The organism is Providencia sp. PROV174 (assembly GCF_028480685.1).
In the GTDB taxonomy this organism is placed as follows: Bacteria; Pseudomonadota; Gammaproteobacteria; order Enterobacterales; family Enterobacteriaceae; genus Providencia; species Providencia rettgeri.
The window spans coordinates 461,374-519,044 of sequence record NZ_JAMPOT010000009.1; the positions used below are offsets into that span (position 1 = coordinate 461,374).

General features: G+C 38.5%; 58 protein-coding genes and 1 tRNA gene (2 of these 59 only partly in view). 29 read left to right on the top strand and 30 right to left on the bottom strand.

The features are described 5' to 3' along the window. The 10 genes from ttrR to PSE60_RS09640 all read left to right on the top strand — a co-directional run. Positions 1–123: the final stretch of a tetrathionate respiration response regulator TtrR gene (ttrR, locus tag PSE60_RS09595; RefSeq protein WP_109911086.1), read on the top strand. It extends 474 nt beyond the left edge of the window; the window shows 123 of its 597 coding nt (coding positions 475–597); its start codon lies beyond the left edge, outside the window; the stop codon is at positions 121–123. A 58-nt stretch (positions 124–181) separates the two neighbouring features. After that, positions 182–1,126 carry a Kdo(2)-lipid IV(A) acyltransferase gene (locus tag PSE60_RS09600; RefSeq protein WP_272665266.1) on the top strand — a complete coding sequence of 315 codons (945 nt, stop codon included), beginning with the start codon at positions 182–184 and terminating at the stop codon, positions 1,124–1,126. Positions 1,127–1,461: 335 nt separating this feature from the next. Further along, positions 1,462–2,688, top strand: a complete 1,227-nt coding sequence (gene mdtG, locus PSE60_RS09605) for a multidrug efflux MFS transporter MdtG (protein ID WP_210835160.1) — start codon at positions 1,462–1,464, stop codon at positions 2,686–2,688. A gap of 382 nt (positions 2,689–3,070) precedes the next feature. Next, complete coding sequence (locus tag PSE60_RS09610; protein ID WP_272665267.1) at positions 3,071–4,600, top strand: peptide MFS transporter; 1,530 nt, start codon at positions 3,071–3,073, stop codon at positions 4,598–4,600. 156 nt (positions 4,601–4,756) lie between these two features. Next, on the top strand, positions 4,757–5,545 hold the full coding sequence (locus tag PSE60_RS09615; protein ID WP_272665268.1) for a PhzF family phenazine biosynthesis protein: 789 nt from the start codon (positions 4,757–4,759) through the stop codon (positions 5,543–5,545). Between the two features lie 272 nt (positions 5,546–5,817). After that, entirely contained in the window at positions 5,818–7,236 is a 1,419-nt protein-coding gene (locus PSE60_RS09620; protein WP_272665270.1) for an NAD(P)/FAD-dependent oxidoreductase, read from the top strand. A gap of 110 nt (positions 7,237–7,346) precedes the next feature. Further along, the gene (locus PSE60_RS09625) at positions 7,347–7,703 is read left to right on the top strand and encodes a hypothetical protein (protein ID WP_272665271.1); all 357 of its coding nucleotides are present in this window, start codon (positions 7,347–7,349) and stop codon (positions 7,701–7,703) included. A 223-nt stretch (positions 7,704–7,926) separates the two neighbouring features. After that, complete coding sequence (locus PSE60_RS09630; protein ID WP_004909747.1) at positions 7,927–8,334, top strand: acyl-CoA thioesterase; 408 nt, start codon at positions 7,927–7,929, stop codon at positions 8,332–8,334. A gap of 563 nt (positions 8,335–8,897) precedes the next feature. Continuing rightward, the gene (locus PSE60_RS09635; protein WP_210835266.1) at positions 8,898–9,467 is read left to right on the top strand and encodes a tetratricopeptide repeat protein; all 570 of its coding nucleotides are present in this window, start codon (positions 8,898–8,900) and stop codon (positions 9,465–9,467) included. A gap of 199 nt (positions 9,468–9,666) precedes the next feature. Then, positions 9,667–10,104, top strand: coding sequence for a universal stress protein (locus PSE60_RS09640; protein WP_004909739.1), 438 nt, complete (start codon positions 9,667–9,669; stop codon positions 10,102–10,104). A gap of 195 nt (positions 10,105–10,299) precedes the next feature. Here the strand turns inward: PSE60_RS09640 and PSE60_RS09645 are convergent, their stop codons facing one another. Both PSE60_RS09645 and agp read right to left on the bottom strand, forming a co-directional pair. Continuing rightward, on the bottom strand, positions 10,300–10,776 hold the full coding sequence (locus PSE60_RS09645) for a GNAT family N-acetyltransferase (RefSeq protein ID WP_272665272.1): 477 nt from the start codon (positions 10,774–10,776) through the stop codon (positions 10,300–10,302). Positions 10,777–10,884: 108 nt separating this feature from the next. Beyond that, complete coding sequence (agp, locus tag PSE60_RS09650) at positions 10,885–12,138, bottom strand: bifunctional glucose-1-phosphatase/inositol phosphatase (protein WP_272665273.1); 1,254 nt, start codon at positions 12,136–12,138, stop codon at positions 10,885–10,887. Between the two features lie 220 nt (positions 12,139–12,358). Here agp and PSE60_RS09655 point away from each other — a divergent pair, with 220 nt between their 5' ends. Together PSE60_RS09655 and PSE60_RS09660 are read left to right on the top strand one after the other, a co-directional pair. Beyond that, positions 12,359–12,799, top strand: a complete 441-nt coding sequence (locus PSE60_RS09655) for a GNAT family N-acetyltransferase (protein ID WP_272665274.1) — start codon at positions 12,359–12,361, stop codon at positions 12,797–12,799. A gap of 2 nt (positions 12,800–12,801) precedes the next feature. After that, positions 12,802–13,368 carry a GNAT family N-acetyltransferase gene (locus tag PSE60_RS09660; protein ID WP_272665275.1) on the top strand — a complete coding sequence of 189 codons (567 nt, stop codon included), beginning with the start codon at positions 12,802–12,804 and terminating at the stop codon, positions 13,366–13,368. 243 nt (positions 13,369–13,611) lie between these two features. On the opposite strand, the gene fdnI is transcribed toward PSE60_RS09660, so the two are convergent. From fdnI to PSE60_RS09680, 4 genes are all read right to left on the bottom strand, one after another. Next, positions 13,612–14,268, bottom strand: a complete 657-nt coding sequence (fdnI, locus tag PSE60_RS09665; RefSeq protein WP_004909726.1) for a formate dehydrogenase-N subunit gamma — start codon at positions 14,266–14,268, stop codon at positions 13,612–13,614. Beyond that, positions 14,261–15,148 carry a formate dehydrogenase subunit beta gene (fdxH, locus tag PSE60_RS09670; protein ID WP_004909723.1) on the bottom strand — a complete coding sequence of 296 codons (888 nt, stop codon included), beginning with the start codon at positions 15,146–15,148 and terminating at the stop codon, positions 14,261–14,263. The genes fdnI and fdxH overlap by 8 nt, the downstream gene beginning before the upstream one ends. Before the next feature lie 10 nt (positions 15,149–15,158). Further along, positions 15,159–18,206: a formate dehydrogenase-N subunit alpha gene (gene fdnG, locus PSE60_RS09675; RefSeq protein ID WP_272665276.1), complete on the bottom strand. Its 3,048-nt coding sequence runs from the start codon at positions 18,204–18,206 to the stop codon at positions 15,159–15,161. Positions 18,207–18,611: 405 nt separating this feature from the next. Next, positions 18,612–18,935 (bottom strand): YnfA family protein, encoded by a 324-nt coding sequence (locus PSE60_RS09680; RefSeq protein ID WP_272665277.1) that lies wholly within the window; start codon positions 18,933–18,935, stop codon positions 18,612–18,614. A gap of 297 nt (positions 18,936–19,232) precedes the next feature. On the opposite strand from PSE60_RS09680, the gene PSE60_RS09685 reads away from it, so the two are divergent. The 3 genes from PSE60_RS09685 to yafC all read left to right on the top strand — a co-directional run bounded on the left by PSE60_RS09685 (position 19,233) and on the right by yafC (position 21,375). Beyond that, positions 19,233–19,769 (top strand): dihydrofolate reductase family protein, encoded by a 537-nt coding sequence (locus PSE60_RS09685; protein WP_272665278.1) that lies wholly within the window; start codon positions 19,233–19,235, stop codon positions 19,767–19,769. Beyond that, complete coding sequence (locus PSE60_RS09690; protein ID WP_272665279.1) at positions 19,766–20,347, top strand: TetR/AcrR family transcriptional regulator; 582 nt, start codon at positions 19,766–19,768, stop codon at positions 20,345–20,347. Before PSE60_RS09685 ends, PSE60_RS09690 begins: the two co-directional genes overlap by 4 nt. 128 nt (positions 20,348–20,475) lie before the next feature. Beyond that, positions 20,476–21,375 carry a DNA-binding transcriptional regulator YafC gene (gene yafC / locus PSE60_RS09695; RefSeq protein WP_272665280.1) on the top strand — a complete coding sequence of 300 codons (900 nt, stop codon included), beginning with the start codon at positions 20,476–20,478 and terminating at the stop codon, positions 21,373–21,375. A gap of 34 nt (positions 21,376–21,409) precedes the next feature. Here yafC and dkgB read toward each other — a convergent pair whose 3' ends face one another. After that, positions 21,410–22,213, bottom strand: coding sequence for a 2,5-didehydrogluconate reductase DkgB (gene dkgB, locus PSE60_RS09700; RefSeq protein WP_109911079.1), 804 nt, complete (start codon positions 22,211–22,213; stop codon positions 21,410–21,412). A gap of 378 nt (positions 22,214–22,591) precedes the next feature. On the opposite strand from dkgB, the gene PSE60_RS09705 reads away from it, so the two are divergent. After that, positions 22,592–23,170, top strand: coding sequence for an NAD(P)H-dependent oxidoreductase (locus PSE60_RS09705; RefSeq protein WP_272665281.1), 579 nt, complete (start codon positions 22,592–22,594; stop codon positions 23,168–23,170). 60 nt (positions 23,171–23,230) lie between these two features. Here the strand turns inward: PSE60_RS09705 and PSE60_RS09710 are convergent, their stop codons facing one another. Further along, positions 23,231–23,521 (bottom strand): putative quinol monooxygenase, encoded by a 291-nt coding sequence (locus tag PSE60_RS09710; RefSeq protein ID WP_272665282.1) that lies wholly within the window; start codon positions 23,519–23,521, stop codon positions 23,231–23,233. A 364-nt stretch (positions 23,522–23,885) separates the two neighbouring features. On the opposite strand from PSE60_RS09710, the gene PSE60_RS09715 reads away from it, so the two are divergent. Further along, positions 23,886–24,329 (top strand): hypothetical protein, encoded by a 444-nt coding sequence (locus tag PSE60_RS09715; protein ID WP_272665283.1) that lies wholly within the window; start codon positions 23,886–23,888, stop codon positions 24,327–24,329. Between the two features lie 50 nt (positions 24,330–24,379). Here the strand turns inward: PSE60_RS09715 and add are convergent, their stop codons facing one another. Next, the gene (gene add, locus PSE60_RS09720) at positions 24,380–25,405 is read right to left on the bottom strand and encodes an adenosine deaminase (protein WP_272665284.1); all 1,026 of its coding nucleotides are present in this window, start codon (positions 25,403–25,405) and stop codon (positions 24,380–24,382) included. Between the two features lie 132 nt (positions 25,406–25,537). Between add and PSE60_RS09725 the strand changes: the two genes are divergently transcribed. After that, positions 25,538–26,218 carry a Crp/Fnr family transcriptional regulator gene (locus tag PSE60_RS09725; protein ID WP_272665285.1) on the top strand — a complete coding sequence of 227 codons (681 nt, stop codon included), beginning with the start codon at positions 25,538–25,540 and terminating at the stop codon, positions 26,216–26,218. A 54-nt stretch (positions 26,219–26,272) separates the two neighbouring features. Here PSE60_RS09725 and PSE60_RS09730 read toward each other — a convergent pair whose 3' ends face one another. The 6 genes from PSE60_RS09730 to PSE60_RS09755 all read right to left on the bottom strand — a co-directional run bounded on the left by PSE60_RS09730 (position 26,273) and on the right by PSE60_RS09755 (position 31,007). Then, positions 26,273–26,701, bottom strand: a complete 429-nt coding sequence (locus tag PSE60_RS09730; protein ID WP_272665286.1) for a TOBE domain-containing protein — start codon at positions 26,699–26,701, stop codon at positions 26,273–26,275. Between the two features lie 16 nt (positions 26,702–26,717). Continuing rightward, the gene (locus tag PSE60_RS09735; RefSeq protein ID WP_272665287.1) at positions 26,718–27,476 is read right to left on the bottom strand and encodes a YnfC family lipoprotein; all 759 of its coding nucleotides are present in this window, start codon (positions 27,474–27,476) and stop codon (positions 26,718–26,720) included. A 244-nt stretch (positions 27,477–27,720) separates the two neighbouring features. Then, a complete protein-coding gene (locus tag PSE60_RS09740) occupies positions 27,721–28,614 on the bottom strand; it encodes a pirin family protein (protein WP_272665288.1) in 894 nt (297 codons plus the stop codon). Between the two features lie 27 nt (positions 28,615–28,641). After that, on the bottom strand, positions 28,642–28,917 hold the full coding sequence (locus PSE60_RS09745; RefSeq protein WP_164529360.1) for a GNAT family N-acetyltransferase: 276 nt from the start codon (positions 28,915–28,917) through the stop codon (positions 28,642–28,644). A 211-nt stretch (positions 28,918–29,128) separates the two neighbouring features. Next, positions 29,129–29,812, bottom strand: a complete 684-nt coding sequence (locus tag PSE60_RS09750) for a hypothetical protein (RefSeq protein ID WP_272665289.1) — start codon at positions 29,810–29,812, stop codon at positions 29,129–29,131. A 412-nt stretch (positions 29,813–30,224) separates the two neighbouring features. Continuing rightward, the gene (locus PSE60_RS09755) at positions 30,225–31,007 is read right to left on the bottom strand and encodes an SDR family NAD(P)-dependent oxidoreductase (RefSeq protein ID WP_272665290.1); all 783 of its coding nucleotides are present in this window, start codon (positions 31,005–31,007) and stop codon (positions 30,225–30,227) included. 78 nt (positions 31,008–31,085) lie between these two features. On the opposite strand from PSE60_RS09755, the gene PSE60_RS09760 reads away from it, so the two are divergent. After that, positions 31,086–31,454, top strand: a complete 369-nt coding sequence (locus tag PSE60_RS09760; protein ID WP_210835311.1) for a MerR family transcriptional regulator — start codon at positions 31,086–31,088, stop codon at positions 31,452–31,454. A gap of 346 nt (positions 31,455–31,800) precedes the next feature. On the opposite strand, the gene PSE60_RS09765 is transcribed toward PSE60_RS09760, so the two are convergent. Then, positions 31,801–31,888 (bottom strand) — tRNA-Ser (locus PSE60_RS09765). 183 nt (positions 31,889–32,071) lie between these two features. On the opposite strand from PSE60_RS09765, the gene PSE60_RS09770 reads away from it, so the two are divergent. Further along, positions 32,072–32,401 carry a TusE/DsrC/DsvC family sulfur relay protein gene (locus PSE60_RS09770; RefSeq protein ID WP_004256090.1) on the top strand — a complete coding sequence of 110 codons (330 nt, stop codon included), beginning with the start codon at positions 32,072–32,074 and terminating at the stop codon, positions 32,399–32,401. Between the two features lie 7 nt (positions 32,402–32,408). Here the strand turns inward: PSE60_RS09770 and PSE60_RS09775 are convergent, their stop codons facing one another. Further along, entirely contained in the window at positions 32,409–32,687 is a 279-nt protein-coding gene (locus PSE60_RS09775; protein WP_004909670.1) for an acylphosphatase, read from the bottom strand. A gap of 219 nt (positions 32,688–32,906) precedes the next feature. Between PSE60_RS09775 and hspQ the strand changes: the two genes are divergently transcribed. Further along, entirely contained in the window at positions 32,907–33,227 is a 321-nt protein-coding gene (gene hspQ, locus PSE60_RS09780) for a heat shock protein HspQ (protein WP_004256095.1), read from the top strand. An 84-nt stretch (positions 33,228–33,311) separates the two neighbouring features. Here the strand turns inward: hspQ and PSE60_RS09785 are convergent, their stop codons facing one another. Further along, the gene (locus PSE60_RS09785; RefSeq protein WP_272665291.1) at positions 33,312–33,725 is read right to left on the bottom strand and encodes a CoA-binding protein; all 414 of its coding nucleotides are present in this window, start codon (positions 33,723–33,725) and stop codon (positions 33,312–33,314) included. A gap of 114 nt (positions 33,726–33,839) precedes the next feature. Here PSE60_RS09785 and PSE60_RS09790 point away from each other — a divergent pair, with 114 nt between their 5' ends. Beyond that, a complete protein-coding gene (locus PSE60_RS09790) occupies positions 33,840–34,298 on the top strand; it encodes a methylglyoxal synthase (RefSeq protein WP_004909663.1) in 459 nt (152 codons plus the stop codon). A 55-nt stretch (positions 34,299–34,353) separates the two neighbouring features. Here the strand turns inward: PSE60_RS09790 and helD are convergent, their stop codons facing one another. Continuing rightward, positions 34,354–36,405, bottom strand: a complete 2,052-nt coding sequence (helD, locus tag PSE60_RS09795; protein WP_272665292.1) for a DNA helicase IV — start codon at positions 36,403–36,405, stop codon at positions 34,354–34,356. A gap of 123 nt (positions 36,406–36,528) precedes the next feature. Between helD and yccS the strand changes: the two genes are divergently transcribed. Further along, positions 36,529–38,679 (top strand): YccS family putative transporter, encoded by a 2,151-nt coding sequence (yccS, locus tag PSE60_RS09800; RefSeq protein WP_272665293.1) that lies wholly within the window; start codon positions 36,529–36,531, stop codon positions 38,677–38,679. A 102-nt stretch (positions 38,680–38,781) separates the two neighbouring features. Here yccS and PSE60_RS09805 read toward each other — a convergent pair whose 3' ends face one another. Further along, entirely contained in the window at positions 38,782–39,396 is a 615-nt protein-coding gene (locus tag PSE60_RS09805; RefSeq protein ID WP_210835317.1) for a TfoX/Sxy family DNA transformation protein, read from the bottom strand. A 231-nt stretch (positions 39,397–39,627) separates the two neighbouring features. On the opposite strand from PSE60_RS09805, the gene sulA reads away from it, so the two are divergent. After that, entirely contained in the window at positions 39,628–40,149 is a 522-nt protein-coding gene (gene sulA / locus PSE60_RS09810) for an SOS-induced cell division inhibitor SulA (RefSeq protein WP_272665294.1), read from the top strand. A gap of 355 nt (positions 40,150–40,504) precedes the next feature. After that, complete coding sequence (gene ompA, locus PSE60_RS09815) at positions 40,505–41,575, top strand: porin OmpA (protein WP_210839496.1); 1,071 nt, start codon at positions 40,505–40,507, stop codon at positions 41,573–41,575. Between the two features lie 185 nt (positions 41,576–41,760). On the opposite strand, the gene matP is transcribed toward ompA, so the two are convergent. Then, a complete protein-coding gene (matP, locus tag PSE60_RS09820) occupies positions 41,761–42,228 on the bottom strand; it encodes a macrodomain Ter protein MatP (RefSeq protein ID WP_272665295.1) in 468 nt (155 codons plus the stop codon). 173 nt (positions 42,229–42,401) lie between these two features. On the opposite strand from matP, the gene PSE60_RS09825 reads away from it, so the two are divergent. The 3 genes from PSE60_RS09825 (at position 42,402) to fabA (ending at position 45,138) form a co-directional block, all read left to right on the top strand. After that, positions 42,402–42,578, top strand: a complete 177-nt coding sequence (locus PSE60_RS09825) for a GhoT/OrtT family toxin (RefSeq protein ID WP_272665296.1) — start codon at positions 42,402–42,404, stop codon at positions 42,576–42,578. A 208-nt stretch (positions 42,579–42,786) separates the two neighbouring features. Further along, a complete protein-coding gene (locus tag PSE60_RS09830; protein WP_272665297.1) occupies positions 42,787–44,523 on the top strand; it encodes a Lon protease family protein in 1,737 nt (578 codons plus the stop codon). A 96-nt stretch (positions 44,524–44,619) separates the two neighbouring features. After that, positions 44,620–45,138, top strand: a complete 519-nt coding sequence (fabA, locus tag PSE60_RS09835; protein WP_272665298.1) for a bifunctional 3-hydroxydecanoyl-ACP dehydratase/trans-2-decenoyl-ACP isomerase — start codon at positions 44,620–44,622, stop codon at positions 45,136–45,138. A gap of 129 nt (positions 45,139–45,267) precedes the next feature. Here the strand turns inward: fabA and rmf are convergent, their stop codons facing one another. From rmf to rlmKL, 6 genes are all read right to left on the bottom strand, one after another. Further along, on the bottom strand, positions 45,268–45,438 hold the full coding sequence (gene rmf, locus PSE60_RS09840) for a ribosome modulation factor (protein WP_004909639.1): 171 nt from the start codon (positions 45,436–45,438) through the stop codon (positions 45,268–45,270). 357 nt (positions 45,439–45,795) lie between these two features. Further along, complete coding sequence (gene pqiC, locus PSE60_RS09845) at positions 45,796–46,350, bottom strand: membrane integrity-associated transporter subunit PqiC (protein ID WP_109911061.1); 555 nt, start codon at positions 46,348–46,350, stop codon at positions 45,796–45,798. Continuing rightward, the gene (gene pqiB / locus PSE60_RS09850) at positions 46,350–47,999 is read right to left on the bottom strand and encodes an intermembrane transport protein PqiB (RefSeq protein ID WP_210839503.1); all 1,650 of its coding nucleotides are present in this window, start codon (positions 47,997–47,999) and stop codon (positions 46,350–46,352) included. The genes pqiC and pqiB overlap by 1 nt, the downstream gene beginning before the upstream one ends. Next, positions 47,996–49,270 (bottom strand): membrane integrity-associated transporter subunit PqiA, encoded by a 1,275-nt coding sequence (pqiA, locus tag PSE60_RS09855; protein WP_272665299.1) that lies wholly within the window; start codon positions 49,268–49,270, stop codon positions 47,996–47,998. Before pqiA ends, pqiB begins: the two co-directional genes overlap by 4 nt. Positions 49,271–49,300: 30 nt before the next feature. Further along, positions 49,301–51,208 carry an ABC transporter ATP-binding protein gene (locus PSE60_RS09860; protein ID WP_272665300.1) on the bottom strand — a complete coding sequence of 636 codons (1,908 nt, stop codon included), beginning with the start codon at positions 51,206–51,208 and terminating at the stop codon, positions 49,301–49,303. Positions 51,209–51,219: 11 nt separating this feature from the next. Further along, on the bottom strand, positions 51,220–53,328 hold the full coding sequence (gene rlmKL / locus PSE60_RS09865; protein ID WP_210839522.1) for a bifunctional 23S rRNA (guanine(2069)-N(7))-methyltransferase RlmK/23S rRNA (guanine(2445)-N(2))-methyltransferase RlmL: 2,109 nt from the start codon (positions 53,326–53,328) through the stop codon (positions 51,220–51,222). Between the two features lie 98 nt (positions 53,329–53,426). Between rlmKL and PSE60_RS09870 the strand changes: the two genes are divergently transcribed. After that, positions 53,427–54,542 (top strand): YcbX family protein, encoded by a 1,116-nt coding sequence (locus tag PSE60_RS09870; protein WP_272665301.1) that lies wholly within the window; start codon positions 53,427–53,429, stop codon positions 54,540–54,542. Positions 54,543–54,675: 133 nt separating this feature from the next. Here PSE60_RS09870 and PSE60_RS09875 read toward each other — a convergent pair whose 3' ends face one another. From PSE60_RS09875 to pepN, 3 genes are all read right to left on the bottom strand, one after another. Continuing rightward, positions 54,676–55,221 (bottom strand): cell division protein ZapC, encoded by a 546-nt coding sequence (locus PSE60_RS09875; protein WP_004909622.1) that lies wholly within the window; start codon positions 55,219–55,221, stop codon positions 54,676–54,678. 269 nt (positions 55,222–55,490) lie between these two features. Continuing rightward, complete coding sequence (pyrD, locus tag PSE60_RS09880; protein ID WP_164565713.1) at positions 55,491–56,501, bottom strand: quinone-dependent dihydroorotate dehydrogenase; 1,011 nt, start codon at positions 56,499–56,501, stop codon at positions 55,491–55,493. A 329-nt stretch (positions 56,502–56,830) separates the two neighbouring features. Beyond that, positions 56,831–57,671 carry the 3' portion of an aminopeptidase N gene (gene pepN, locus PSE60_RS09885; RefSeq protein WP_272665302.1) on the bottom strand. It continues 1,778 nt past the right edge of the window, so the window shows 841 of its 2,619 coding nt (coding positions 1,779–2,619); its start codon lies beyond the right edge, outside the window — the gene reads right to left on this strand; the stop codon is at positions 56,831–56,833.

Consider the following 57,671-nt stretch of genomic DNA (forward strand, 5'->3'; position numbering starts at 1 on the left):
GCAGCCTGTGTTTCTGTGCGCACCGTTGAGGTTCATCGGTCTCGTGTCATGGAGAAAATGGCGGTTCGCAACTTAGCTGAGTTAATGAGCACCATGCAGGCAGTTAACGCTTTAAACGAATAATTTGATATAGTTTAATCATGCCTTTTTATTAATTTATGACTAATATATTCGGATAATAATGATACTAGCTCCAAAATTTCAAAAACGGTTCCTCCACCCTCGTTACTGGCTAACTTGGCTAGGCATTAGCGTATTATATCTTCTTGTTTTATTGCCTTACCCTGTCATTTATTGGATGGGAACTCGTTTAGGTTTATTTTCCAAGCGCTTTTTGAAAAAGCGAGTGAAAGTCGCAGAGCGAAATTTGCAATTATGCTTTCCAGAGATGAGTGAGCAGGAACGGCAGCGCTGCATCGACAAAAACTTTGAATCTGTCGGCATGGGCTTATTTGAAACGGGTATGGCTTGGTTTTGGCCTGATTGGCGCGTTCGTCGCTGGGTCAAGGTCATTGGGGAAGAAAATGCCATTGCAGCTCGCCAAACCGGCAGAGGGATTATCGCGCTCGGCGTTCATTTTTTAACCTTGGAAATCGGTGCTCGTGCCTTTGGTATGTTAAATCCGGGTATTGGTGTGTATCGCGCCAATGATAATGACCTGCTTGATTGGTTACAAACCCGTGGGCGGTTGCGTTCCAATAAATATATGTTGGATCGCAAAGATATGAAAGGCATGGTACGCGACTTAAAAAATGGGGAAATTTTATGGTATGCCCCCGACCATGATTACGGCCCACGCAATAGTACATTTGCTCCTTTATTCGCTGTAGAAAATGCCGCCACGACCAACGGTTCACAAATTATTTTACGCCTGGCTTCCCCTTTAGTGGTGCCTTTTACCCCAAGGCGTTTACCTAACGGTAAAGGTTATGAATTGATCATTCAACCTGCCATTGATGATTTCCCAATTGAAGATAATGTGGCTACCGCAACCATGATGAACCAAATTATCGAAAAGGAAATCCTCAGGGCGCCAGAACAATATATGTGGCTACATCGCCGTTTTAAAACACGCCCTGAAGGGGAACCTTCGTTATACGGGGATTTAGACAAAATCCATCATTAATAATTAGCGTAAGCAGATAAATTATGGCGTAGTTTTTCAACGGCTTTTTATGATGTTTTTCTTGCTGTTTTTTATACTGTTTTCTCTAAATATGGCATGATTTTTCAACTGTTTTTTATAATGCTTTTCTTGCTGTTTTTCATACTGTTTTCTCTAAATATGGCGTGATTTTTCAACTGTTTTTTATGATGCTTTTCTTGCTGTTTTTCATACTGTTTTCCCTAAATAGGCAGAATGAAGCTAACAACGCTGTAGAACTGAATATGACGGGAAAAGTGACTCGGGTAGCTGAATGAAGCTAACAACGCTGTAGAACTGAATATGACGGGAAAATTATGACGGGAAAAACAGAGTATTGGAAACGTAACCTATACGTCGTGTGGTTCGGCTGTTTTTTAACAGGTGCCGCCTTTAGCCTGATCATGCCTTTTCTCCCGTTATATATTGAAGAACTTGGCGTCAAAGACCATGCTTCGTTGAATTTATGGACTGGTGCCGTTTTTAGTATCACCTTTTTATTTTCTGCCATTGCCGCTCCATTTTGGGGGCGATTATCCGATCGCAAAGGGCGAAAATTAATGCTATTACGATCCGCACTGGGCATGGCGATTGTCATGGTATTAATCGGCTTTGCGCAGAATATTTGGCAATTATTAGCCTTAAGAGCCATATTAGGTTTATTGGGTGGCTTTGTTCCTAATGCTAACGCGTTGATTGCAACTCAAATTCCCGTGAAAAAAAGCGGCTGGGCTATGGGCGTCCTTGCGACTGGTGCGGTCAGTGGCGCACTTATTGGCCCATTAATCGGCGGTTTTCTTGCTGACCAGTATGGCTTACGCCCCGTCTTTTTTATTACCGCAACGGTGCTGTTTGTTTGCTTTTTTGTCACGCTCTTTTATGTTAGAGAACGCTTCACGCCAGTTTCTCGCAAAGATGCATTAACGAGCAAACAAGTTTTTGCCTCTCTTCGTAATAAAAATTTAGTCATTAGCCTCTTTTTCACCACTATGATCATCCAAGCCGCAATGGGCTCAATCAATCCTGTCATCACACTCTATGTACGTGACTTATCTAGCTCCCTAGAAAACTTGGCTTTTGTCAGTGGCGTGATAGCCTCCATTCCCGGTGTTGCGGCTTTAATCAGTGCGCCCATGTTAGGTAAACTCAGTGACCGAATAGGCCCTGAAAAAGTTTTACTCGCCGTGCTGGGCGCATCTATTTTTGTATTATTCCCAATGGGGTTGGTAAGTAGTTATTGGGAGTTAGGCTTTCTCCGATTTATGCTTGGGGCACTAAATGCTGCACTATTACCTGCGGTACAAACGTTAATTATCTATAATATTTCTCACCAAGTGACTGGGCGTATTTTCAGCTATAACCAAGCATTACGCGATGTTGGAAACGTGACAGGGCCATTAATGGGCTCGTTTGTCGCTGCCACCTATGGTTTCAGAGCCGTATTCTTTTTCACTGCGGCGTTGGTTCTCTTCAACTTAATTTATTCATGGTTAGTTATCAGGCGCCAATCCGATGGTCTACGCGCTTCCCCGTCCGACCAATAACCCCTTGCTATTTTTTGTACAAAAACCTGATGATTTATACGCTTTATTGTCTCACTTTGCTTAAAATTAAAATTTTAAAGCCTCAACCAATTGATTTTAAATAACTTAATCGATTCAAAATTCTTTCTTTTATTGTCAACTAAAATCCTGTATCTTCCCCTAGCTTATCGTGAGAAATGAGAGTTATATCGACTTTTCACCTTAAAAGTACACCTTTTACAATAAATTCATTCTGTATATAGGTGATTCTATAATAATGTATGTTAAAAATATGTTTCACATACTTATGTTAACATATCAATAACAATTGACATTCAAGCGCACGGCTTGGTGTTTTATATCATGCACAACCTCTCAAGAGAGTATTTATGGGAGTTCACAGATGAACAATTCTGCGACTAAAACAAAAACTTTTTTTGGGCATCCATACCCATTGAGTTCGCTTTTCCTCACAGAAATGTGGGAACGCTTCTCTTTTTACGGAGTTAGACCGTTACTTATCCTATTTATGAGTGCGGCATTATTACAAGGCGGAATGGAATTACCCATTGAACAAGCTTCCGCTATTGTCGGTATTTTCGCTGGTGGGGTTTATATCACTTCGTTGCCGGGTGGTTGGTTAGCCGATAACTGGTTAGGCCAGCGCCGCGCGGTTTGGTACGGCTCATTAATTATTGCGTTTGGCCATTTATCCATCGCAATGTCTGCCTTTTTATCAAATACCTTCTTTTTCGTTGGTTTATTACTCATCGTATTAGGTACAGGGTTATTTAAAACCTGTATTACTGTGATGGTAGGAACGCTGTATAAGAAAGAAGATACACGTCGTGATGGCGGTTTCTCTCTGTTCTATATGGGTATTAACATGGGTTCATTTATTGCCCCGTTAATTATTGGTCCACTTCATGAAAAATATGGCTGGCATTTAGGTTTTGGCCTTGGTGGCTTAGGAATGCTGATTGCCCTGTTAATTTTCCGTTTTTACGCTATTCCTCAAATGCGCCGCTATGATAAAGAAGTTGGCCTTGATTCCACATGGAACCGCCCAACGGTTGAGCGCAAAAATGTGGGGAAATGGGTGACCTTTGCCATGGTATTATTGGCCATATTGGTTGTCTTGATTGATAATGGTACGATTCCATTTAATGCCTCCATCATCGCGAAAAGCTCTGCTTATGTTATCTCGACCTGTGTAGGCATCTATTTTTTATTTATGTTCTTCCTTGGCGGTTTAAACAGCAGCGAGCGTTCTCGCTTACTGGCTTGCTTAATTTTACTGATTGCAGCCGCATTCTTCTGGTCCGCTTTTGAGCAAAAACCAACTTCATTTAATATCTTTGCTCGCGACTATACTGACCGCCAAATGGGCAGTTTTGAAATCCCAACCATTTGGTTCCAATCAATCAATGCGTTGTTCATTATATTGTTAGCCCCAGTATTTAGCTGGTTCTGGCCTTCTCTGGCTAAACGTAATATGAACCCAAGCAGCATGACCAAGTTCGTGATTGGTATCTTATTTGCTGCAGGTGGCTTTGCTATCATGATGGTGGCAGCAAACCAAGTGCTTGCAACACAAAGTGGCGTTTCCCCTTTCTGGCTAGTTGGCAGTATCTTATTACTGACATTAGGAGAACTGTGCTTGAGCCCTATCGGGTTAGCAACAATGACCTTACTCGCACCACAAAAAATGCGTGGTCAAGTGATGGGCCTATGGTTCTGTGCAAGTGCGTTGGGTAACCTTGCCGCAGGTATCATGGGTGGTAACATCCGTAAAGATCAATTGGATTCAATGCCTGAGCTATTCTCCCATGTTTCTATTGCACTGGTGATCTGTGCCGTCGTATTGGCAGTATTGATTATCCCTGTCAGGAAAATGCTCAAAAATGCAGACAAAAATGAAGCAAATGCTTAATAACGCGGATTAATTGTCTTTTATCCGGTAGCAACCCACACGCTACCGGATCTCTTCCAGTTTCATTAGCCACCTAATAATTTGCTTATTATATTTCATAAAATAGGCGCTATACTGGCCTTTCATCATCCCATAATGACTCTTGGAAACCCTATAATGAGCCTCTCTGCTCCCATTTACTATGTTGATGCTTTTACAGATACCCTTTTTCACGGTAATCCCGCAGCGGTTGTATTACTCGATAACTGGTTATCAGATGAACAGCTAATTGCAATTGCCGCAGAAATTAACTTGTCAGAAACCGCTTTTTTAGTCGACCGCCATATTCGATGGTTCACCCCTAAAGTCGAAGTAAAATTATGTGGTCATGCAACACTTGCCGCAGCCTTTGTGTTAAACCATGTGCTCCAACAAAACATTCATCCTTTAACATTTAGCTCTTTATCAGGTGAGTTGGTTGTGACACAAAATGCTCAAGGGTTTACACTCGATTTTCCAATTATTGAATCTGTACAAAGTCATCCAGACCAATACCCACACCTCGCTGACATCCTTGGAGTTAAAATCAAAGAGCTTTGGATAGCGAAAGACCGTTACCTGTGTTTTCTTGAAAGTGCAGAACTCGTTCAAAACTGCCAGCCAGATATGCTAAAGCTTTCACAGCTTTCTCTACCTGGATTAACAATTACAGCAGAAAGTGCTAATAGCGATTATGACTTTGTTTCTCGTTATTTTGCCCCTGCAAAAGGGGTTGATGAAGACCCTGTAACAGGCACTTCACATTGTGCCATTGCACCAATATGGGCAGAACGACTGAATAAAAAGCAATTAGTTGGTCATCAGATCTCATTACGCGGAGGAGTGATTCATTGCGAGCTAACCTCTGATCGAGTAAAACTAACGGGTAATGCCGTTTTGTTCCTAACTGGCCAAATCCACCTTTAAGCTTTATAAATCAAAAGATTAAAATAAAAGCCATTTTTTTTTAATTTGTTTCCCTTCCTTAAATTCCGCCAGTGCCATTATTTTTCTTGAAATATTGGCACTCATTTCATACTAGAAAAAAATTTTTTAACATTTAACTAAAAATTTTAATTCCAGCTCAATTTAGTTTACAATTATAATCATTATTAAAGATATAATTACAATTATAAATATTTCTAATTGAAGCTTTGGTCAATTGTGAAAAACTCATTCGATATAAGGAACTTAATAAAATGGCTATTACTAGAAGAAAATTTTTGATTGGTGGTGGCGTTGTTGCCGTTGCCGCAGGAGCCGGAATTTTAACTCCAATGTTAACTCGTGAAGGTCGATTTGTTCCTGGTAAACCGCGACATGGTTTTGTCGCAGGAACAGAAGGCCCTCTACCACAGCAAGCTGACGTCGTTGTTATTGGTGCTGGAATTCTAGGAATTATGACAGCAATTGAACTGGTTGGACGCGGTTTAGATGTTGTTATTGTTGAAAAAGGTAACATTGCAGGCGAGCAATCATCCCGCTTCTACGGCCAAGTTATCACGTATAAAATGCCAGATGAAACCTTCTTACTCCACCACTTAGGAAAACAACGCTGGAGAGAGATGAACGCGAAAGTCGGTGCAGATACTAGCTATCGTACTCAAGGTCGTGTTGAAGTTCCTCTTGATGAAGAAGATTTAGTTAACGTCAGAGAGTGGATTGATACTCGCAGTAAAAACGTTGGTTCAGATATTCCATTCAAAACACGCATCATTGAAGGTGCTAAACTCAACCAACGTTTAAATGGTGCACAATCTAAATGGACCATCGCAGGTTTTGAAGAAGACTCCGGTAGCTTAGATGCTGAAATTGCGACCTTCGTCATGGCAGATTATGCGAAAAAATTAGGTATCAAAATTTATACTAACTGTGCTGCTAGAGGCTTAGAAACACAAGCAGGCGTTATTTCTGATGTCGTCACCGAGAAAGGGCCTATTAAAACCTCGCGTGTTGTTGTTGCAGGTGGAGTCTGGTCAAGACTGTTTATGCAAAACTTAGGCGTTGATGTCCCAACATTACCGGCTTATCAATCTCAGCAACTGATCACCGGTTCACCAACTGCACCAGGTGGTAACGTTGCTTTACCAGGCAATATTTTCTTCCGTGAACAAGCGGATGGTACCTACGCAACATCCCCTCGCGTGATTGTTGCTCCGGTTGTTAAAGACTCCTTCGTCTATGGCTACAAATACATTCCACTGCTATCGATGCCAGATTTCCCTGTCCATATTTCATTAAATGAACAGTTAATTAATTCATTTACTGAACCAACAAGCTGGAAACTGGATGAAGTTTCACCATTCGAAAAACACAGAAATATGACTGCGTTACCTGACTTGCCTGAGCTGAATGCATCATTTGAAAAATTAAAAACAGAATTCCCTGCATTTAAGGATTCTAAACTGATTGACCAATGGAGTGGTGCTATGGCCATCGCACCAGATGAGCACCCAATCATTTCTCAAGTCAATGAATACCCAGGTCTAGTTATCAATACTGCGACAGGCTGGGGAATGACAGAAAGCCCTGTTTCTTCCGAGCTCACCGCTGACTTGTTATTAGGCAAAGAACCCTCACTGAATGTGAAACCATTTAGTCTGTACAGATTTAGTTAATATGTGTTTGTAAAATTTGCTCACAAAAACCCTTCAATATGAAGGGTTTTTTTATTGCCTATTGTGGCTCTATTGCTTAGTATTCGAGACTTAAATCAAATGGAGTGATTATGAATAAATTACTATTGGCAATAGCGATTTCACTGTTAAGTGCCACAGCTTTCGCTGAAAAAAGTTACACCGTAGAGCAATTAGAGGACATGATTGCTGATAACAATAAACCACAAATTGCAGCCCCTGTTTTAGATGGTTCTATCGCAAAAGACGATTTCCCAACGTGTAAATCAGGGTTAATCGAGTGGCTTGAAGGCGTTGAAAAATACCCTGTTACCATTGAAAAAGATCTTGATGGCGAAGATTTTTCTGCCACTATCTGGGCTGAATCTAAAGCGTTTTTAGTTTCTTGTGTTAAAAGTGGCAACAATGCAAAAGCTGTTCGTATGAGTGCAGAGTATTTAGATAATTAATTCCATACCCCATTATAATTTAAAGGCTCATAATTTGAACTTTGGGCCTTTAATATTCCCTTTTTGATTTTAGCTACAGCTGACATTCTCAAAAATCCCCCTGCCGGAACGATTCACTTCACATTTATTGCTGAATTAGTTTGAAATGAGTATTACACTTAGCCTTTAACATTATTGCTTTTAACAATTACTAGCATACTAAGTAACAATTGTAAGGTAGACCATGAGTTCCATCGCAGACGATGTCATCACACAAAAAATTGAGCAATCCATTTCTCGCGTCTCTAAAGTGGTATTTCCAACAACAACGAACCACCACAGCACCCTATTTGGCGGTACTGCTCTCGCTTGGATGGATGAGGTTTCTTTTATTACCGCAACACGGTTTAGCCGTAAGCGCCTCGTTACGGTCTCCACTGAAAAAATTAATTTTACTCATCCAATCCCTTCAGGAACCATTGTTGAGTTGGTGGGTAAAGTCATTCGAGTTGGAAGAACCAGTTTGACGGTCAATGTATCGATTTTTTTAGAAGATATGTATTCCGAAGGTCGTGAAGAAGTGATACATGGCCAGTTTAATTTTGTTGCAATTGATGACAATGGCAAACCTACCCCACTATTTGAGTCATAAGCTTTTTTAAGCCATCAACATAAAGGTTTTGTTTATATTGCTAAAGGTGTGAATTCTGTAAATTTTAATTCACACCTTTCTAATAACACATCAGCCCGCCCTTATTTAATTCACTTTTCTCACTTCTGATGTGTTTTATATCGAAAATTTATTCGTATTAAATGTTTTTATAAAATAATCCCCCTAACGCCTTAAACCACACTTAAAATATCAACTAATATTCCATTCCCTTATCTTTTCATTTGCCTGGTATGACTTCTTAATCATTTTTCTTATTAATATCTTGTTACAACAAACACATAACGTGGCTAAAAGATAGGAAACCCCATACACTATATATTGTATATTTTTATTATATATTGATATTTTTAAATTAAAATCGTAGAGTATAGATGATGCCAATAACTCTAAAAATGCGTAAACCTCTCAGGCTTATAGCTTATTTTATATTACGTATTTTGATGTAAACTTTTCTTTATGTAATACACTTTGTTGGTAATAAATCTCATTGAAACATTTTATTAAAAATAGAAATAAACAACGCTAAAATAAGATATCAAATTATGCTTAGAATTCTTTCATTTATTATTTTATGTGCCTTTTCAATTAACCTAAGTGTCGCTGCGGTTCCCAAAGAAACTATCAAACGTATCGAACAGGAAGCACAAAAAGGCGATGTAAAAGCGCAAGTCATGTTGGGAATTGGCTATTATCTTGGGAATGAGCTTAAACAGGACTATGGTAAAGCAAAAAAATGGTTAACGATGGCATCGAATAAGGGCAATTCTGATGCTCAGTTGTTTCTAGGGGACATGTATTTAAATGGTAATGGCGTTGAGGCTAACCTTGAAACAGCGATGGATCTATTCGAAAAATCAGCCAATAAAGGCAATGTTGAAGCCCAAAATTATATGGGCCAGTTTTACTATCAAGGTATTGGTGTAAAACAAAATTATATTACGGCTTTTGAATGGTTCAAAAAATCTGCTGATAAAAAATTTCCACCCGCACAATACCAAGTCGGTAGAATGCTAGAAAGTGGTGAAGGAATTGAAATCAATGAAAAATCTGCAGCTGAATATCTAGCTCAAGCCTGCAAAGCTGGCTTAAAAGAAGCTTGCGTAAAAAAATAAATCTACCCCAATATTTCCTGCATTTTACCTGATGTTATTCATTATAATGGCATCAGGTCCCCCTCTTTTTTTGATGAAAAATCTTATTACGGCTACTTGCTCACACCCTTCCACCAATAAATTCATTACTATTAATAATCAATTTCACAATGTATGATATTGTTCTAAACTTATAATATAAAAGAGAAAGGGAGATATTATGTACAATACAATTTTAGTTCCGATCGATGTAACCGAAGATGCTCTCACTAATTTATTAGTTCCTCATGTTAATTCGCTACAAAAATTGAATGATGCAACAGTGCACTTTCTTGCCGTAACCGCACCAATTTCAAACTACTTACGCTATGGTGGCACCATCTTACCAGGGGACTTCCCTGACGATGAAAAGCAAGCTGAAATTATTCTTACCGAATTAAAAGAAAAAATTAAACTATTTGATATCCCAGCAGATAAAATAAAGGCGAAAGCAACCGTTGGTTCTGTTAAAGACGAAATTTTGGCAACCGCAGAAGATATCAACGCCGATATTATTTTATTAGGCTCACGCCGCCCGAGTATGTCAACCTATTTGCTGGGTTCTAATGCCGCCTCAGTAGTTCGTTATGCAAAAACCAGTGTATTAGTGGTTAGATAATAAAGACTAAAGTACTATTTGAAGCTTAAGCAAACCCATTTTACAAATAAAAGGTTTAGCCTTAATGATTGTTACAAAAAACAGCAAAGACATACACTTTATAGGGCTATTTATGTGTTCATTTAGGGTAAATTAAAGGCTCATAAACATTTTCGTGATTTTCACGCCCTGCTTTTTTAGCGGGGTTTTTTTATGCTATAAAACTGATGAATGGCTTAATCTATAACGCTTAAAAGGAATACCATCAAAATCAACAATGAGTTCTTCAGTAAAACCATAACGTAAAATCGCGGATATCTTCTTGCGAGTTAACGGTAAATGTATTGTAACTGACTCAACCTTCAGTGATGTAAAAGCTTTATTAATAATATTCTTAACAATAGATTTTCCCTTTCCCCAAAACTTAGGATGTAACACTAAAGCTAAATCTGCATCACCCGCTTCATTTTGTAACCCTCCCCAGCCGGCAAATTGGTCATCAATCATAATGGCCCATACTCCATAGCCATGTTGCTCCCAATGCAGCTTTTTTCCTGCGACCCACTGCTGGCAGGCCTGTTCATCGAAATGGCTGCTCCCTAAAGGCATATGTTCAAGTACAGCTGGATGAGTATTCAATGCGATAAGATCTGCGGTAGCAATTTGATTTAGCTGAAAAAACTGAATAGGCATAGTGACTATTTTGTCCACATAAGATATTAATAAACCCAATATATAATTTCGCTATCTTCCCAAAAAATGATGCCCTACTCAAGTTAGTAGGGCATCAATATACCGTGATTACTGTTCTAAGGCTGTCGCCATGACTTTTTGAAAATCTTCCCAATAACAATAGCCGCTTTTATCAATTGGGCACCCTTTTAGCTCTAATGTGACATGTTTAGGCGGTGTTTGTAATGATAAATATGTATTATCCCTAAGCTGGTCTGCAGTTTGGTAGACATATTCTACTTTCATAAAATCTTTATTTGCTTGCTTATCAGTCCAGCGTTGGAACACCAATTTACCCCCAATCGGGGTATGTTCATACTGCTCTGGTAATTGATACGGTTTAAAATCCATTGCTGACATTAGTGACGCAATATTCGAGTCATGACCGACTAAGAATATAAATTTTGCTGTTTCTCCTTTATCGACCGAAACAAAGCCTTTATCGATATAATTGAGTATTGGATGAGCAACATTTTTTGCAATGATTTTTGGCGTAAATAACGTTTCTTGGTAAGCATTTTTTAACGTATTCAGTTTTTTCCATTTTTCAGGGGTATTCACAAGCCCCCAAGCCACTTCATTTGCAGGAAACCCTTCATAATATTGAAGGTCTATCGCATCCACCGCTGAATTTGCAATTTTTAATGGACCACTAACGCCCGGTTCTTTTTCGGCTTCAATAATAAAGCTGTTTTTTGGGCTATTTAAATTACATAATTTGTCTGTTTTACATTTTTGAGAATCTTGAATATTCAGTACACTATCTAACTCTTCATAACCCGCAGTCAGTGATAGCCCTTTAAAATATTGCTCCATCTCAGCGAGAGCCTGCTGTTTAAATTCAGGGGAGGCATTGGTAATAATTGGGTTAAAAACAGGGTCCATTTTACCAATTTCAGGCTGATGATGAATACTTACCTTGCATCCTGGAAATGCGCCTGCAGCAAAGAATTGGGCAGTTGCTATCGTTCTTTGGAGACTATTTGTATAAAGATATACATCCTCATTACTTGTTGGACACAGTTCATCTGCAAGTAATTTGTTTTGGTCGATCCACTCCCTAAAATAATGCCCCATGTAGACTTCAAGTGCGCCGCCTTTAGTAGTGAGATAACCACTTTGTGCATCCCATGCAGGCCATTTTTTATCAGTTACTTCAGTAAGAATACCGGTATTTACGATAGGTGTACGTAAATTATGGCGGCTAAGGACTAAAACTTGATCTAAAACCATATCTGTTTTGCTATCTGTACTCGCTAATACAGGTGCAATAGGTGTTAATAATGCCGTAGATAAACAGAGAGTTAGCAATTTATATTTCATTAATATACCCCTACAATTAAAGCAACAAAGAAAAATACGTTCATCGCTATATAAAGAACTCAGCGAACAATCACACCGCAACTTATCTAATAATGACGAAGTTGACTTTTTTTTCTGCGATAAATATCTCAAAAACAACCTTAAGGTAAACTAAAAACAAACGATTGACATAAAAAAACGAGAAGTTAAGATTTTCCAGTCAATACACGGAGATAATATAATGATAGTCCAAAGCGCAACACGTGCACACGATGATGATATTATTCGTGTTTGGGAGTCTTCAGTGAGAGCAACTCACCATTTTTTAACTGAAGAAAAAATTGCTGAACTAAAAATTGCTATCAAAGATATTTATTTACCGCATTTAGCTGTTTTTGTGACATTCGATAGCGTAGGCAATATGACCGGTTTTCTAGGGTGCGATAAACACCGCCTTGAAATGTTGTTTATTTCCCAAGAAAGTAGAGGCCAAGGTACAGGGAAAAAACTGCTTCAATATGCCATTGATACCTTAGGCATTACTGAGTTGGATGTTAACGAACAAAATCCTCAAGCTATCGGGTTCTATCAACATATGGGTTTTACACAATATGCACGTTCTGAATTAGACGGCGAAGGTAATCCATTCCCTATTCTTCATATGCGTCTTGATAAGAAGTAGTTATGAAAATCATTGAATTAGAAACAACGCGTTTACGGCTGCGTGGATGGCAAGAAGAAGACAAGCAATTACTTTACCAAATGAATAGCCATCCCGATGTCATGCATTATTTTCCTTCGGTGCTTAATGAGCAGCAAAATGCACAATTTATGCAAACCATCATAGATAAATTTACTCAACAAGGGGGATGGGGATTATGGGCTGTTGAATTAAAATCCAATAAACAATTCATTGGGTTTATCGGCTTAAATATTCCTTCAGCAACACTCCCTTTTTCACCTTGTGTCGAATTAAGTTGGCGTTTGTTACCGGAATATTGGCATCATGGCTACGCCACTGAAGGAGCGAGTCGTGTCATCGAATACGCTTTTGATAAACTAAATCTGCCCGAACTGGTTGCATTTACGGCAGTGGTTAATTCACCATCAGAATCCGTAATGAAAAGACTAGGAATGATAAAACAACTAAATAACTTTTATCACCCAGCACTCCCTGATGGCCATTGGTTGCAAGAGCATGTGTTGTATCGCATCAAGGCCAGTGACTTTTTAAACAAGTCTCATCAATAAGAAACTATTCAGACAAAAATGCCCACAAAAAAGCCATCACAATGTGATGGCTCAGATTTGCAGCCAAACATATTATGTTTAGCTGCAAATCTAATAGGTTTTGAAAATAGATTAGGAAAATCAATTTATTGATTTTCGGCTGATAACACAAAGCGGGAAAAACCACGCTTTTATCCCGCTTTGTCAACAAACTAAGCCATCACAATGTGATGGCTTAATGTTATTTAGCACCTACTGCGTAAATTATTTTTTACTTTCAGCTTCGGCTTTGGCTTCTTTCGCTTCTACATCACGGTACCAACGAGGGTGATGTTTTCGCGCCCAACGGCGGCTAACTTTCCCTTCGATCATTCCGTTGATTGAACCTTTAACCCAGAATGCCATGTACATATGAATTAAAATGGCATGGATCAATACAATCGCAGCAACGGCATGAATCAATAACCCCCACCGCACAACCCACATTGGGAATAAATGTGCAAAATAAGGGCGCCAAATGATAATACCAGTTATCAAGAGCACAAAAATCAGGCTCATGATGCTCCAGAACATCATTTTTTGACCGGCGTTATATTTACCGACATCAGCCACTTCATGTTCATTACCCTTCAATACTTCGACAATATTTTTAATCCAAGGTAAGTCTTGCTTATCTGGAATATTGTGTTTCACAAAGCGAACAAACATAAACATCAGCACGACGAAAATCAACACACCAAAAAAGGGATGTAAAATCCGTCCCATTTGCGGCGTACCAAAGGTTTCCGTCAACCATTTCAATGTTGGGAAAAATAACGCGATCCCCGACAAAGCAACCAAGAAGAAGCTGATGACAACCGTCCAGTGACACGCGCGATCAATAAACTTTGTCCGCACAATCATTTTGCTTTTCTTACTCATGGTCATCTTTCTCCTCTTCATCACTCACTTCTTTGTTTGGACCAATTCCCACATAGTGGAAAATCAACCCTGCAAAGGTCGCGATAAATCCAACGACAGAAAGTGGTTTCAAGATGCCCTGCCACAGATTGATTGGTGTATCAATTTGTGGGTCTTTAGGCAGGCCATGATACAGTTCAGGTTTGTCAGCATGGTGAAGCACATAAACAACATGCGTACCACCCACACCTTCAGGATCATAAATTCCCGCTTGCGCATATCCCCGATTTTGTAATTTCGTTACGCGCTCTGCACCGTATTCCAACATTTCTTTTTTCGTACCGAAACGGATAGCCCCCGTTGGACAGGTTTTCACACATGCTGGCTCTTGACCAACACTCACCCTATCAACACACAAAGTACACTTGTACACTCGATTGTCTTTTGGATTTAATCGAGGAATGTTGAATGGGCAACCTGCGATACAATAACCACAACCAATACAGTGCTCTGATTGAAAATCCACAATACCATTTGCGTACTGAATGATTGCTCCTGCTGATGGGCAAGATTTCAAACATCCTGGGTCGGTACAGTGCATACAGCCATCTTTGCGGATCAACCACTCTAGTTTACCCATTTCAGTGGTTTCGCTAAAACGCATCACCGTCCATGATTTTGCGCTTAAATCCGTTGGGTTATCATAAACTCCAACGCAATGGCCAACTTCATCACGGATATCATTCCACTCAGAACATGCCACTTGACAAGCTTTACAGCCGATACAAGACGACACATCAATGAGCTTACAGACTTCAAGCTTATCATCACGCGCTTGTGGCGGAGGCGTAATGCTATTGGTCGCGGAACGTTTAATAATGTCTTGAGATTGCATGGACATGTTCCCTCCCTTACGCCTTCTCAATGTTAACTAAGAATGCCTTATACTCAGGTGTCTGAGAGTTAGCATCGCCGACAGACGGCGTTAACGTATTGGTGATAAACCCTTTTTGAGTCGCACCTTCAAAGCCCCAGTGAATAGGTAGTCCAACTGTTTCAATTGGTTTTCCATCCACCATCAGCGTTTGTAATCGAGGAGTGACAACCGCAACTGCCTTGATAAACCCACGTTTACTGCTGACTTTGACCTTATCGCCTAACGCAATTCCTTTGGCTTTCGCTAATGTTTCGCTGATTTCAACAAATTGCTCTGGCTGGGCAATCGCGTTCAAGCGAGCATGCTTGGTCCATGTGTGGAAATGCTCTGTTAAACGGTATGTAGTTCCGACATAAGGGAAATCTTTGTGGTCACCAAGACGTTTCTTGTCTTCATCAAAAATCCGCGCCGCTGGGTTAGAAACTACATTCGGGTGCAACGGGTTAGTGCCAAGTGGTGTTTCAAATGGCTCATAGTGCTCAGGGAATGGCCCTTCTGCCATCTTATCGATAGCAAATAAACGACCTAAACCTTCTGGTTGCATGATGAATGGCCCAGTTCCTACTTCAGGAGCAGAAGCATTAAAGTCAGGAATATCATTACCGACCCATTTTTTACCATTCCACTCGATAAGCATGCGGTCTTTATTCCACGGTTTACCTTGGGTGTCACAAGAAGCTCGGTTATAGATCACACGGCGGTTCAGAGGCCATGCCCATGCCCAACCCAGTGTGTTACCGATTCCGGATGGGTCGCTATTATCACGATTTGCCATCTGGTTGCCTTTCTCAGTCCAACTACCGGTATAAATCCAGCAAGAAGACGCCGTTGAACCATCTGCACGCAATAAAGCAAATGAGCTGAGTAGCTCGCCTTTTTTCGCTTGTAAATTGCCGTCGGCATCATAAAGATCAACCAGCGCAACACCGTTGTTTTCTTTCGCCACTTCTTCTGATTCAGGATGGAATTGCTGCTTATAATTCCATTTCATTTGCATCAGAGGATCTTGGCCTTGGCCGCCTTCTTTTTCATACAATTCACGGATCTTATACAGAATACCGGTCAATATTTGGCCATCGTTACGCGCTTCGCCTGGAGCATCTGCCGCTTGCCAGTGCCATTGTAACCAACGGCCTGAGTTGGCTATCGAACCATCTTCTTCCGCAAAACAAGTGGATGGTAAACGGAACACTTCGGTTTGAATCGAAGCCGTATCAACGTCATTCATCTCACCATGATTTTGCCAGAAATTAGCCGTTTCAGTGACTAATGGGTCGACAACAATCAGGTACTTCAGTTTACTAAGGCAGCTAACCACTTTATTTTTATCAGGGAATGACGCTACTGGGTTAAACCCTTGACAGATATAGCCAGTCACTTGGTCCTTGCTCATCATGTCAAAATACTTCATTACATCATAAGCTTGGTCCCATTTAGGTAACCAGTCATAACCCCATTGGTTCTCAGCTTGAGCGGAATCCCCATAGAAAGACTTCATCAAACTCACGAAGAACTTAGGATAGTTGCTCCAAAAATTCACCTGATTTGGCAATGTTGCTTTTGGCGTATTCGCAGTAAGGTAGCTTTCAATGTTCTGATGTTTTTCAGAAGGTAGTGTCAGGTAACCTGGCAAACTGGTTGATAGTAACCCTAAATCTGTTAAGCCTTGAATATTCGAGTGCCCGCGTAACGCGTTCACACCACCACCAGCAACCCCCATGTTACCTAGCAGTAACTGGATCATAGCCATGGTACGAATATTTTGTGCGCCAACAGTATGTTGTGTCCAACCTAACGCATACAAGAAAGTCCCGGCTTTGTCTGCCGCGCTTGTTGTCGCTAAGATTTCACAAACCTTCAAGAAGTCTGCTTTTGGTGTTCCACAAATTTGTTCAACAATATCAGGTGTATAACGTGACACGTGCTTGTGAAGTAAATTCCACACGCAACGTGGGTCTTGTAATGTGTCATCGCGTAATGCGTGACCATTTTCATCAAACTTATAATTCCAGCTGGTTTTGTCATAACTGCGCTTATCAGCGTCATAACCACTAAATAAGCCATCGTTAAAATCAAAATCATCTCTAACAATCAACGATGCATTAGTGTAGTTCTGAACATATTCAGCATTAATTTTTTGATTTTCAATCAGGTACAGCAAAACGCCCGATAAAAAGGTAATATCGGTACCTGAACGGATTGGGACATAATGGTCAGCAACTGATGCGGTACGCGTAAAACGCGGGTCTATGACAATCAGTGTGGCATCATTATTATTTTTCGCTTCAATTGCCCAGCGGAACCCAACAGGGTGTGCTTCCGCAGCATTACCGCCCATAACGACGACAACATCGGCATTTTTGATATCAACCCAGTGGTTGGTCATCGCACCGCGACCAAATGTTGGAGCAAGACTTGCTACCGTTGGTCCGTGTCAGACACGCGCTTGGTTATCAACCGCTAGCATACCTAGCGATCTGGCGAATTTTTGTGTCAACATTCCCGTTTCGTTACTGGCAGCAGATGCACAAAGCATCCCTGTTGATAACCAACGGTTTACCATTGTTCCTTCCGCATTTTTTTCGATGAAATTCGCATCGCGATCATCTTTCATCAAGCGTGCAATGCGGGTGAAAGCATCATTCCAACTAATGCGTTCCCACTTATCAGAGCCTGGCGCTCTATATTCAGGATAACGTAAACGATTTTCGCTTTGGATATAATCGAGCAGGCCAGCCCCTTTAGGGCATAAAGCACCACGGTTTACCGGGTGGTCTGAGTCACCTTCGACATGGAATATCGCGGATTTAGCATTCATGGCGCCATCGCCCATGCTATATATTAGTAATCCACAACCGACAGAACAGTAGGTACAAGTATTACGCGTCTCTTTAGAGCGAAGTAATTTATATTCACGTACATTAGCTATTGCCATTCCAGGCATAAAACCTAACGCAGCTACAGTTGTACCTGCCATCCCGCCAGCGCAGATTTTAAAAAACTTTCTGCGACTAACGTTCATTGCTACCTCTTTATATTTTTTGTATAAATCGATGAGAGAATAGCAGCCTAATATGATTAGATATTGCCTAAAATCAATGAAAGTGAAAATAAAAGTTTAATTAATATTAACTGAGTAGTTAAACATCAATTAAAATTACTACCAATAGAGTATTTATTGTTAAATTGATTTGGATCAAATGTTACATTTAAACTATTTTAGTTAAATTCCATTTCAATTAACATTTCGTAAAATAGGATACGTCTATTTCTTAGAAAAAATAAATTTTAAATTTAATTTAAATATAGATTTAGTATTTATCTGATGAAATAAACATAAAGGAATAATTTTGTGATCGCCTTAAATGCCACGTCATCTTAAAATAAACAAATATTTTTTTTCAAGGTGACGTGATAACACTATCGTCTATTTCCAACCACTAATTATGATCCCTGCACCAAAGAGCACAACTAGAGCGCCTACCCAGTCAGTCACGGTAAGAGGCACACCATCAACCACTTTCAGCCAAACTAATGCGGTGGCAATATATATCCCGCCATAAGTAGCATAAATTCGGCCACTTGCTTCCGGATGCAATGTCAATAACCAGACAAATAGCATTAAACTTAACGCCGCAGGGATCAATAACCAAGCCCCACCTTGCTTTTTCATCCAAAGATAAGGAAAGTAACAGCCTGCAATTTCAGCCAACGCAGTGATAAAGAATAAAGCAATAATTTTTATCGACATAAAAACCCATTCAAAATAGCCCCCATAAATATCACGTTGATATTAGCAAATTTCATCAACACTGTTATGTGGTTTTCACTAATATCAGTGAAATACGTCTTGCAACCGGTAAGACATAAAAAACGCCAAGGTTAACATAAACACTGACGAGCCCTATGAACAACTCAGCCTTACTCTATATTTTGTAGAATTTTTATCAATAATTCAACAAATTCCATACAAGAGCACAATATCACCTGTATTTTTACCATCACACCCATTATTATACAGTGTATAATAATTTTAATAGGTATTAATATGATTTCAGGACATGTCTTTATAGCAACCAGCCTAGATGGTTATATTGCCCGAAAAAATGGTGATATTGAGTGGCTTGTACAACAAGATTTTCCTGATGAAAATCATGGCTACGAAAACTTCATCAATAACATCGATGCAATCATTATGGGGCGAGGGACATTTGAAACCGTTTGCGGCTTCATGCCTTGGCCCTATGAGCAACCTATTGTGATTCTTTCATCCACACTCACACTGCAACCCGTTCCTGAGCATTTAGCCGGTAAGGTGCGTTTTTCAAGCCAGGCGCCAGAGCAAGTCATGCAAATATTAGAGTCTGAAGGCTGTAAACGTGTTTATATCGATGGTGGACAAGTCATTCAATCCTTTTTAAAGCAAGGGCTAGTTCATGACCTTATTATCACTAAAATTCCTATTTTATTAGGTGAAGGACGCCCGTTATTTGGCCCACTACCTCAAGATATCTTGCTCAAGCATTTAAATACTCAAAGCTTCCCTTCAGGGCTTATTCAATCCCATTATGAGATAGTAAAATGACGGAGCGAAAACCAGGTCGTCCGAAAGCACAACAACTCAATATTTCCTCTGAAAATATTATTGCAAAGGCAATAGAGATATTAGATGAAAAAGGAATTGAACAATTATCCATGCGACTGATTGCTAAGGAAATGACAATCAGTCCGATGGCTCTTTACCATTATTTTACCGATAAAAACACGCTAATTAAGGCCATTGGTAACACCCTTTATCACTGTATTAATGTTACTGATGTCACGGGCACTTTTCCTAAAATAGAAAGCCTTCTATGCCAATATCGAGAAAAGGTGATTCAGTACCCACAAATTACGTTAGCAATATTTAATACTTCCGCATTATTTCCTGAGCAAGCCACTCGCATAACTAATGAGTTAATTCAGTTACTCACTGAGCTAGGGTTATCAACACAACAAGCAACCCAGCGGGGGTATATTCTCATCGACTATACTCACGGTGAAGCATTAGCAACATCCACTCTCTTACGTAATGAACATCACGCAGATGAAAGAATATGCAATGCACAAGAAAATTATACTGAAGCATTAAAAATTCTTTTAAAAAATATCGATAAGCCATAAGTTAATATGATTAGGTTAAAAATCAAACCAAGCTCCATGCTCCTAAATTTTTAGTTTAAATTTTAAGACCTATTGCTGTTACTATAATAATCACCTTTTCTATCATCTTATTGGCTAATAAAATTATTATGAGAGCAACATCTGAAGAAGCCCGTGTATATATAGAAGTGGTAGAACAAAAAAGTTTTAGTAAAGCGGCTGCTAAACTTAATTTAGCAAATTCAGCAGTGAGCCGAATCGTCAAAAAATTGGAAGAAAAACTGGGGGTCAATTTGCTTAACCGTACCACTAGGCAAATTGACTTAACTGCAGAGGGCGAAATTTATTTTCAACGCATGAAAATTATCTTGCAAGAAATGCAAGCGGCAGAAGATGAATTATATGACACACAAAGCTCTCCAAAAGGCCTATTACGAATTGATGCAGCAACACCGATTGTATTGCATATATTAATCCCTTTTGTTGCTATTTTTCGCAAACAATATCCAGACATTCATTTGTCGTTAGTTTCATCGGAAACCTTTGTTAATTTAATTGAACGGAAAGTTGATGTTGCAATTCGAGCAGGACATCTCACCGACTCCAGCTTACGTGCTCGCCCATTATTTAAGAGTTACCGCAAGATTATTGCGTCTCCAAATTATCTGGAACAACATGATGAACCTAAATACCCTCAAGATCTTTTGCATCATACATGCTTAACCTTTACTGAACCCGTATCACTAAATATGTGGCCAGTTAAAGGCATTGATGGGCAACTAATGGAAATTACTGCAGGGATATCATCAAATAGCGGAGAGACCCTAAGACAGCTTTGTTTAGCTGGAAATGGGATTGCATGTTTGTCTGACTTTATGGTGAATAAAGATATTCAAAATGGCCAATTTGTCGAAGTATTAAAAGATGAATTGCAGCCTATTCCTTTACCATTCCATGCCGTGTATTACAGTGACCGCGTTGTCAGCCAGCGTATTCGGGTTTTTATTGATAGCTTAACTCAATATCTTGCAGAAATTCAGAGGCCATAACAAATTTTAGCCTCTGAGCATATAGAATAATCAGTTAGTCCCAGTTTGGCGCTAAACCTTCTGGGCTAACTAAACGGTCATTACAATCTAATGCTGCAATCGCCGCTTTATCGTCACTATCTAACTGTAATTGAGTTGCTTGCAAGTTACTTAATAAATTTTCACGTTTTGTTGATGATGGAATAACAGAATACCCTTCACCAATCGCCCACGCTAAAATAACCTGAGCAGATGTTGCATTATGTTTCTGTGCAATACTCGCAATAACCTCATCCTTTAATGCTTTGCCATACGCTAATGTCATATAAGAAGTAATATGGATATTGTGTTGTTTTGCCCACTCAACGACTTTTTTGTTTTGCAGATAAGGTGAAAGCTCGATTTGGTTTGTCGCAATATTTTCAACGCCGACTGCCGCGATTGCTTTTTCCATTAATGGAATAGTGAAATTAGAAATACCAATTTCACGTGTTAAACCTTGTTTTTTCGCTTCCAATAATGCTTGCATGAACTCTTCAACAGAAACAGCATCATTTGGAGATGGCCAATGCACTAGTGTTAAATCCACATAATCCATTTGTAGATCACTTAAACTTTGTTTCAGACTTGGGATGAGCTTATCTTTGCTTAAATTCTCAATCCAAATTTTTGTTGTGATATAAAGCTCGCTGCGTTCAACGCCGCTTTCTGCAATAGCCTGCCCAACCGCAGCTTCATTCTCATAAATTTGTGCAGTATCAACGGCGCGGTACCCAACATCTAATGCATTTTTTACTGAAGCAATCACCACATCATCTTTTAAACGGAATGTACCCACACCAATTACAGGAATAGTCATTGTGTTACCTTTCTTAAATTTTTTACATTAAGCTTCACGGGTAATTATTTGGATAGTCCATGTTCATTCGCTACGAACTACCCCATAATTACTGCAACAATTTGAATACGACAAAGAATACGATGGGATAATGCAGAGAAAAATAGCCATAAGCTCAATAGACTTTTGCTAAAAAATCAATAATCCCTATTATTAATAGCTTTAACTATAAAAATAGTCTTTATAGAGACATTTGACTAAACTTCGCCTAATCAAATTATTAAATAAGATAATAATACCATGAAAATAATAAATTACATTTTATTACTCTACTTTTCATATTTATTTTAGTTTGTTAGCCTAAATATAACTTAGCAATTAACGAATAAGGCAATACAAATGAAAATTCTTCTTCTCAATGGTGGGCAAACATTTGCTCACTCGGCAGGCCAACTTAATCGTACGTTACATGATGTAGCCAAAACCACGCTAAGTAAGTTAGGGCACACTATTCAAGAAACGCATATTGAGTCGGGCTACGATTCCGAAAATGAAGTTAAAAAATTTCTTTGGGCGGATACGATTATTTACCAAATGCCTAGCTGGTGGATGATGATGCCTTGGATGGTAAAAAAATATATGGATGACGTTTATACCCTCGGTCACGGCCATTTATATGCAAATGATGGCCGCACTCGCCAAGATCCAAACAAGCAATATGGTACTGGAGGCCTACTTCATGGAAGAAAATATATGCTTTCCGTTACTTGGAATGCTCCTCTTGATGCATTTGATGAGTTTGATAATTTTTTTGATGGTCGAGGTGTCGATGGTGTCTATTTTGCCTTTCATAAATCACAACAATTTCTCGGATTGAAAAAATTCCCAACCTTTATGGTTAATGACGTGATCAAAGAGCCTAATATTGAAAAATACATCAATGATTACAAAGCACATCTCACCGAAATTTTTGGATAATCAACTTAAAAAGGAATACATTTGTATTCCTTTTTATTATTTAGTCATTATTAATTAATATTATGCAATTTTGCTTATTAATTTCACATCTAATGAATCAATTTTATCTTCTATTTTCTTAATAAAGTCTTTCAAATGTTGTGTTCCATTATGTTTATCTAATGATTTTTGGTCCTTCCAAATCTCAAAGAAAATAAAAATGTTTGGATTAGCATTATCTTGGTGTAATTCATACTGAAGACAACCTTCATCCTTATTGCTTGGCTCAACAATTGATTTAGTTGCTGCTTTCACAAAATCAACTTCATTATCTTTTGCAATTACTGTTGCAACAATTCTTATTTCTGACATAAGCTCACCCTGTTATAAATAGATAATTTTAACTCATCTATTTATAGCATAACTCGAAGTTAAAATTTAACCTTTATTATTCTATAAATTAGAAAATACTTTTCCAGCTTTAATCATGTTGTTATATTGCAAAAATAGTGTAAATTAAAAAGATAATACAATCAACTTTATCGTTTCATTACATTTTATTTTCGCTGATGAGCAAAGGCTGAATTTTAGCCCATCATGGGATGGGAATTTTCAATTTATACTCATTACCGTGCTGGGTAACACATTAACAATTCATTCACATTAATGGATTTACTATACAGATAATACTAACCAGCGTAGCATGATGAAATCATAATATATGAATGAGGCCACAATGAAAAATCATATTCAATTGGATATTAAAGACAATGAAGCCACTTTATCTTACCTATCGGATAAAATAATTTTACCTATTGGCATTAAGAGCTTTAATGGCTTTAAGTTTCAGCATTCCCCTATTACAGCTTATGAAGCTGAAATGGCAATTGAACATATCGAAAACGCGATTATTCCGATAAAAAAACAGCTCCCTACAGGGGAAATATTGCTTTTTAGTCATGATAAAAAATTAAGTTTACTGATAGAAAGTAGGCATATTAATGGTAGCTTTATCACAACATCGCAAATTGAAGATGCTTTTAATGAATTGGTCGATGTGATTAATGGTAGCCCCATTCATTCAACACAATTGCCAACAAATAGCGAATTCAGTGCTTTTTTATTAATCATTAGAGAGATTACTCATCATTGGAGTTTGCATGGTATTACATATAATTAATCACAATAGCGAAGGAGGATAAAGCCCTCCTTCTTTTTCTATCAGCCCTATTAGTTTAGTAGCTTTTCCATTAACAATGCTCTTTTTTCTTCTGCAATAAAACTCGCCAGTAATGCATTTACATTACACTCAGTAAAGTCAGCAATACCCCAACCAAATATATCATGCAATAATTGGTACTCTTTATTTAATGTTACATCCGCAACTGTTCGCGCATCTGTATTTATGCTTAATTTAACGCCCTGCTGTTTCAACTTATTAATAGGGTGGTTTTCGATACTATCAAAGACATTGCACACCAAATTGCAACTTGGGCAAACTTCAAGTAATACATTTAACACTTTGAGCTTTTCAATCGTATTTGAATTCTCAATACTTCTAACTCCATGTCCTATACGCGAAACATTTAGCTTATCTAATGTTTCAATCACGCTTTCATAGCCTAAAGCCTCACCAGCATGTGCGATAACATTGCCGCCGTGCTCTCTGACATAGTTAAATGCGGTTTCATGATTGTCTAATGAAAAGCGAGCCTCATCTGCAGCTAAATCTAGTGCTACAACACCACGAGATTGATATTCTACAACTAATTTTGCCGTTTCAAGACTCTGAGAGGCAGTAAAATGCCTCAAAGTACACAAAATCAAGCCAGCTTCTATTTCGTACTTTACAACTGCCGAATTAATCGCATCTAATGTTATATCGACAACCTCTCGGCTTGAAAGACCTTGTTGAGTATGTAATAAAGGAGCAAACCGAATTTCTGTATAAATTACATTATCCATTTTTAATTGCTCAAACAAATCATCAACAGCGAGTCCAATAGCAGATTTTGTCTGTAATATATTAAGTTGAGGTTTAATGCAACGTAGAAAATCGCCAAGATCTTCGCATCTTACTGGTGCAATAAAGCCTTGTTTAAACTCATTAAACGTTAGTGTTGGGATGGTTTGTTTAACATAAGAATAACTTAAACATGTATCTAAATGCACGTGTAGTTCAATTTTTGGCATAACGTTAATTGCTGTTTTTATGCTTTTAGTAAATACGCTTGACGGTTTTAAAGGTACTTTCATGTTAATATCCTGCGAGTTATTTTTTAATAAACTAGCAAGGTTACTACCATTTAAAAAAGGACATATGTCCTTTTTTAAATGAAAAAAACGAGTATGATTTAAGTATAATTTCAAGCGAAAATGGTTATAAAAATGAAAGCAATAAACTCTACAATAAAGCGTGCAGAATTTATTACTCATCATCAACTTGATAAAATCATTTCTGACGAAACTCTCAAAAAAACAAAACTTATCCACATAAAGGCCAAAGAATATTTAATATTTCAAGATAGCCAAATCAGCCACCTTTACTTCCTTGTTTGCGGAAAATTGCAAATTGAACGTTATGAAACTAACGGTTGCAAAGTCATTTTTTCATTTGAAAATGCATTTTCTATCATTGGTGATTTAGAACTTTTTCAAAGTAACCTTGAAAATGACCGTATCTATAATACGATCCAGGCAGTTACAGATGCAGACTTGCTTGCACTACCTTTATCTATGATCCGAAAAAAAGAAATTTACGCTCCATTATTTTTGCAATTTATCTGTCAGCACCTTAGCAAAAAGCTTTATAACACATCACAGTTACACTCCAGTGCATCATATTCAGTTGAATATAAATTAAGACGCTATCTTACTTTTGCTGAAAAGCAGAATGGAGAAAGTTTTCAATTAGAAAATCGTGACTCTTTAGCTGCAATGCTAGGCGTCTCCGTTAGGCAATTAAATCGAACACTATCTAAACTCGTCAGTGATAAATTGATTGAGAAAAAAGGTAAAAAAATTAAGATATTAAATACTAAGCAGCTCTTAATTTCATGCCAGAAATAGAAAAGGCCACCACTTCATTCGCAATGACAGCCTTGCTATAAAATAAGGATATAGTTATTTTTTGGTTGCTAAAATAACCGAAGAGGCTTTAACTATCGCAGTAACTTTGCTGTTCACTGCTAACCCCATTTCAATTGTACTGTTATTCGTTACTACTGCTGATAATAATGTTCCTGCATCCGTTTTTAAATTAACGACTGAGTTTACACTGCCTTTTTCAATAGACTCTACCTTGCCATTGAATTGGTTACGTGCTGAAAATTGGTACTCTTGTGCATCAGAAACAAGAACAACCCAAGGTGCTTTAATCACCGCAACTGCTTGCTTGCCTTTTTCTAATCCTAACTGTTCAGTGCTGTTTTTAGTGATGATGGCAGCAATGCTTTCTCCATTACCTAAATTTAAAATAATTTCATCATTTACTGAGCCAACAACAACCGACTCAACAACACCTGTAAGTTGATTTCTTGCAGAAATAGCCATTAAACATCTCCTATATTTAATAAAAGTCGACTTCAGTAATACTATTTTTTAGTAATTTAATATTATTACCATTCGAGTTAAGATTTAAAATAAAGTTGCATTTATAGGCAATATTTTTAGCATTATAATCGCACTTAGAATTGACTAATAATATTGTTTGTCCCAATGCACGGATATCCATCGTATGATCAAACGGCTTATTCATATCTTTCCCATAAGTGACTATAGTCTCGGAGATGAGTGCATTATCTTTAAAATATTTTATCGTTGTTGGAAGTTTAAATTCATTATAATCATTTTTGCTATATTGTTTTTTCGTATCAGCAAGCAATGAGCCAGCAATAATGCCATCTTGGTTATATTGGTAGATTAATTCACCATTTGAATCTTTTTTAGACATTATTTGACAGTTATCACCTATCACCATTTCGACAGGACCACTAACATCCCTACCAACCAATTTATTTTTAACTCGCTTTACAAAAAGATAGTTATGAGCACCATTTAAATACTCATCTTTCTTTTGATCAAAAGTAAAACTTTCCACACAACCATCATGACCAATTTTTAACATTGATTCATAATTAATTGATTTATCTTCATTATAAACAACTGATTTTATTTGCTTAACAGCACCTCTGACAGGATTGAAATCATAAAGTTGAGCCAGATTAAATACGACTGGGTTATATTGCTGTTCTTGAAACGCTAATGATACAAAAGAAACAGGGAATAAACTTAAACAAACGATTCCCAATGGGTATTTTTTACTCATTTCTATCGTCTACCTCTAACTGCTACGGCTTGCTTTGACTTAAAAATAGCCTTTTGTATACATATTATCAGTTTTTCGATAAAAGTCAGGTTATGAACTCATAAACTGAGTATAAAACGAGTCTTAAATTAAATTCAAAGCCATTTTCGGCTAAAGACAAATATAAATACGAAAAAATAATAAACAATAACAATGACTGTAACTCCTTTTTTTAAAATAATAATAAAGGAGTTACTTAAATTGATTATGGCATAATTGGAGCCGGTGTTGGCTCGCGCTCATCGTTATAAACACGGCCAAAACGTAGGTTTCCTTGGTTCCACTCCTCAACTGCGGCATGAATATCGGCTTTAGTTCGACCAATAAAATTCCACCACATTAGTACTGACTCATTTAAAGGCTCACCACCCAGTAATAGAATATGGCTATCTGAAGCTAGCTCTATAGAAATTTCTGTTATATTTTTGCCTAAATAAACTAATTCATTACTCTTAATTTGCTGCCCTTCAATAATGGCACTTCCACTTACGGCAAAAATACCGTATTCAAATTCAGATCGTAAAGTTAAAACTTGTCTAGCGGTTTTCTTCGCAATAATATCAAGCCCGATCAACGGTGAAAATGTCAATGTTGGTGCTTTATAAGTGCCATATTCCCCAACTAATAAATTGAAATAGATTTCGCCTTCAGCCCAACGAGGTAACGTAGGATAATGGTCAAAGCGTGGGGAAATATCTTTAACTGCTTCGGGCAAAGCAATCCATAATTGCACAGCATGTAACTGCCGGCTCTCTCCATAGGTATCTTCAGAATGACTGATCCCATGACCTGCTGTCATTAAATTAACCTGTCCTGGCCGAATAACCTGCTCATAACCAAGGCTATCTCGATGCAATACTTCACCTTCAATCATCCAAGTGAATGTTTGTAAAGCAGTATGAGGGTGAGGTGATACCTTCATTCCCTCTGAGTCTCCTTTAAAAACCGTCGGGCCCGCGTGGTCAAGAAAACACCAAGCTCCTATTAGCCTACGCTCCCTTGTTGGCAAAACTCGTGCAACAAGAAGCCCACCAACATCCTTCGAACGTGCTGTAATCAACTGTAAATCAGGTATTTTATCATTAAATTGAATACTCATACTTACCTCATCAGTAATTAGCAAATGTTATTGGCGGATATCACTGTATTCAGGTGTTCTATCGAATATTGCTTTTGCAAAAGGGCATAATGGAATAATTTTTCGTCCTTCATTTCTCATTCGCTCAACAACCTTAGCAACTAATAACTTTGCAATTCCCTGTCCTTTTAAGCTTTCATCAACCACGGTGTGGTCAATAATCACCAGTTCATCGCCAGTATAAACAAAGGTTATCTCGGCAAGACGAGTTTGCTTGTCATCGGATAAAATAAAAAAGCTATTGTGGTCAGATTGGATATTCATCATAAATAACACCCTCTATGTTAAATCAATTTAACTTAGAGTATGTGACGTATACCAAAAAGACAACATTCTACAACTGTCGATGTGATCCAAATATTTTGAAGTTAGCGAGATAACAAAGTAAGAAAAGATGCCACGACAGCGCTTAACTAGAGATTAAATTTAGTTAAACGCTGTTTTTCAATTGGTTAATTAATGTGACACACATTAATTAATTGTCAGAAAAGTTGCTTATCACTGTATAGGTTAATGAGTTTTCTGAGCTATCGATAACTTTTAATTTTACATTTCGATAAGAAATAATGTCGCTATTTTTAAGGTTATACTGAATCGTATCGCCAAATCCTTGGTTCTCAATATTCGAACCTATTTTTTGATAACTAATATCGACAACTTGGTCATTTATCCCATTGAAAATTAAAGCCTGTTCAAATGAATTACCATCAGAATTGTTTAATTTCACCTGTTCGATTTGTGCTTTATCGCTACAAACAGCAACATTGACATCTGTTACGATACAAATCTCATTAGGACTAGATCCTTTTTTAATTAAAAGTGAATTCCAAGGTTGCCCTAAAACCTCAACAGCGACCGAACCAGAGTCAATTATTTGGTCTGGCATATAAAAATCGCCTTTATCACTTGAACCCACTTTTTTGAATACACCCGGAATAATTTTGTATGCCAAATCTATCTGTACAGGGTTTAATACTTTAATTCCGTCTATTTCACTAATATTGCCTTCTCTAACTAAGGGTTGCCCTACTGTAATATGGTTGACCTGACCTATTTTAGGCTCACTGATTTTTTGTGAGTCAGGAACATAATTATACTCAGTCACCGCACATCCTGATAAAGAAGCAATACAAAAAACTGGAACTAATAATTTATTCATCTTGATAAAATCCATGGCATTAAGATATTAAATATTATATTTATAAAACAATTTCAACAAGTTACTATTTTTCTATCCACTGAAATTTTTTGATGAAACTAACCTTGATGATTTAGTTATAACCCATGGTATTAATCATCATTTAGTTATGTGGGATGGTAACTCAAAACTGTGTGCTAATTACTCTCATGTCTGAACAAGCCAAAAAATACAAATAAAAACGTCATTAGAACAACAAAAAACACCTTATATTATTGACGTTTCGTTAACGTATATTCTGCCATGAAAGCATCATATAAGCATTGGTACAACTGGCTTTATTATCATAATTTTTTCATCTGGTTATCCCTTTAGTTGATAAGACCATTTATACATAACCGCCTCAGCTTATGCTTTGGCGGTTTTTTCGTACTTATATTTTTTGATTAAATTTATTGTTATTTGCGTAAGGCATTTTATTATCTAGTAATTTAAAGCTAAAGCTCTCTCTATCTACATATCCAACAACATTGTTTGAATCATATAGCTGAATGAAGAAATCAGCTAGTTCCTCGCTAGAATGATATGTACCAAAAACTTTATCGTAATCATAATATTCTACTCCGTTAGCAATTCGACCAAAATCTGTTTTGGTCGCTGCTGGAGCCAGTAATTTTACTTTAATCTTAGCATCCAAGTTCAATAATTCATGAGCCAATCCCTCAGTAAAAGAGCTAACAAAGAATTTCGAAGCACAATAGGTAACGGCTGTAGGTACGATAGTATATCCTCCTGCAGAACTTACATTGATCAACTGTGAATCATCAATATTCTGATTATCACGCACGAACATTAACGATAGAACTGCGAGTGTATTGATATTCAAATTTAATAAAGTTTGTGCATCTTTTATTGGCTGAGAGAATGCTTCCCCATAATATCCAACACCGGCGTTATTTACCCATACCCGAATATCAAAAGCTTTCAGTTCCTCATAAAGTGAAATAGCATCATCTGTAATAGATAAATCACATGATTTTGTTACGACCTCAATGTATTGATTAATCTTACGCAATTCGATTTTCAATTCATTCAACAAGGAATCTCGCCTTGCTACAGCAATAATATTAAATCCACGCTCAGCTAATTTTATTGAAATTGCACGACCAATACCTGAACTCGCACCTGTAATAACCGCATAATGTTTATTTCTCATGACATACCCTCTTTGACAAAAGTTTCAAAAGGGTAAAGGATAGAGTTAACTCTAGGTCAAGAAATTTCTAGGTAATACATGAATTATTCAATCAGTCAGTTTGCACAACTAACCGGATTCACCATATACACCCTTAGATACTATGAAAAAGAAGGAATATTGAAATCATCCAGACAAGCAAACAATCATAGGTACTATTCTGAAGATGATATTGAATGGGTTAAGTTTATCACTCGTTTAAAAGAAACTGGCATGCCTTTAAAAAAGATTAAAGAATATGCGGTACTAAGAAATATAGGAACATCAACTTCATTTGAGAGAATGAATTTGCTTACTGAACACTACGCTAATCTTGAAAAGCAAATTTTATCTCTAAATGAACACTTAAGTAACTTAAAGCTTAAAATTCAGCATTATCAAGAACAATTAAAAATGAATACCAATTAACTTACACGGCTAATTCACAAGCACCATATCTTATTGTGAATTATGGTGCTTAATAAATTCCCCTGCTATTTTTTAACCCATTCCGCCAGCTTTTGTTCTTTACGTTGTTGATTTGGGTCAATTTCATCCGCCAGCAATCTCTTTGCATCATCACGCTTTCTTCTGGTATCAGTTAGTATAATGATTAGCTCCATTGGGAGGTACTCAAATCATGGAGTATAGATGTACTACCTAAAGGGGGTAGTTTTCAATAGACGTTAGTAGACGTTGGAATAATGGGATTTAGTTGGAATGCTTGATTTACTTGAGATTGGAAGACTTTAGAAGATGTTGCTAGAAGTGAAGATGGCGGAGGAGGAGAGATTCGAACTCTCGGATGGTTTCCCATCGGCGGTTTTCAAGACCGCTGCCTTCAGCCGCTCGGCCACCCCTCCGCGATGACGTGCACTATAAACATCCTCTCATTGGATGTAAACCCCTAATTTGATCATTCGCTTTAAAAATATACGTCTTTCATACTGTTAGATGAAAATATCGACATTCTAACGACTTTACTTGGGTTATATCCCAATTTTTGCTAAATTTACGTTCTAATTTTATTTGAGTTGAATAAGAGTATGTTGGTTTTTAATAATCAAGAAATAGAAACAGATGCGCAAGGTTACCTGCTTGATAGCCAACAATGGAGTGAAGAATTAATTCCTTTACTCGCGCAGCAAGAAGATATTGAAATTACTAATGAACACCTGGAAATTATCCGTTTCGTCAGGAATTTCTACTTGGAATTTAATACCTCACCGGCTATCCGTATGTTGGTTAAAGCCGTTTCTCAACAATTTGGGGAAGAAAAAGGCAATAGCCGCTATTTATACCGGCTATTTCCAAAAGGCCCAGCTAAACAAGCCACTAAACTTGCTGGCCTGCCAAAACCGGTGAAATGTATTTAATTTCTTGCTAATAGCGGACACTAAAGTCCGCTATTGGCTCGGCTTGCCAATTTTCGGTGAAAAAATGGTCTATCTTGGCACCTGGGGGGCCCCCCGCTTTCAGCCACTCATCAACAAACTCAATATCTTGCTCTGAGCCATAAACAGCTAACTTAACGCTGCCGTCATCCCGGTTACACACAAAACCTTTTATGCCATTCTGATTAGCCCAATGATAGGTTTGGTAACGAAACCCAACCCCTTGAACACGACCATAAATATAAAAATAACGACCTGATGCAGTCATGTGAACCTCCATTGTCAGAGCATAATGTATTGATACCTTCTTTTAACAGTTGTTTTTTATTCATTGAACAGATAATCTGCTAAATGAGGCACTGCTTTTGATAGTTACGTATAAAGACAGTGTATTGCGTTATTGATAATTGTCCATATCTTAGCTTGAAAACGCGTAGCACTGCCCATATATAGTTTGAAGTATAAGCAAGGCTTTTAGGAGGTCGCTATGATGATCACCAGTAAATATGGAATCGGGCAACAAGTTAGACACAAACTTCTCGGCTACTTAGGCGTCGTTGTAGATGTAGACGCTGAGTATTCGCTCGAACAACCACATGATGATGATATTGCCGCTAACAGCACACTACGCGATCTACCTTGGTATCATGTTGTTATGGAAGATGACAATGGGGATGCTGTTCATACTTATTTGGCTGAAGCTCAAATTACCTATGAAACCGTAGAAGATCATCCAGAACAACCATCAATGGATGAACTAGCGGAATCAATAAGGTCTCAGTTGCAAGCACCTCGCCTTCGCAACTAACCTTCAAATATCGATATTGTTATTTATGAACGCAACCGTAAAGCAGCTAACTAGCTGCTTTACTTTTTAGCGTTAGAGAATTATTTATTTTTCAAGGCCTAATGCAGGGATTTCTTGTTTTGGGCATTTATCCATAACAAACTGCAAACCTGCCTGCAAAGCGATTTTTTGCGCTTCTTCGCTAATCACGCCTTTTTGTAACCACAAAACTTTAGCTTTAACTTCTACCGCTTCCCTGGCTACTCCTACTGCAGCTTCTGCATTACGAAATACATCGACCATATCAATGGGCTCAGGTATATCACTAAGCTTTTCATATACAAGTTGCCCTAATAAAGTTTGTCCTGCCAATTTTGGGCTCACTGGAATAACGGTATAGCCTTGGTGCAAAAGATATTCCATAACTTCATAACTCGGCCTATTGGCTTTATCACTCGCCCCGACTAAAGCGATAGTCCGAGCACTCTTTAAAATTTCAGCAATTTCTTGATCTCTCATCAAAATATCTCCCAAAACCTATAAACTATTCATAAGCATTATGATATATGTTGTATATCTTTGCTCATTCAATTTTTAAAGATGTCTATCTCGCATCTTATTTAAGGGAATATCATGGAATCAACTACCCGTAAAATTACAGCCTCAAAAAATATTGCTTTGGTTGCCCATGACCACTGTAAACCCTCATTATTATCTTGGACTAAGAAAAATAATGAACGACTTCAAACTCACAATTTATATGCAACAGGAACAACCGGTAACTTAATTAACCAGCACACTGGATTGCCAGTCACCAGTATGTTAAGTGGCCCAATGGGGGGAGACCAACAAATAGGTTCAATGATTGCGGAACAAAAAATTGACCTATTGATTTTCTTCTGGGACCCTCTTAATGCAGTACCTCATGACCCAGATGTTAAAGCTTTGCTACGCTTAGCCACAGTTTGGAATATCCCTGTCGCAACCAACCCTGCAACCGCGGATTTTTTAATTACCTCGCCCTATTTTGATAATGCGATAGACATTGTTATTCCTGATTACCAAAGCTACTTAACTAAACGAACTAACTAATCTATCAATATTAAGCGCCACTGCATTCTGGCGCTTAATACAAAATAAAATTACCTTAAGGTTTCTTTTGCTTTGGAACGCCCAACTGCTTGAGTTCATCAACAAATTCTGACGGCTTTTCTGGGTGATAAAGCAACCAAACTTGCTGCTTAGCCCGTGTTAATGCGACATATAGCAAACGTCTTTCTTCTGCATGATCAAAATCTTCTGGCTTAGGCAGTAATGCTTGCTCAATAATTGATTCGCGGGCAGGAGCAGGAAACCCCTCCTTTCCACTATTCAAGCCACAAATTATCACATGATCTGCTTGCTGCCCTTTTGAGGCATGGATAGTCATAAACTGAATGTTTAATTTTGGCCAACGAGTCTTGGCTTTATCTAAAATATTAGGTTTTAAATAATGATAGCGAGCGAGCATTAATATCGTTTCATCATCAAGGACATAACCACTCATTTTATCCAACAAACGTTCCAGCGCATCTTCATACAGAAGAATAACGGATTTTTTATTTCCTTTAGTTAAGCTATTCAATGGCTTATCTAACTGCATAGGGTTTTGTAAAATAAACTGATTAGCAATCTCACCAATACGCTCATTAAAACGATAAGTCGTGTCTAAAGCGCAAAGTTCTCCAATACCAAAGTTATGTTCAAACGATGTGGTTAAGTCTAATTCTGCGCCACTAAACCGGTAGATAGCTTGCCAATCATCTCCAACAGCAAATAACGTCGTTTGCTTATTCTGCTTTCGTAGTGCTTGCAATAACTTAGCGCGAAGAGGAGAAATATCTTGAAACTCATCAACTAAAATATGTTTCCATGGGCTAATAAAACGCCCTTTTTCTAGAATATTGATGGCTTGATGAATTAATCCTGAAAAATCAATTGCGCCTTCATCTTTCAATGCGCTTTTCCACGCTTTCAATAACGGCGCCATTAAACGAATACGTTTTTGGAAAAGATCTCTTATTTCTTCCGCCGCATTCTCAATCATGTCCTTCTGACTACCACCATGCATACGCATTAAGCTTAGCCAGCGGTCTAACCGAGTAGCGACTTTAGTGCTAATTTTTTCGTCTTTCCAGAATTCACCGTCTGGAATTTCCCATTGTAACTCTTCAGAAAGCCATTCTCGCCACCCTTTTGCTTGCGCTTTCTTAGCTGAACATTGTTCCCGCCATTCATTTAATAATAATGTATGCCGTTTTTGAGTGTCTGTTTCTAACTCGCTAATCACTGGCGATTTTTTGCTACCTTCACGAATAATATGTAAAGCAAGAGCATGAAAAGTTTTTGCTTCAATATCTTGTTGTAGGCGTGAGTGAATACGTTCGTTCATTTCATCCGCAGCTTTACGACCAAAAGCCAGCAAGAGAATTTGTTCTGGTTTTGCTAAACCTCGCAAGGTAAGCCAGCCCGCTCTAGCGACTAGGACTGATGTTTTACCACTCCCAGCCCCCGCCAGCACTAATACATTGTCCTCACCATTGATCACTGATAAGGACTGTGAATAATTGAGTGGCGATGTTTCTACCTGCTGGAAAAAATCGTGATAGCGAACTAAAACAGACTCACACCAGTGATCATTAATTTGTTTTCTGCATTCTTGACTGTTACTTAGCCAATTCAAACATTCTTGATACTGTGATGCACAATTTTCAAACAATGAAATACGTGCTAAAGGCATAGGCAATGACGAGAATTTTTGTGATATTTTATCTTTTATTTCGGCTAGTTGGTGTAATGTCAACCAATGATCTTGCTGCGTCAATTGTTCAATCGCATTAACGAGCTCAGTCAATACATGAGCACTGACTTGACTCATTTCAATGCTCCATTGCTGCCATTTTTCATTTAAATAATGGTAAAAGCGCTGAGTTTGTTTCCATTCAGTGCCGTGTAAACGAACAACCTGTTCATTCACAATTTCAAATTCTAACTCCCCCCAAACAATCCCTCTCTTACAACGAAGATCAATGAGTTCATTAAATGGGATAAGATATTGGTGGTTTTCACCACTCACTTCAATACCTGCGTTGAGTAAGCGAACCCGATTGTAGGGATGCTGAGCCAGACGCTGTCCAATCTGTGTTGATTTCAGTTCCATACGTCCTGCACCTGAGAAAATCAATGACAAAAATACGGTTGGCTTGATTCCAAACAGTTTTTTATTCCTTGTAAACAAGCTATCCTATATAGATTAAGGCTTGTCTTACCTTTGAGGTACTTTGTGTTAACACTGCTTACCAGTTATCGTCGTGTGCTATATAACAGCCATATTTTATATTATATCCGAATATTTATAGCCCTGACAGGCGCAACCTTAGTGCCATGGTTGTTAGGTCAAGAACCTAAAATCACCATCCCACTCACATTGGGTGTCGTTGCTGCAGCACTAACTGACTTAGATGATAGGCTAACTGGTAGAATAAAAAATTTAATTATTACACTTTTTTGTTTTTTTATTGCATCCGTTTCTATTGAACTCCTTTTTCCCTATCCTTTATTTTTCTTTTTTGGCCTCGCTTTTTCTACGTGTGGCTTTATTCTTCTTGGTGCTTTAGGACAGCGATACGCTACCATCGCATTTGGCGCACTATTAATTGCCATTTATACCATGCTCGGTGTACCCATTTTTGATACTTGGTACCAACAACCCGCATTATTACTGACAGGGGCAATTTGGTATAATATTTTAACCTTGATTGGGCATATTTTATTTCCAGTAAGGCCATTACAAGATGCAATAACCCAATGTTATCAGCAACTTTCAGCTTATTTAGATGCAAAAGCTAACTTATTTGATCCTGATTTAGAAGATGACTACCAACGCTCTGTTTATGATTTAGCATTAGTAAACAGTCACTTGGTCAGCACCATGAACCAAGCAAAAATGGCATTATTGAGTCGATTAAAAGGAGATCGGGGACAAAAAGGTACACGAAATTCGCTACAATATTATTTTGTTGCTCAAGACATTCACGAACGGGCTAGCTCCTCTCACATACAATATCAACAACTTAGCCGCACTTTACGTCATTGTGATATTTTATTTCGTTTCCAACGCCTATTAACCATGCAAGCGAGAGCCTGCCAACAAGTTGCTCAATCTGTTTTATGGCGTAAACAATACCAACATAATCCTCGTTTTGAACGCACTTTCACTTACATTGAAAAATCGCTACAGCTACTAAAACAGCAATCACCTGAACTTCATGAAATTAAAGCCCTGTATAACTTACTTAAAAACTTAAAAGGAATTGATGTTCAACTTAAAGGCCTGAGCCTTGAGCAAAGTGCATGGCAGCAAAATAATAAACAAATAGAACAGTTATCTGATGAATCGTTATCAGGGATTAGTGATATTATTTCACGAGTTAAACACCATTTAACGCCAAAATCATCTTTATTTCGCCATGCAGTAAGAATGTCAATTCTCCTTTGTTCTGGCTATATAATTATCCAACTATTTGATATGGAACGAGGATATTGGATATTACTCACTAGCTTATTTGTATGCCAACCTAACTACAGTGCCACTAAACGCCGCTTAGCCCTTCGCATAATAGGAACTATTGTTGGTATTCTCATTGGTTTACCTTTGCTGAATTTAATCCCCTCGATGGAAGGCCAACTTACGCTAATCGTTATTTCTGGCTTACTGTTTTTTATGTTTCGCAGTAGCCAATATGCTCAAGCAACCTTATTCATCACACTTCTCGTTTTGTTTTGTTTTAACCTACTGGGTGAAGGGTTTGATGTTGCACTTCCACGGATCATTGACACATTAATTGGTTGTTTTATTGCATTACTTGCCGTTAGCTTTATTTGGCCAGATTGGAAATTCCGCCAACTCCCCCAAATCATTCAAAAAACCATGGATAGCAACTGCCGTTATTTAGATGCTATTTTACAGCAGTACTACCAAGGTAAAGACAACCGCCTTGAGTATCGAGTTGCACGTAGAGACGCACACAATAATGATGCAGAGTTCGCTTCCATTGTGTCCAATATGGCTTCTGATCCTAAGTCTTACCGAATCACCCAAGAACAAGCTTTTCGCCTTCTTTGCTTAAACCATACTTTACTCAGTTATATTTCAGCGCTAGGTGCGCATCGTGAAAAAATGCAAAATGAAGGCAATCTTTTATTACTCAACGACGCTATTTGCTATGTTGAATCATCCTTACAAATCACAACCATTGACCCGCTAGTTGTTGATGAAAAATCAGATAAACTTCGCCATAGTCTATTACACCGCATAGATGATATTTCAACCAGTGATGACGAAAAAACGTTGCTTATCATGGAGCAAACTAAGTTATTACTTGAGCTAATCCCTGAGATACAGCAAATCATTCGCACTATCAGTGCAACATAAATATACCGATGAGCGGGTATTAAAATTCTAAATACCCACTCATCCTCGTATAGCTATATGTAATATTGATTATATTAATGGCAAAAGTCGTTTTCAGTGAGTTTAGGCTGACGTCAACTCAAAGCTATTATACCAAGCAATTAGTTCTTGTTTGATATCCTTAGGCAAAACAGCACTATGACATCCTTCTATTGCAGCTGCTAAACCAATCAGTAGCTTGATGCTGGGGTTATTTCTACCATGTTTTTTTAGCTTCATAAAACAAGCCTTTGCACCCATCATGCGCAAATCATCAACATGAGATACGCCTATTTTCCCTAGAGCACGCTCAACTGACATATTCATATTAGGTAAATCTTTTATACGCATGGTCATTGATTGCTTTTGTTTTAATTCCTCGATAGCTGAACGGTACGCTAACTCAATATATTGGAGAAACAAAACTTCGTCATGCCAAACTTGTTCCGAAAGTTGATAGTACCGCATTTCCAATGGAATACCTTTTTTACTATAAACTAACCGATTAAACCCTAACGCTTCAAAGTGGCTCCTCGCAACTAAACAACCACGTAAATAAAAACAGTCATCAAGTACCAGCCCCACAATTGCATCATCGACTAATAAACAAAATCCACCAAAATGATTTTTACGTTTTAATGCGCCAAATTGACTTAACAAACCGGATAAATAAAAAATTTTTTCTTCTTCTAACAACATTACCAAACTCCTTTTTGGGTATGCTCAATTTTCATCCTTGAGAAAATTAAATTTATAATTTCTTTTTTTACAGATAATTACGCGTAACCAATTTTGAGAGTTTCCATAAAAAATGCCAAGCAGAATGCAGAGAAAAACAACAAAGTTGCGAAGCGCTTTGAAAAAATAGTCTTGATATTGGATGGATATACAGTTACTGTATGTTCATACAGCATTGTAACGAGGTAAATTATGAGCATCTATTCTTGGAACAACTCAACAGAACATTCTCTTAATAATTACGCACAATCAATCCCTGCTACAGGGCTTACCAATAGCTCTATGCAACAAGGTATGGTGAGCGAACTTGTTTACGATGAAAAACACCCTATTATGGATTATATTTTATTACCAATGCTTCGTCAGTTTGGGGTTCAATCGCGCTGGTTACTTTGGCTAAGTCCAAATAAACGACTAAGTAAACACTGGTTAGAACAATCAGGTATACCTACTCATAAAGTTATGCAATTAAATCATATGGAAGATATCACTACGATTGATGCCATGGAAAAAGCACTAAGAAGTGGTAATTATAGTGTAGTTTTAGGGTGGCTACCGGAAATAAGCGAGCAAGATTTTATTCGCTTACAATATGCAGCTCAAGAAGGCCGTTCTATCGGTTTAATTATGCGCCCACAAGAAACATATAATATGGTTAGCACACATGCAGGACAGCCAAACCACTTAAAAATTCACTCAAATCATTATCACTAGCTAAGATTAAGAATTTTCTTACTAAATTTAACCTTTAGAAATATTTATCTCTAAAGTTAAATTAAAAGTATTGTAGATCAATCAGATAGATAAAAAATAATCATTACAAGAAATATACATATCTCTCTGATTTATACACTAAAAAAATACTTTTTTTAATGATTATTGCTCACTCTACTTGTATCTTTTTAAGTTCGTTGTAGACTTTAGCTTGTTCGGCTTATGGCATTATTTTTTTACTTTTATTATTTTTTTGTAGATAATGTCTGCGAAACCTAGCAAGTAAATTAAACCAATGGCATATAATAAGGCTCAGCGAAGCCAAGCCAATATTGGATGATAACGAGGCGTAAAAATGAAAAAAACAGCTATCGCAGTAGCAGTGGCAGTAGCAGCTTTTGCAACCGTTGCACAAGCAGCTCCAAAAGATAACACTTGGTATACCGGTGCTAAATTAGGTTGGTCTCACTATGAAGACACTAAATTCACTTCACCTGAAACTGATCTTCATGTAGGTAAAACTACTGACCGCGACACAATCGGTGCTGGTGCATTCGCAGGTTACCAATACAACCAATACATGGGCTTCGAGCTTGGTTATGATTGGTTCGGTAAAATGAAATACAAAGGCGCTGGTAACAGCGGTGACCTGAAATCTATGGGTGTTTCATTAACGACCAAATTAAGCTATCCAATCATGGATGACTTAGACGTTTACACTCGTTTAGGTGGTATGGTTTACCGTACTGAAGCAAAAGCAAACCAAACACAAGGTCGTTTCAAAGAAACTGACACTGGCGTTGCACCTGTATACGCATTGGGTCTTGAGTACGCAATCACTCCAGAGTGGGCGACTCGTTTAGACTACCAATGGGTTAGCAACTTAGGTGACAAAGACAATATCGGTACTCGTCCAGACAACGGCATGCTGAGTGTTGGTGTTGCTTACCGTTTCGGTCAAGCTGATGCTCCTGTTGTAGCTCCAGCTCCAGTTGTTGCTCCAGCTCCAGTTGTTGAAAACAAACGTTTTACTCTGCGTTCAGACGTTCTGTTTAACTTCAACAAAGCAAGCCTGAAACCAGAAGGTCAAGAAGCTCTGAATGAGCTGTACAACGAACTTAGCAGCATCGACCCAACTCAAGGTCGCGTACTGGTAGTTGGTTTCACTGACCGTATCGGTTCACAAAACTACAACCTGCCACTGTCACAAAAACGTGCTCAGTCTGTAGTTGACTACTTAGTTGCTAAAGGCGTTCCAGCTAGCGCAATCGCTGCAGAAGGCCGTGGTAAAGAAGATCCAGTAACTGGTAACAAATGTGACGATGTTAAAGGCCGTGCTGCTCTGATCGAGTGTTTAGCGCCAGACCGTCGCGTTGAAATCGAAATCCAAGGTACAACTGAAGTTGTAACTCAACCAGGTGCTTAATTCTTAGCCCTAGTTTGAATTTCGAACTGAACATAAAAAACCCCAATTAATATTGGGGTTTTTTTACTATTAGATGCTATTAGAATAATAGGTACGATAGAAATATTCACTTTAAAAATAAATATCCCATAATAAACGCATACCACTTGGATACACACAACAGTAATGATCCTTACCGATCTTTATTAATTATCCTTTTCCTTTGACGTCCCGAGGATCGCTTGTAAATCTTGCTTTAATGAGCTCATTTGACTCTCATATTTATCTTTATGTTCTGCATCTTCAATCAACTGAATAATAGTTTCAGACAACGTTTTATTACGTCTCACTGCAAGATTAGACAAACGCTGCCACACCGAAAAATTTAAATCTATTGATTTCTTACGTGTATGGGGATGTTCTGCATTAAAATGACGTTTACGCCTCGCTCGAATACTCTGTTTCATTCGATTATCAAGCTCAGGATTCATATGCAAAGTGATCCACTTTAGTACATCAATCGGTCTATTTTCCATTTTTAGCAGCAAGTCTATCGCTTCTTTTTCTGCGCTTCTTTCTATATAACGGGTAATAGCTTCACCACCTCTTGCTTTATTGACGAGGTATTCCCATTTCCAGCCACATTCAAGATTTTCAAGCTGCTGATATTTCATAATTTTTCCTGAAGAAAATTGAACCTATCTTTATATTAGCAAGATTATAAACAAAATACTCAAGCAGATATTCGATTTAGTAGAATATTCACTTTTTCAGTAAAGAAGATAACCTGCCCTTGTAAAAATAGTGTACAATCCGCCCCTATCTGTTAACAAATTAATAAAACTGCATGTACACATTTGAATACATACTCGTCATCTATGGGATTGGCGGAGTATGCGCAATGCTATTTACCCTACTCGTAACAAAAGACCCTAACTGTTTTATGCGTTTATTGAGCGCCATACTTATTGGCTTAACTTGGCCAATGACACTACCTATTGTGTTTATGTTTTCGTTATTCTAGTCGATAATTCAACAATTATTGCTGCAAGATTGCCTATCAAAGGCTAATATAACAGGCTTGCCCATTGGGTAATGAATTAGCCTGAATTTTGTTTATAAAACAAACAATATTATTTAGCAAATTTATTAAATAAACCTTGTTCAGGCATATACGCCCAGCTTATTGGCAGGCATTCTATTTATAACCCTATTAATAGCAGATAATTATAGTGATCAGTCAAGAACTAACATGGCAAGGCCTAATTCCTAACTTATCGTCATTTCAGACGAAATTTGTATCTTCAGAAACGTTGACCCCTGCAATTTTGTCAGACATTCAGCCTAGGCTGTCTGATGGCATACAACATTTTGTTGATGAATTTGCCCAAACGCGCTTTATGTTTATCAAGTCTGATGAAAGTGAGGAATATCTTAGCCTTTATGCTAATGCAATTACCCCCTTGCTAGCAAATATCAACACCATTGATGGTGATTATCAATTATCTGAAGATAATCGACTTTTTCAGTGGAAAAATGGTGTTAAAAGCCGTTTTTCTTCTCGTGAAAAAATCGCTTACCGTAATTGGATAGAACCTGAACAATTATTCGGCTATGTCACCCCGTCCTTGAATTTAGTACCTGGCTTACTTCATCAAATCAATGGTGGCATATTAGTTATCGCAGCTAGTGCTTTAATTAACCAGCCTTTAATGTGGGCTCGCTTAAAAAATATGGTTAACCGTCAACAACTTGAATGGTTACCTTATTCTGAAAATCAACCTTTACCAATTGAAATTGAGCCACATCCCTTAGAACTTAAAGTTATTATTGTTGGTGACCGACTCGCTTTAGAAGAATTTGAATTTACAGCACCGGAGCTATTTAGCTGCACTATTTATGGCGAATATGAGCCTATTATGTTCTTCGAGGATGAAGAGCAATTGGCCTTATGGATGCGTTACATAAAATCCATTATTGATTCGAATAAATTACCGAATATTTCGCCTGATGGTTGGGCTCCTTTTATCCAACAAGCTGTACGTTACTGTGAAGATAAATTTAATCTTCCTCTTGATATTCTTTGGCTAGTTCGCTCTCTTGTCGATGCTAGCCATTACCATGTTAATCATTTGCTAACTCAAGAGTCATTTAATCAAGCAAATGAGAATCGCCAATGGCGCCACAGTTTTCTTGCCGAACGAACCCAAGATGATATTTTACAAGAACAAATCTTTGTTAAAACCGAAGGTGAAGTTATCGGCCAAGTTAATGGTTTGTCTGTTTTGCAATACCCGGGGCACCCTGATGCCATTGGTGAACCTTCGCGAATCACCTGTGTTGCGCATTTAGGTGATGGTGAATTTACCGATGTAGAACGTAAAGCCGAGCTAGGCGGTAATATTCATGCCAAAGGCATGATGATCATGCAAGCCTATTTAAATTACGAGCTTAAATTAGAACAACCTCAGCCTTTCTCCGCCTCTATCGTCTTTGAGCAATCCTATGGTGAAGTTGATGGTGATAGCGCTTCGCTCGCAGAGCTGTGTGCTTTAATTAGTGCATTAGCTCTACAACCTATTGATCAGCAAATTGCCATCACCGGTGCGGTTGACCAATTTGGTTATGTCCAACCTATTGGTGGGGTAAATGAGAAAATTGAAGGCTTCTTCGATATCTGTGAAAAACGAGGATTAACAGGCAACCAAGGTGTCATCATCCCAATGGCAAATGTGCGCCATTTATGCACCAAGTCGGCTGTCGTTGAAGCGGTTCAAGAAGGTCAATTCCATATTTGGCCTGTTGAACATGTTGCCCAAGCCATTACTTTACTCACTAAGCAGCCGTACTTTGAACAACAAGCTGAAGAGGAAAATGTACACCTGTTAGCTTTAATTCAAGAACGAATCAACCAAGCAAACTCACCAGATAAAGCTAGACTCCCTTGGTTCTTAAAATGGATGAGTTGAGTAAAGATTGCGTAAAAAATAGCAGATCGGAGTTGTTCAGCGTACAAGTGTACGCTATCCTGTAGCCCTACACATAATAAAGGCTATCTTAAGAACATGGTTGAGAAACGCGGATCCTACACAAAAGATGATTTAATTGCTTCTGGTAAAGGCGAGTTATTTGGAGAAAATGGTCCTCCATTGCCATCAGGAAAAATGTTGATGATGGATCGTATCGTCAGTATGACTGAAGATGGCGGTACATTTAACAAAGGTTATGTGGAAGCTGAATTGGATATTAATCCGGACCTTTGGTTCTTTGGCTGCCACTTTACAAACGACCCTGTCATGCCAGGCTGTTTAGGCCTTGATGCAATGTGGCAGTTAGTTGGCTTCTACCTTGGCTGGCTCGGCGGTGAAGGTAAAGGGCGTGCGTTAGGCGTTGGCGAAGTTAAATTTACGGGCCAAGTTCTCCCTACGGCGAAAAAAGTCACTTACCGTATCAGCTTTAAACGCGTGATCAACCGTAAGCTGATTATGGGTTTAGCAGACGGTGAAGTATTAGTTGACGGTAAATTAATTTATACTGCAACAGACTTAAAAGTGGGTCTTTTTAAAGACACGAGCGCATTCTAAGCTTTGAAATGCAAACCTCCGCAATGGCGGAGGTTCTTAAATTGATTGATCTCTTTAACTTAAAAACCAAAAAATACGCAAGAAAACGAGTACAGGCTATTTAACCTAAAAGATCAACGAATATGGGGATTATACTACCGCTACGGTTCGATCCTCCATCGCCTTTCGCCAACCACCTAGCCAATGCGACCGAGCATCTACTGCTTGATATGGGCACAGCTCTTTAGAGCGCCCTGCTAAACCTGCTTGATAACCTCTCGATAAAGCTCTTTCTAAACGGTCTCGCTTCTGTCTTTTCATGCCTTACTTCCCTCATCATTTAAATGGAAAAGAAAACAGCACCTATTATTTTTTAATAGGTACTCTATAGAAATAGCGCCCGTTGATAAAAAAATCAAGTAAAGATTTTCATATATTTGTCATAAATAGCATAAATGTGACTTGTATGTGGCAATTAATATAACTCATTGATTTAAATTAAAAACAAAGACATTCTTTTATTTATCATAATATTAGCGAACAAATATAATTATTATTTACTAAATATAAATTAAAAGAATATCTATATTTGATAAAAATAATAATGCACCTGAAATATATAAAACTACATATATTCAAGGTGCATTTAATATAATTTACTTAAATAGTTGCCAATAACTAGTATTTATCTATTTCTTTCGCAATACTCTCAGCCACTTGCTGCCAACCCATCGATAACGTACGGACTAACTCTGGATAGCCATCTTCGTTTTGATCTAACTGCACATCAAAATTACGGCGGATCACGTTGTTATCATGAGAGTAAGTCCAAAAACCTTGCACTAATACTTTACCGTCATACCGCCCATTAAAGGCCGTTAAAGTGATATCAAGTGTATCCGGTGAGTTCTGTAATGGCTGTAACGATACCAATTTTTCAGGTAACGCCGCAGATAATTCACTCACCATCGACTGCCCAAGTTGTTGCTCTAATGGGCTAGCCCATAAGTGGGTACTTGCATTGGTATAACTGACATCTGTCGTTTGGTAGGTAATACCATTTGACGTCAGTACATCTGATAACATAATACGCTGCAACCATACTTGGCCTTTATCCATCACCTCGGCAGATTGTATCTGAGGAGTTTTCATTGGCAATTGGTAGTACTTTTTCTCTGGAGTACTACTACAAGCCGCCAATAACAAAACAAATATCGATAATAAATATCTCATTATTTTTTCACTCCTTTAGGCTCAACATCCTTCGTTGGTTCAGCTTCAAAAACTAGTGCATTACTCTTATTATTCAAGGTACGTAAAAGCGGCTGAACTTCTCTCAATACTTGGTCTAAACGCTGCATGTTATCCACCATTTTATTATAAGCTGGTGAACCAGGTTGGAAACCTTGCATTGCTCGGTTCATTTCTTGCAGTGTTTTTTGCAAGTCATGAGGTAAATTCTGGAACTCTTTACTCGCCATCACTTTGTTGAGCTGTGCCAACATAGCATTAGCCTCTTTAACAACTTTTTGCCCTTCTGCCAATGTTTGTGTGGTTTGATTAAGCATCGGTTCAATTGGCATATTGTTAATTTTATCTAACACTGCAATGACTTTTTGTTGAATTTGCGCTAATCCTGCACTGGTTGTTGGGATAATTTTATAGCCAGCAACCACCGTTGGGCCTTTATAAGGCTCTGCATTTTGCACAAAATCCAAATCAACAAATAATGCGCCAGTTAGCAAATTCCCTGATTTTAATGATGCTCTCAAGCCATCTTTCAACGCTAAATTTAATTCATTTTTTAAATTAAAATTCTTACCAACATCTTTAGAGAAACGTTCTGGCTCAATGTGAATTAAAACAGGAATTCTAAAGTCATTATCCAGAGATTGGTCTAAACCTTCCGTATAAAAAGGCACTTGTGCAACAGTACCTAAACGAATACCCCTGAACTCGACCGGCGCTCCTGGTTGCAGGCCTCGCACTGAGTCGGAGAAAAATAAGACAAAATCTTGATACTGTGTATACAAGGAGTTTTGAATACTGCTTTGGTTATCAAACAGTTGGAATTCAGTATTTTCCTTTACATTCGCACCTGGAACCCACCCCGTTGGAACATCAAAACTCACACCACCAGTAAGCAATGTAGCAATTGAGCCCATTTCAACGTGAACACCTTGGGATGACATATCAAAAGCAATACCACTGTCTTTCCAGAAACGTACATTTGAACTAATTAATTTATCATACGGCGCATTGATAAATAATTGGTAGCGCATATCACGCTTATCCATATCAAAGTTGCTAGTTTCAACAGAACCGACTCGGTAACCACGGAATAATACAGGATCACCCGGGTTTAATTGCCCTGCCTTATCACTCACCAGTACTACACGAATGCCCTTAGCATCTGGTGATGCAAGAGGCGGGGTATCCAACAGAGTGAACTCGAAATGCTCTTTTGCCGCTAAGCCCGGTTGAAGCTCAATATAAGCACCTGAAAGTAATGTACCCAACCCAGTGACACCATCACGACCGATTGTCGGTTTTACAATCCAAAACGCGGAGTCGGTACGCAGTAATTCTTTCATTTCATTGTTCAAACGCGCTTTAATGATCACTCGACTAAAATTGTCATCGAGTGTCACGCTTTCCACAACGCCAATATCAACGCTGCGACTTTTAATTTTCGTTTTACCCGCTTCTATTCCTTCAGCATTGTAAGTGATTAATGTCACTTCTGGGCCTTGGTTGCTAAAGTGGTAAAATAAAACCCAAGCACCAAGCAAGACCGTCACGATTGGGATCACCCATACAGGCGACCAACTTTTTAGCTTGCTAATTTTGGCATTGGCCTGTGGTGTTTCTTTATCAGTCACCCGATGACTCCTTCTTGTTCAACAGTATTTACTGCATTTTTTCTTTCACAGCGGTCCCATGTTAATCTAGGGTCAAAGGTCATCGCTGCAAACATTGTGAGAATAACAACCACACCAAAGAAAATAATCCCCATCGCAGGGACAATATTCATCAATTGCCCCATTTGAACCAAAGAGGCTAAAATAGTAATAACAAACACATCTATCATTGACCAACGGCCGACATATTCCACCAACTCATAAATAAAGTGCATACGATGCGGGTCGCGATTACCGTACCCTTTAGAATCTAGGCAAAGCCACGCAATTCCTATCATCTTCAATGTAGGTACCATGATACTGGCCACAAAAATCACCATGGCAACAGGATATGACCCGTCTTCCCACAACAAAATCACACCATCAATAATGGTCGAATTTAATGCCGTCCCCAACGTATTAGTAGTCATCATTGGCAGCACATTAGCAGGGATATACAACATAATTGATGTGACTAAAAGCGCCAAAGTCCATTGTAAACTTTGGTTTTTACGCACACTACCATGAGAGTGACAACGTGGGCATTTGGACTGCTCGGCAGGTAAAATCGCCGTACACACAAGGCATAAACGTACATTTTGTTTAATACCCGTCTGGCCCACGATTAACCGCCTATCTAGCTTCGGAGCCGCTTCAATTCGGTTCCACAGCCAATGGCGGTCTAAGCACTGAAAAGCCCTTACTTGTAGCATGCAATAAGCACAATAAGGTAAAAAGCTTAACCCGATACCAATATCACCGTAAGCTATCAATTTAACAAAGCTGACTAAGACCCCCGCTAAAAAGATCTCAGCCATACACCACGCTTTCATTTGGAACAAAATACGGGTGATCACCACTTTAATACCTTTAGGAATATGAACTTGCAACCCTAAAAGAATAATTGTGATCATACAAAATGCAGGAATAATCAATGAAAAAAATAGAAAAAAGAGTGCCAGACCGCTATAACGCGTGGTTGCTATAATTTCAATTATTTGGAATAACGAGATTTCATTTTCAATCCCTGCGGCGCCCATCTTAACAAAGGGGAATAAGCAGGCAATAAATAGCATAATTAATGCACTAACTGCATATGCTGCCGGCTGCTTATACGGATATCGCCACTTTGAGACCAATGTGGTCTCACAACGTGGACACGTTGCCTTGCTCCCTTGCTCCAATTCAGGAACTGCAACCAACATGTCACACTGAGGACAAAGCACATGTTCATGAGACTCATGGTTGCACAAAGTGTATTTGCTCCTTTAATTAAAACGTAATTAGCCGTTTTTCAACAATTCAAGCTCTTGCCAACGGTCAAACGCTTGCTCTAATTCAGCTTCTTTTGCCGCTAACTGACTCAGCGTTTTTTCTGTTACATCATGTGGTTGGTTGAAAAAATCAGCATCACCAACTTGAGCTTGCAGCACTTCAATTTCACTTTCAAGTTGTTCCAATTTTGCTGGTAATTGTTCCAATTCGCGTAATAAATTGTAACTGAGCTTATTTGAACGTTTTACCGTTTCTTTCGGTTTCGCCTGTTTATCTTGGCCAGTCACTTTACCCGTTTGTTCTGCTTTCAAACTCACGGTTTGTGCTTTTTGCTGTTGAGCATCGTAATACCCACCAGCAAAACGGTTAATAACCCCATTACCTTCGAAGATCCAACACTCTGTCACGCTGTTATCGACAAATTCTCGGTCATGGCTGACCAGTAAAACTGTTCCTTGGTAGCCATCAACTAATTCTTCAAGTAACTCTAAAGTTTCGACATCAAGGTCGTTAGTCGGTTCATCGAGGATCAATAAGTTACTTGGTTTTAGGAATAAACGCGCGAGCAGTAACCGGTTACGCTCACCGCCTGAAAGTGCTCGAACAGGTGTCATCGCACGTTTTGGTGGGAACATAAAATCTTGCAAATAGCCTAGAACATGGCGTGGCTTACCATTTACCATGACTTCTTGTTTGCCTTCTGCCAAGTTATCCATCACGGTTTTATCTGGGTCCAATGCTGCACGATGCTGGTCGAAATAAGCAACTTCCAACTTAGTACCACAATGCACTCGTCCGCTATCTGCTTGTAAATCCCCTAGCATTAAGCGCAGTAATGTTGTTTTACCACAACCGTTTGGCCCAACTAAAGCGATTTTATCACCGCGTAATACTTGAGCTGAAAAATCTTTTACCAGTACTTTATTATCAATCTGGTAATTCACATTTTCCATTTCAAATACAATTTTGCCAGAACGAGATGCTTCACCTACTTGCATTTTCGCTGTGCCCATCACTTCACGACGCTCTGAACGCTCTACCCGTAGCGCTTTCAGTGCACGAACACGCCCTTCATTACGAGTACGACGCGCTTTAATACCTTGGCGGATCCACGTCTCTTCTTGGGCTAATTTACGGTCGAATTCTGCATTTTGCATCTCTTCAACACGCAAAGCTTCTTCTTTGTTCACCAAGTAGTCATCATAATTACCCGGCCAAGAAGACAATTGCCCACGGTCTAAATCAATAATACGGGTTGCCATATTGCGGATAAATGAACGGTCATGGGAAATAAATACGATACTACCTTGGAAATCTTTTAAGAAATTTTCCAGCCAAAGAATGGTTTCAATATCTAAGTGGTTGGTTGGTTCATCTAAAAATAATACTCTCGGGTTACTCACTAACGCACGGCCCAAAGCGGCTTTACGTAACCAACCACCTGATAATGAAGATAGTTCTGCATCTGCAGGTAAACCGAGTTTCTTCAGGACATCACTGATACGAGAGTCTAATAACCATAAATTACGGTTATCCAACACCTCTTGCAATTCAGCTAATTTATTTAGATTTTTCTCGCTCGGGTCAGTTTCGACCTCTTTCGCAACATGGTGATAATCTTTGAGGTACTGAGCTTGTTCTGCAACGCCTTCAGCCACAAAATCAAAAATAGTGCCTTCAATATTACGCGGTGGATCTTGCTGTAAGCGGGCTACAATCAAGTCTTGCTCGTAAATTAACTGACCATCATCCAGCGGCTGCTCTTTCGTTAACACTCGCATTAATGTCGATTTACCCGCACCATTGCGACCAACCAAACATACACGTTCGTTATCTTCGATATGAATTTCGGTATTATCCAGTAATGGGGCATCACTAAACGAAAGGTATGCACCCGACAAATTAATTAAAGCCATTGATTCTATCCTTACTCTGCGTGGCTAATTAGCCAGCAGTTATGTATTTGACGGTTACGAGCAAAATCTTCTGACAGTGTTTTCGCTGTGATTTCTTGTGCTTGTAATCCTAATTCTTTAATTGCTTCAAGATCCATTTTGAAACCGCGTTTGTTATTAGAAAACATCACGGTTCCACCACGGCGCAATAACCGTTTTAGATGGGTAATCAATTGGATATGATCTCGTTGTACATCAAATGTACCATCCATACGTTTTGAATTTGAAAATGTTGGGGGATCAATAAAGATCAAATCAAATTGTTCCCGGCTATTTGCCAACCAGCTCAAGCAATCCGCCTGAATTAAACGATGCTGACGACCTGTTAGCCCATTCGCTTGTAGGTTTTTTTCAGCCCACTCAAGATAAGTACGTGACATATCAACGGACGTGGTGCTTTTCGCTCCACCAAGCCCTGCATGCACTGTGGCGGCACCGGTATAACAGAACAAGTTTAAGAAATCCGCATCTTTACTCATTTGGCCTAACATTTTACGGGCAATACGATGGTCAAGGAATAACCCCGTATCCAGATAGTCCGTCAAATTCACCAACATTTTCGCATTGTATTCTTGCACTAAAAAGAAATCGTCTTTTTGGGCTAATTTCTCATATTGCTGCTTACCTTTTTGGCGCTGGCGTGTCTTTAACACTAGCTGATTCGATGTCAGTTCTAGCACATTCATTGTTGCAGTGATCACATCAAATAAGCGTTGACGAGCTTTACGTTCATCAACGGTTTTTGGTGGTGCATATTCTTGGATCACCACTTTATCGCCATAAATATCAACCGCAACATTGTACTCAGGTAAATCAGCATCATAAACACGGTAACTATCAATACCTTGTTGTTTTGCCCATTTACTTAATTTCTTGATATTTTTACGTAAACGATTTGCAAAATCAGGTGAAATTTCCGCGATAGTTTCTGACGGTGTAGCGGCTAATTGATAATTCTTTTGAACGCAATCTAAAGGACCATTCTTAGCTTTAAATTCACGCTCTGAACGCAGTTGCAAGCAGCTAAGTAATTCAGGAGAGGCACTAAAAATCGATAAACGCCACCCGGGGAAACGGGCCTTCACGATACGCCCTAACTGGCTATGTAGCGCAATTAAAGCAGGCTCACTTTCTAAACGCTCACCATAAGGTGGGTTACTGATAATTGTTCCTATCGTATCGGTGTTAACTGGGTTTTCCAATGCTGCCGCATCACCTTGCTTGAAGGTAATTAAATCCTGTAACCCTGCACGGCGAGCGTTTGCACGAGCCATTTCAAGTACACGCTTATCAATATCAAAACCATAAAAACGTGATGTCGTCTCTTTCAAACCTTGGCGGAAACGAACTTGCGCTTCCGTGGTTAGTTCACGCCAAAGTTCCGCGTTAAATTTCGACCATGCATAAAAGCCCCAATGAGTACGGTGTAATCCCGGAGCTTTATCTGTTGCCATCATTGCAGCTTCAATTAACAGTGTTCCTGAACCGCACATCGGGTCGACCAATGGTGTTCCCTGTTGCCAACCGGAACGGTTAATAATTGCTGCTGCCAGTGTCTCTTTTAAGGGCGCTTGGCCTGCCAAATCACGGTAGCCACGTATATGTAGCGAGTCACCACTTAAATCGAGTGCCACACTGGCTCTTTCTTTATTAAGGTAGACGTTGATACGAATATCTGCTTGCTGGCGAGCGACATCAGGGCGCTGATCAAGCTTGCGTACGAAGCTGTCTACGATAGCATCTTTAACTTTCAATGCACCGTATTGGCTGTTGCGAATTTCTTCGTTAGTCCCTGTAAAATGAACAACAAAGGTATCATTGACAGAGAAAATCTCACTCCAGTCGATAGCTTGTACACCGAGATACAAATCTAAGTCACTGTAAACGTCAAAATCATTCAGTGGCAATAAAATACGCGATGCCAGCCGACTCCACAGTAGGCTTTGGTACATAACACGTTCGTCGGCCTGAAAATAGACACCCCCTTGGGCCACTTTGCATTGGCTAGCGCCAAGCGATTCTAATTCCGTTTTCAGTAGTTCTTCAAGGCCGCGAGCTGTGCTGGCAAACAGAGAATTCATAGTATTTATTACCAATTTGGATGAAAAATTGTTGCGCATTATAGCTAATCTTATGCAGTTGTCATAAAGTTGCTACGCACAATTATAAGGATTAAAAAATGATAACGCTTTCGCGCCTTTATACACACCCAGTTAAATCTATGCGAGGAGTTCGTTTATCCCACGCCTTCGCTGATATTAGCGGTTTGACTTTTGATCGTAATTTTATGGTAACCACGCTGGAAGGTAAATTTATTACGGCGAGAAAATATCCACAAATGTTACTTTTTACACCGGTAATGCTCAATAATGGTCTCCACTTGCGAGCACCAAATGGCGAAAGTGCAACAGTATTGTATCAGGACTTTGATGAGAAACAGAGCCCTACTGAAGTTTGGGGTAATCATTTTCACGCACTTATTGCACCTGAAGCGATAAATAGTTGGTTAACTAGCTTTTTTGACGAGCCAGTACAACTACGCTGGCTTAGTCCTCAGCTTTCTCGCCGTGTCAAAGAATACCAAGATGTGCCAATGTCTTTTGCTGACGGCTATCCCTTTTTACTGATCAACGAAGCTTCTGTCCAAGAACTGCAACGTCGCTGCCCTGCCAGTATTAAATTAGAACAGTTTCGTGGCAACTTAATTATTACTGGCGCCAAGCCGTTTGAAGAAGATACATGGAAAACTATTCAAATTGGTGATGTCATTTTTACATTAGATAGGCCATGTAGCCGATGCATTTTAACGACTGTTAGCCCGGAAAAAGGGGTTAAACACCCCCACAGCGAACCACTTGCAACATTGCAAACCTTCCGTTCAGATGAAACCGGCGATGTCGATTTTGGCCAAAATGTGATTATCAAAAATACAGGTGTTATTCGTGTTGGTGATACCCTGACGGTATTAGAAACTAAACCTGCAAAACAATATTTAGTTCAAGAGCGGGAAAATGACCTAGCCGCTAATAAATTAAATACTCAAGCCAATAATGTCAGTTTAGTTTTTGAGGAAACAGAATATACAGGTGATAACCAAAATGTGATCCTTGAACAATTAGAATCCCATGGTTTAACTATCCCTTATTCGTGTCGAGCTGGTATCTGTGGTCGCTGTAAAATTAAGCTTATTTCTGGGGAAGTCACTCCATTAAAACAAAGTGCCATCAAAGAAAACGGTTACATACTCGCTTGCAGCTGTATCCCAAAAACAGCGGTTAAATTAGCGTTTAACTAAGTGTTGGTTTTGCTTTTTAACACCATCAGGGGAAAAATTCTATGATGGTGTTAAACATTCAAAACTAGATTAATTAAATTAGCAAAGAAACCTATTTATTTAACTATTTTTTCACTGGATCTTTGACGATCATTTAAATAGCATTACCATATAATTGACGTTTAACTTTAGATGAATATTCAAGCATGCGATCGTTCATGATCTTAATTGGATCACAAAATCGTAAAGTTCGATCGGGTAATTCTAAGATTGGTTCTGCTAATAAACATAAACTCGCAGATGGGCCAGCTTCAGCAATAATAAATGTGAAGTACTGGTTTGTATTTTCTAAACACACTTGGATTATTTGCCCCTGTTTAGGTTCATTAATATAGTGAAATGAAGAAAAATACCAACTCTTTGGCATCTGTGGTTTTAAAAAACGAAAAGCAACTAAGCTATTTAAGACTAATTCAGCTCTTTCTTCTTGAGTAATATTTAATCTTTTAGCCTGCTCATCGAATAAATAATATTCACCTGCATCTTCGATACTAAATGGCATCTCATTACGAGCAAAAACCGTTAGCATCTTAGCAGGAAAACATGAACGAAATATCATGCCGTTGGCGAGATCTAACATCACCCTATTATGGTCATGATCAAAATACCAACGCCAATGATCATCAGGTTTAATATTCATAAACGACCCTTTAGCGATTTACCGGTAAATATAGCAGAAATGATCTTTATAGTGATCCTTTCTAAATTTACTCTAGGGCTTATTTTTATATGCTAAAAATTGGATCTACTAAATAAGATACGTTAGAAATATCCGGATAATATTGTTATCTAAATAGCAAATCTACTGAAAATTGCGTTCAATTTGATACAAAAATAGCCACTATTAGCAATATAGTTTAAAAGGGGGAATAAATAAACCCCCTTGATAGGTAAATTTACAATTTATTACTAGATATGATTAACAATATCTTTAATTAATTTTGGCCCATGGTAAATAAAACCAGAATAAATTTGAATTAAAGAGGCACCCGCTTCCATTTTTTCACGTGCTGCAGTAAGGGAATCAATTCCACCCACTCCAATTATTGGCAGTTTGCCATTTAATTCACGCGAAATAATCTTAATAACTTGTGTGCTTTTTAATTGTACAGGACGACCGCTTAATCCACCCGCTTCATTGCAATGATTTATCCCTTGAACCAAAGAACGATCTAACGTGGTGTTCGTTGCAATAACGCCATCGATATTATGTCTGACTAGGCTATCTGAAACTTGGATAATTTCCTCTTCAGATAAATCAGGCGCGACCTTTACAGCAACAGGCACATATTTTTGGTGCTGTAATTGTAATTCCAGTTGTTTTGCTTTTATGCTACTTAATAAATCATCCAGCGCTTCGCCATATTGTAATGTACGTAACCCTGGCGTATTTGGTGAGGAGATATTAATAGCAATATAACCTGCATGAGCATAGACCTTATCCATGCAAATTAAATAATCATCTTTACCTTGTTCAACAGGTGTATCTTTATTTTTACCTATATTGATTCCAATGACCCCACCGTAATTCGATTTCTTGACATTCTCGACAAGGTTATCGACACCTTTATTATTAAAGCCCATCCGGTTAATTAAACCTTCAGCTTCTACAAGTCGAAATAACCGCGGTTTGTCATTACCAGACTGGGGACGAGGCGTTACTGTACCAATTTCTATAAACCCAAAACCCATTGCACCAAATGCATCAATACATTCACCATCTTTATCTAAACCCGCTGCAAGTCCTAGTGGGTTTTTGAAGGAAAGCCCCATACATTGAACGGGCTTAGTGGCAACTGATTGGCGAATAAGACATTGGAAAGGGGAATGATTCAAACGTTGAAGCTGGCGAAAAGTCAATTCATGCGCTTTTTCGGGGTCGAACTGGAATAGTGCCTTGCGGGCAAGGTGATATAGCATATCCAATAACCTATTTTTACTAGTACGTTTCAATAGAGTAGACATCATGTCGCATGCTAAAACCCCGCCAAATAGGATTTGCCGAGCTTTCATTCATACATGCGGTTTTTTCGTCGGATAAAACGCGCTACAGATTACCCTATCTTATTGCCCTTTTACCACGAAAAAATCAATAAAAATGCATTTGTCTGGGTTTTCGAGGGAAAAACAACCATTTTATGAGAGTTATCTCTCATTTAATATTCCACTTTTGTCATAAACAATAATAAGCCGCTAAATTAAACTTTAGCGGCTTATTAAAGCCAATAATTGACTAGCTATATATAAAACTAGCTTTCTAACGCTTTGGTTATTTTTTCAAATAGATCACCTGAAAGGTTATCTAGCGCTTTTAGCTGCTCAAGCACTTTGCGCATTTGTGCTTGGCGCTGTGCATCATAACGTTTTAAACGGATCAGCGGCTCAATCAGCCTTGATGCTACCTGTGGATTACGCGTATTCAAATCGACTAAAATGTCATACAAGAATTGGTAACCACTGCTATCTTCTGCATGGAAATTAACTGGATTCCCTGCAGTGAAGGCACCGACAAGTGAGCGAACACGGTTAGGATTGCTCATGCTAAATGAACGGTGATTCAATAATTCACGTACATTGGCAAGGGTTTCTTTCGCTGGATTTGCACCTTGTAATGTAAACCACTTATCCATAACTAACCCGTCATGGTGCCAACGCTCATCAAAGTCTGCCATTAACTGCTCTTTACAAGCTAACTGTGATTCGTTTGCTGCGGTCAATGCAGCCAGCGAATCAGTCATGTTATCGGCAGATTGGTATTGTTCCAGTACTAATTTGTTCGCCAGCTCGCTATCGTCACCCGCGGCTAAGTATTGTAGACAAATGTTACGCAGTGAACGTTTAGCTATATCTTGGTGATCAACCCGATACCCATCAATATTAATGGAGCGATAAACAGTGAGAAGCTCATCATGCATTTCTACCGCTAAATGATGATAGATAAAGTTCACAACTTCGTGGATCGCGACAGGGTCGATAACCGTAAATAATTCGGCAAGCTCATTTTCGGAAGGTAACGTTAAGATCAATGCAACTAACGCAGGATCAATCGAATCACTTAATAATACCCCACGGAAAGCATCAACCACCGAC

What these genes read in the sequence shown, in the direction of transcription:
- PSE60_RS09825 (WP_272665296.1), top strand. Translation starts at nt 42,402, where the DNA reads ATGTACACATTTGAATACATACTCGTCATCTATGGGATTGGCGGAGTA.
- PSE60_RS09710 (WP_272665282.1), bottom strand. Translation starts at nt 23,521, where the DNA reads ATGTCAGAAATAAGAATTGTTGCAACAGTAATTGCAAAAGATAATGAA.
- PSE60_RS09860 (WP_272665300.1), bottom strand. Translation starts at nt 51,208, where the DNA reads ATGGCTTTAATTAATTTGTCGGGTGCATACCTTTCGTTTAGTGATGCC.
- PSE60_RS09620 (WP_272665270.1), top strand. Translation starts at nt 5,818, where the DNA reads ATGGCTATTACTAGAAGAAAATTTTTGATTGGTGGTGGCGTTGTTGCC.
- PSE60_RS09715 (WP_272665283.1), top strand. Translation starts at nt 23,886, where the DNA reads ATGAAAAATCATATTCAATTGGATATTAAAGACAATGAAGCCACTTTA.
- PSE60_RS09630 (WP_004909747.1), top strand. Translation starts at nt 7,927, where the DNA reads ATGAGTTCCATCGCAGACGATGTCATCACACAAAAAATTGAGCAATCC.
- PSE60_RS09760 (WP_210835311.1), top strand. Translation starts at nt 31,086, where the DNA reads ATGAATTATTCAATCAGTCAGTTTGCACAACTAACCGGATTCACCATA.
- matP (WP_272665295.1), bottom strand. Translation starts at nt 42,228, where the DNA reads ATGAAATATCAGCAGCTTGAAAATCTTGAATGTGGCTGGAAATGGGAA.
- PSE60_RS09600 (WP_272665266.1), top strand. Translation starts at nt 182, where the DNA reads ATGATACTAGCTCCAAAATTTCAAAAACGGTTCCTCCACCCTCGTTAC.
- PSE60_RS09725 (WP_272665285.1), top strand. Translation starts at nt 25,538, where the DNA reads ATGAAAGCAATAAACTCTACAATAAAGCGTGCAGAATTTATTACTCAT.
- PSE60_RS09685 (WP_272665278.1), top strand. Translation starts at nt 19,233, where the DNA reads ATGATTTCAGGACATGTCTTTATAGCAACCAGCCTAGATGGTTATATT.
- ompA (WP_210839496.1), top strand. Translation starts at nt 40,505, where the DNA reads ATGAAAAAAACAGCTATCGCAGTAGCAGTGGCAGTAGCAGCTTTTGCA.
- pyrD (WP_164565713.1), bottom strand. Translation starts at nt 56,501, where the DNA reads ATGCTATATCACCTTGCCCGCAAGGCACTATTCCAGTTCGACCCCGAA.
- helD (WP_272665292.1), bottom strand. Translation starts at nt 36,405, where the DNA reads ATGGAACTGAAATCAACACAGATTGGACAGCGTCTGGCTCAGCATCCC.
- PSE60_RS09770 (WP_004256090.1), top strand. Translation starts at nt 32,072, where the DNA reads ATGTTGGTTTTTAATAATCAAGAAATAGAAACAGATGCGCAAGGTTAC.
- PSE60_RS09635 (WP_210835266.1), top strand. Translation starts at nt 8,898, where the DNA reads ATGCTTAGAATTCTTTCATTTATTATTTTATGTGCCTTTTCAATTAAC.
- PSE60_RS09805 (WP_210835317.1), bottom strand. Translation starts at nt 39,396, where the DNA reads ATGTTGTTAGAAGAAGAAAAAATTTTTTATTTATCCGGTTTGTTAAGT.
- hspQ (WP_004256095.1), top strand. Translation starts at nt 32,907, where the DNA reads ATGATGATCACCAGTAAATATGGAATCGGGCAACAAGTTAGACACAAA.
- dkgB (WP_109911079.1), bottom strand. Translation starts at nt 22,213, where the DNA reads ATGACTATTCCTGTAATTGGTGTGGGTACATTCCGTTTAAAAGATGAT.
- PSE60_RS09785 (WP_272665291.1), bottom strand. Translation starts at nt 33,725, where the DNA reads ATGAGAGATCAAGAAATTGCTGAAATTTTAAAGAGTGCTCGGACTATC.
- PSE60_RS09790 (WP_004909663.1), top strand. Translation starts at nt 33,840, where the DNA reads ATGGAATCAACTACCCGTAAAATTACAGCCTCAAAAAATATTGCTTTG.
- PSE60_RS09870 (WP_272665301.1), top strand. Translation starts at nt 53,427, where the DNA reads ATGATAACGCTTTCGCGCCTTTATACACACCCAGTTAAATCTATGCGA.
- pqiC (WP_109911061.1), bottom strand. Translation starts at nt 46,350, where the DNA reads ATGAGATATTTATTATCGATATTTGTTTTGTTATTGGCGGCTTGTAGT.
- PSE60_RS09740 (WP_272665288.1), bottom strand. Translation starts at nt 28,614, where the DNA reads ATGAGTATTCAATTTAATGATAAAATACCTGATTTACAGTTGATTACA.
- PSE60_RS09730 (WP_272665286.1), bottom strand. Translation starts at nt 26,701, where the DNA reads ATGGCTATTTCTGCAAGAAATCAACTTACAGGTGTTGTTGAGTCGGTT.
- PSE60_RS09645 (WP_272665272.1), bottom strand. Translation starts at nt 10,776, where the DNA reads ATGCCTATTCAGTTTTTTCAGCTAAATCAAATTGCTACCGCAGATCTT.
- PSE60_RS09625 (WP_272665271.1), top strand. Translation starts at nt 7,347, where the DNA reads ATGAATAAATTACTATTGGCAATAGCGATTTCACTGTTAAGTGCCACA.
- PSE60_RS09655 (WP_272665274.1), top strand. Translation starts at nt 12,359, where the DNA reads ATGATAGTCCAAAGCGCAACACGTGCACACGATGATGATATTATTCGT.
- yafC (WP_272665280.1), top strand. Translation starts at nt 20,476, where the DNA reads ATGAGAGCAACATCTGAAGAAGCCCGTGTATATATAGAAGTGGTAGAA.
- rlmKL (WP_210839522.1), bottom strand. Translation starts at nt 53,328, where the DNA reads ATGAATTCTCTGTTTGCCAGCACAGCTCGCGGCCTTGAAGAACTACTG.
- fdnI (WP_004909726.1), bottom strand. Translation starts at nt 14,268, where the DNA reads ATGAGTAAGAAAAGCAAAATGATTGTGCGGACAAAGTTTATTGATCGC.
- PSE60_RS09660 (WP_272665275.1), top strand. Translation starts at nt 12,802, where the DNA reads ATGAAAATCATTGAATTAGAAACAACGCGTTTACGGCTGCGTGGATGG.
- PSE60_RS09745 (WP_164529360.1), bottom strand. Translation starts at nt 28,917, where the DNA reads ATGAATATCCAATCTGACCACAATAGCTTTTTTATTTTATCCGATGAC.
- PSE60_RS09680 (WP_272665277.1), bottom strand. Translation starts at nt 18,935, where the DNA reads ATGTCGATAAAAATTATTGCTTTATTCTTTATCACTGCGTTGGCTGAA.
- rmf (WP_004909639.1), bottom strand. Translation starts at nt 45,438, where the DNA reads ATGAAAAGACAGAAGCGAGACCGTTTAGAAAGAGCTTTATCGAGAGGT.
- mdtG (WP_210835160.1), top strand. Translation starts at nt 1,462, where the DNA reads ATGACGGGAAAAACAGAGTATTGGAAACGTAACCTATACGTCGTGTGG.
- sulA (WP_272665294.1), top strand. Translation starts at nt 39,628, where the DNA reads ATGAGCATCTATTCTTGGAACAACTCAACAGAACATTCTCTTAATAAT.
- fabA (WP_272665298.1), top strand. Translation starts at nt 44,620, where the DNA reads ATGGTTGAGAAACGCGGATCCTACACAAAAGATGATTTAATTGCTTCT.
- PSE60_RS09750 (WP_272665289.1), bottom strand. Translation starts at nt 29,812, where the DNA reads ATGAATAAATTATTAGTTCCAGTTTTTTGTATTGCTTCTTTATCAGGA.
- PSE60_RS09615 (WP_272665268.1), top strand. Translation starts at nt 4,757, where the DNA reads ATGAGCCTCTCTGCTCCCATTTACTATGTTGATGCTTTTACAGATACC.
- PSE60_RS09610 (WP_272665267.1), top strand. Translation starts at nt 3,071, where the DNA reads ATGAACAATTCTGCGACTAAAACAAAAACTTTTTTTGGGCATCCATAC.
- PSE60_RS09875 (WP_004909622.1), bottom strand. Translation starts at nt 55,221, where the DNA reads ATGAATATTAAACCTGATGATCATTGGCGTTGGTATTTTGATCATGAC.
- PSE60_RS09775 (WP_004909670.1), bottom strand. Translation starts at nt 32,687, where the DNA reads ATGACTGCATCAGGTCGTTATTTTTATATTTATGGTCGTGTTCAAGGG.
- fdxH (WP_004909723.1), bottom strand. Translation starts at nt 15,148, where the DNA reads ATGTCCATGCAATCTCAAGACATTATTAAACGTTCCGCGACCAATAGC.
- add (WP_272665284.1), bottom strand. Translation starts at nt 25,405, where the DNA reads ATGAAAGTACCTTTAAAACCGTCAAGCGTATTTACTAAAAGCATAAAA.
- PSE60_RS09735 (WP_272665287.1), bottom strand. Translation starts at nt 27,476, where the DNA reads ATGAGTAAAAAATACCCATTGGGAATCGTTTGTTTAAGTTTATTCCCT.
- PSE60_RS09690 (WP_272665279.1), top strand. Translation starts at nt 19,766, where the DNA reads ATGACGGAGCGAAAACCAGGTCGTCCGAAAGCACAACAACTCAATATT.
- PSE60_RS09705 (WP_272665281.1), top strand. Translation starts at nt 22,592, where the DNA reads ATGAAAATTCTTCTTCTCAATGGTGGGCAAACATTTGCTCACTCGGCA.
- agp (WP_272665273.1), bottom strand. Translation starts at nt 12,138, where the DNA reads ATGAAATATAAATTGCTAACTCTCTGTTTATCTACGGCATTATTAACA.
- PSE60_RS09640 (WP_004909739.1), top strand. Translation starts at nt 9,667, where the DNA reads ATGTACAATACAATTTTAGTTCCGATCGATGTAACCGAAGATGCTCTC.
- PSE60_RS09755 (WP_272665290.1), bottom strand. Translation starts at nt 31,007, where the DNA reads ATGAGAAATAAACATTATGCGGTTATTACAGGTGCGAGTTCAGGTATT.